At 61.3% G+C, this 55,258-nt stretch carries 57 protein-coding genes, 1 tRNA gene and 1 pseudogene (2 of these 59 running past the window's edge); 24 read left to right on the top strand and 35 right to left on the bottom strand.

Annotated features, from left to right (window positions below; genetic code table 11):
• Positions 1–1,186, top strand: partial view of a type II toxin-antitoxin system HipA family toxin gene (locus tag HK439_RS01120; RefSeq protein ID WP_190289511.1) — the 3' portion only. Its footprint begins 44 nt before the window's first position; 1,186 of the gene's 1,230 nt are visible here — the last part of the coding sequence; its start codon lies off the left edge, out of view; it ends in the stop codon at positions 1,184–1,186.
• 384 nt (positions 1,187–1,570) lie between these two features.
• Here HK439_RS01120 and ltrA read toward each other — a convergent pair whose 3' ends face one another.
• Complete coding sequence (ltrA, locus tag HK439_RS01115) at positions 1,571–3,097, bottom strand: group II intron reverse transcriptase/maturase (protein WP_190289510.1); 1,527 nt, start codon at positions 3,095–3,097, stop codon at positions 1,571–1,573.
• Between the two features lie 626 nt (positions 3,098–3,723).
• Here ltrA and HK439_RS01110 point away from each other — a divergent pair.
• The gene (locus HK439_RS01110) at positions 3,724–3,876 is read left to right on the top strand and encodes a hypothetical protein (RefSeq protein WP_190289509.1); all 153 of its coding nucleotides are present in this window, start codon (positions 3,724–3,726) and stop codon (positions 3,874–3,876) included.
• 124 nt (positions 3,877–4,000) lie between these two features.
• Here the strand turns inward: HK439_RS01110 and HK439_RS01105 are convergent, their stop codons facing one another.
• A complete protein-coding gene (locus HK439_RS01105) occupies positions 4,001–6,421 on the bottom strand; it encodes a TOTE conflict system archaeo-eukaryotic primase domain-containing protein (RefSeq protein WP_190289508.1) in 2,421 nt (806 codons plus the stop codon).
• Positions 6,422–6,867: 446 nt separating this feature from the next.
• Between HK439_RS01105 and HK439_RS01100 the strand changes: the two genes are divergently transcribed.
• Both HK439_RS01100 and HK439_RS01095 read left to right on the top strand, forming a co-directional pair.
• Positions 6,868–7,134, top strand: coding sequence for a type II toxin-antitoxin system ParD family antitoxin (locus HK439_RS01100; RefSeq protein ID WP_190289507.1), 267 nt, complete (start codon positions 6,868–6,870; stop codon positions 7,132–7,134).
• Positions 7,131–7,547: a type II toxin-antitoxin system RelE/ParE family toxin gene (locus HK439_RS01095; RefSeq protein ID WP_190289506.1), complete on the top strand. Its 417-nt coding sequence runs from the start codon at positions 7,131–7,133 to the stop codon at positions 7,545–7,547. Before HK439_RS01100 ends, HK439_RS01095 begins: the two co-directional genes overlap by 4 nt.
• Positions 7,548–7,815: 268 nt before the next feature.
• On the opposite strand, the gene HK439_RS26765 is transcribed toward HK439_RS01095, so the two are convergent.
• Entirely contained in the window at positions 7,816–8,340 is a 525-nt protein-coding gene (locus HK439_RS26765; protein ID WP_235987504.1) for a hypothetical protein, read from the bottom strand.
• Positions 8,341–8,370: 30 nt separating this feature from the next.
• On the opposite strand from HK439_RS26765, the gene HK439_RS01085 reads away from it, so the two are divergent.
• On the top strand, positions 8,371–8,865 hold the full coding sequence (locus HK439_RS01085) for an IS110 family transposase (protein ID WP_419247568.1): 495 nt from the start codon (positions 8,371–8,373) through the stop codon (positions 8,863–8,865).
• An 84-nt stretch (positions 8,866–8,949) separates the two neighbouring features.
• Here HK439_RS01085 and HK439_RS01080 read toward each other — a convergent pair.
• A tRNA-Ser gene (locus HK439_RS01080) sits at positions 8,950–9,039 on the bottom strand.
• A 360-nt stretch (positions 9,040–9,399) separates the two neighbouring features.
• Between HK439_RS01080 and HK439_RS01075 the strand changes: the two genes are divergently transcribed.
• The 5 genes from HK439_RS01075 to pabB all read left to right on the top strand — a co-directional run bounded on the left by HK439_RS01075 (position 9,400) and on the right by pabB (position 14,595).
• Entirely contained in the window at positions 9,400–9,726 is a 327-nt protein-coding gene (locus tag HK439_RS01075) for a hypothetical protein (RefSeq protein ID WP_419247567.1), read from the top strand.
• 109 nt (positions 9,727–9,835) lie between these two features.
• Positions 9,836–10,489, top strand: a complete 654-nt coding sequence (msrA, locus tag HK439_RS01070) for a peptide-methionine (S)-S-oxide reductase MsrA (RefSeq protein ID WP_190289504.1) — start codon at positions 9,836–9,838, stop codon at positions 10,487–10,489.
• A gap of 306 nt (positions 10,490–10,795) precedes the next feature.
• Entirely contained in the window at positions 10,796–11,122 is a 327-nt protein-coding gene (locus HK439_RS01065) for a hypothetical protein (RefSeq protein ID WP_190289503.1), read from the top strand.
• Entirely contained in the window at positions 11,119–12,609 is a 1,491-nt protein-coding gene (locus HK439_RS01060) for a methyl-accepting chemotaxis protein (protein WP_190289502.1), read from the top strand. Before HK439_RS01065 ends, HK439_RS01060 begins: the two co-directional genes overlap by 4 nt.
• A 216-nt stretch (positions 12,610–12,825) precedes the next feature.
• A complete protein-coding gene (gene pabB / locus HK439_RS01055; protein WP_209011480.1) occupies positions 12,826–14,595 on the top strand; it encodes an aminodeoxychorismate synthase component I in 1,770 nt (589 codons plus the stop codon).
• Positions 14,596–14,601: 6 nt separating this feature from the next.
• On the opposite strand, the gene HK439_RS01050 is transcribed toward pabB, so the two are convergent.
• The gene (locus HK439_RS01050) at positions 14,602–15,222 is read right to left on the bottom strand and encodes a nucleotidyltransferase family protein (protein ID WP_190289500.1); all 621 of its coding nucleotides are present in this window, start codon (positions 15,220–15,222) and stop codon (positions 14,602–14,604) included.
• 266 nt (positions 15,223–15,488) lie between these two features.
• Here HK439_RS01050 and HK439_RS01045 point away from each other — a divergent pair, with 266 nt between their 5' ends.
• Entirely contained in the window at positions 15,489–15,803 is a 315-nt protein-coding gene (locus tag HK439_RS01045; RefSeq protein ID WP_190289499.1) for a hypothetical protein, read from the top strand.
• Between the two features lie 114 nt (positions 15,804–15,917).
• Here the strand turns inward: HK439_RS01045 and pheT are convergent, their stop codons facing one another.
• From pheT to HK439_RS01025, 4 genes are all read right to left on the bottom strand, one after another.
• Positions 15,918–18,338: a phenylalanine--tRNA ligase subunit beta gene (gene pheT / locus HK439_RS01040; protein WP_190289498.1), complete on the bottom strand. Its 2,421-nt coding sequence runs from the start codon at positions 18,336–18,338 to the stop codon at positions 15,918–15,920.
• A gap of 56 nt (positions 18,339–18,394) precedes the next feature.
• A complete protein-coding gene (locus tag HK439_RS01035; RefSeq protein WP_190289497.1) occupies positions 18,395–19,054 on the bottom strand; it encodes a phenylalanyl-tRNA synthetase subunit alpha in 660 nt (219 codons plus the stop codon).
• Between the two features lie 32 nt (positions 19,055–19,086).
• Positions 19,087–20,169 (bottom strand): phenylalanine--tRNA ligase subunit alpha, encoded by a 1,083-nt coding sequence (gene pheS / locus HK439_RS01030; protein WP_190289496.1) that lies wholly within the window; start codon positions 20,167–20,169, stop codon positions 19,087–19,089.
• A 381-nt stretch (positions 20,170–20,550) separates the two neighbouring features.
• A complete protein-coding gene (locus tag HK439_RS01025) occupies positions 20,551–21,441 on the bottom strand; it encodes a LysR substrate-binding domain-containing protein (protein ID WP_190289495.1) in 891 nt (296 codons plus the stop codon).
• 83 nt (positions 21,442–21,524) lie between these two features.
• Here HK439_RS01025 and HK439_RS01020 point away from each other — a divergent pair, with 83 nt between their 5' ends.
• Positions 21,525–21,683: a hypothetical protein gene (locus HK439_RS01020; RefSeq protein WP_190289543.1), complete on the top strand. Its 159-nt coding sequence runs from the start codon at positions 21,525–21,527 to the stop codon at positions 21,681–21,683.
• 31 nt (positions 21,684–21,714) lie between these two features.
• Here the strand turns inward: HK439_RS01020 and HK439_RS01015 are convergent, their stop codons facing one another.
• Positions 21,715–22,620 (bottom strand): LysR family transcriptional regulator, encoded by a 906-nt coding sequence (locus HK439_RS01015; RefSeq protein ID WP_190289494.1) that lies wholly within the window; start codon positions 22,618–22,620, stop codon positions 21,715–21,717.
• A 168-nt stretch (positions 22,621–22,788) separates the two neighbouring features.
• On the opposite strand from HK439_RS01015, the gene HK439_RS01010 reads away from it, so the two are divergent.
• Positions 22,789–23,481: a hypothetical protein gene (locus HK439_RS01010; RefSeq protein ID WP_190289493.1), complete on the top strand. Its 693-nt coding sequence runs from the start codon at positions 22,789–22,791 to the stop codon at positions 23,479–23,481.
• 69 nt (positions 23,482–23,550) lie between these two features.
• Here HK439_RS01010 and HK439_RS26760 read toward each other — a convergent pair whose 3' ends face one another.
• From HK439_RS26760 to HK439_RS00985, 5 genes are all read right to left on the bottom strand, one after another.
• Entirely contained in the window at positions 23,551–24,135 is a 585-nt protein-coding gene (locus HK439_RS26760) for a PhnA domain-containing protein (protein WP_190289492.1), read from the bottom strand.
• A 134-nt stretch (positions 24,136–24,269) separates the two neighbouring features.
• Complete coding sequence (locus HK439_RS01000) at positions 24,270–24,569, bottom strand: CcdB family protein (RefSeq protein ID WP_190289491.1); 300 nt, start codon at positions 24,567–24,569, stop codon at positions 24,270–24,272.
• 12 nt (positions 24,570–24,581) lie between these two features.
• On the bottom strand, positions 24,582–24,812 hold the full coding sequence (locus tag HK439_RS00995; RefSeq protein WP_190289490.1) for a type II toxin-antitoxin system CcdA family antitoxin: 231 nt from the start codon (positions 24,810–24,812) through the stop codon (positions 24,582–24,584).
• Between the two features lie 181 nt (positions 24,813–24,993).
• The gene (gene lepA / locus HK439_RS00990) at positions 24,994–26,799 is read right to left on the bottom strand and encodes a translation elongation factor 4 (protein ID WP_190289489.1); all 1,806 of its coding nucleotides are present in this window, start codon (positions 26,797–26,799) and stop codon (positions 24,994–24,996) included.
• Positions 26,800–26,951: 152 nt separating this feature from the next.
• Positions 26,952–27,872, bottom strand: coding sequence for a LysR family transcriptional regulator (locus tag HK439_RS00985; protein WP_190289488.1), 921 nt, complete (start codon positions 27,870–27,872; stop codon positions 26,952–26,954).
• A gap of 80 nt (positions 27,873–27,952) precedes the next feature.
• Between HK439_RS00985 and HK439_RS00980 the strand changes: the two genes are divergently transcribed.
• Together HK439_RS00980 and HK439_RS00975 are read left to right on the top strand one after the other, a co-directional pair.
• The gene (locus HK439_RS00980) at positions 27,953–28,216 is read left to right on the top strand and encodes a hypothetical protein (RefSeq protein WP_190289487.1); all 264 of its coding nucleotides are present in this window, start codon (positions 27,953–27,955) and stop codon (positions 28,214–28,216) included.
• Entirely contained in the window at positions 28,213–28,737 is a 525-nt protein-coding gene (locus HK439_RS00975) for a GNAT family N-acetyltransferase (protein ID WP_190289486.1), read from the top strand. The genes HK439_RS00980 and HK439_RS00975 overlap by 4 nt, the downstream gene beginning before the upstream one ends.
• A 40-nt stretch (positions 28,738–28,777) precedes the next feature.
• Here the strand turns inward: HK439_RS00975 and mepA are convergent, their stop codons facing one another.
• From mepA to HK439_RS27325, 3 genes and pseudogenes are all read right to left on the bottom strand, one after another.
• The gene (mepA, locus tag HK439_RS00970; RefSeq protein ID WP_190289485.1) at positions 28,778–29,884 is read right to left on the bottom strand and encodes a penicillin-insensitive murein endopeptidase; all 1,107 of its coding nucleotides are present in this window, start codon (positions 29,882–29,884) and stop codon (positions 28,778–28,780) included.
• Between the two features lie 56 nt (positions 29,885–29,940).
• A complete protein-coding gene (locus HK439_RS00965; protein WP_190289484.1) occupies positions 29,941–31,017 on the bottom strand; it encodes a patatin-like phospholipase family protein in 1,077 nt (358 codons plus the stop codon).
• Between the two features lie 119 nt (positions 31,018–31,136).
• Positions 31,137–31,854: pseudogene (locus tag HK439_RS27325) on the bottom strand (class II glutamine amidotransferase).
• Here HK439_RS27325 and HK439_RS27200 point away from each other — a divergent pair.
• The 3 genes from HK439_RS27200 to HK439_RS00950 all read left to right on the top strand — a co-directional run bounded on the left by HK439_RS27200 (position 31,735) and on the right by HK439_RS00950 (position 34,124).
• Complete coding sequence (locus tag HK439_RS27200; protein ID WP_328804065.1) at positions 31,735–31,998, top strand: hypothetical protein; 264 nt, start codon at positions 31,735–31,737, stop codon at positions 31,996–31,998. The pseudogene HK439_RS27325 and the gene HK439_RS27200 overlap by 120 nt on opposite strands.
• Before the next feature lie 215 nt (positions 31,999–32,213).
• The gene (locus tag HK439_RS00955) at positions 32,214–33,260 is read left to right on the top strand and encodes a M42 family metallopeptidase (RefSeq protein WP_190289483.1); all 1,047 of its coding nucleotides are present in this window, start codon (positions 32,214–32,216) and stop codon (positions 33,258–33,260) included.
• A 27-nt stretch (positions 33,261–33,287) separates the two neighbouring features.
• Positions 33,288–34,124, top strand: coding sequence for a hypothetical protein (locus HK439_RS00950; RefSeq protein WP_190289482.1), 837 nt, complete (start codon positions 33,288–33,290; stop codon positions 34,122–34,124).
• A 36-nt stretch (positions 34,125–34,160) separates the two neighbouring features.
• On the opposite strand, the gene HK439_RS00945 is transcribed toward HK439_RS00950, so the two are convergent.
• Together HK439_RS00945 and HK439_RS00940 are read right to left on the bottom strand one after the other, a co-directional pair.
• Positions 34,161–35,222 carry a Rieske 2Fe-2S domain-containing protein gene (locus tag HK439_RS00945; RefSeq protein ID WP_190289481.1) on the bottom strand — a complete coding sequence of 354 codons (1,062 nt, stop codon included), beginning with the start codon at positions 35,220–35,222 and terminating at the stop codon, positions 34,161–34,163.
• 108 nt (positions 35,223–35,330) lie between these two features.
• A complete protein-coding gene (locus tag HK439_RS00940) occupies positions 35,331–35,927 on the bottom strand; it encodes a hypothetical protein (protein ID WP_190289480.1) in 597 nt (198 codons plus the stop codon).
• Positions 35,928–36,211: 284 nt separating this feature from the next.
• Here HK439_RS00940 and HK439_RS00935 point away from each other — a divergent pair, with 284 nt between their 5' ends.
• Together HK439_RS00935 and HK439_RS00930 are read left to right on the top strand one after the other, a co-directional pair.
• Positions 36,212–36,589, top strand: coding sequence for a DUF6152 family protein (locus tag HK439_RS00935; RefSeq protein ID WP_190289479.1), 378 nt, complete (start codon positions 36,212–36,214; stop codon positions 36,587–36,589).
• Between the two features lie 22 nt (positions 36,590–36,611).
• Positions 36,612–37,097, top strand: a complete 486-nt coding sequence (locus HK439_RS00930) for a hypothetical protein (protein ID WP_190289478.1) — start codon at positions 36,612–36,614, stop codon at positions 37,095–37,097.
• Positions 37,098–37,122: 25 nt separating this feature from the next.
• Here the strand turns inward: HK439_RS00930 and HK439_RS00925 are convergent, their stop codons facing one another.
• From HK439_RS00925 to HK439_RS00905, 5 genes are all read right to left on the bottom strand, one after another.
• A complete protein-coding gene (locus HK439_RS00925; RefSeq protein ID WP_190289477.1) occupies positions 37,123–37,779 on the bottom strand; it encodes an alpha/beta hydrolase in 657 nt (218 codons plus the stop codon).
• A gap of 16 nt (positions 37,780–37,795) precedes the next feature.
• Positions 37,796–38,608, bottom strand: coding sequence for a lytic murein transglycosylase (locus tag HK439_RS00920; protein WP_190289476.1), 813 nt, complete (start codon positions 38,606–38,608; stop codon positions 37,796–37,798).
• Between the two features lie 102 nt (positions 38,609–38,710).
• On the bottom strand, positions 38,711–40,318 hold the full coding sequence (locus tag HK439_RS00915; protein ID WP_190289475.1) for a B12-binding domain-containing radical SAM protein: 1,608 nt from the start codon (positions 40,316–40,318) through the stop codon (positions 38,711–38,713).
• Positions 40,319–40,466: 148 nt separating this feature from the next.
• Positions 40,467–40,667, bottom strand: a complete 201-nt coding sequence (locus HK439_RS00910; RefSeq protein WP_190289474.1) for a cold-shock protein — start codon at positions 40,665–40,667, stop codon at positions 40,467–40,469.
• A gap of 285 nt (positions 40,668–40,952) precedes the next feature.
• Positions 40,953–41,411 (bottom strand): YtoQ family protein, encoded by a 459-nt coding sequence (locus tag HK439_RS00905; protein WP_190289473.1) that lies wholly within the window; start codon positions 41,409–41,411, stop codon positions 40,953–40,955.
• 196 nt (positions 41,412–41,607) lie between these two features.
• Here HK439_RS00905 and HK439_RS00900 point away from each other — a divergent pair, with 196 nt between their 5' ends.
• Positions 41,608–42,243 (top strand): peroxiredoxin, encoded by a 636-nt coding sequence (locus tag HK439_RS00900; protein ID WP_190289472.1) that lies wholly within the window; start codon positions 41,608–41,610, stop codon positions 42,241–42,243.
• 64 nt (positions 42,244–42,307) lie between these two features.
• Here the strand turns inward: HK439_RS00900 and HK439_RS00895 are convergent, their stop codons facing one another.
• The 5 genes from HK439_RS00895 to HK439_RS00875 form a co-directional block, all read right to left on the bottom strand.
• Positions 42,308–43,852 carry a methyl-accepting chemotaxis protein gene (locus HK439_RS00895; protein ID WP_190289471.1) on the bottom strand — a complete coding sequence of 515 codons (1,545 nt, stop codon included), beginning with the start codon at positions 43,850–43,852 and terminating at the stop codon, positions 42,308–42,310.
• 14 nt (positions 43,853–43,866) lie between these two features.
• Positions 43,867–44,481 carry a hypothetical protein gene (locus HK439_RS00890; protein WP_209011479.1) on the bottom strand — a complete coding sequence of 205 codons (615 nt, stop codon included), beginning with the start codon at positions 44,479–44,481 and terminating at the stop codon, positions 43,867–43,869.
• 417 nt (positions 44,482–44,898) lie between these two features.
• Positions 44,899–45,756 (bottom strand): SDR family oxidoreductase, encoded by an 858-nt coding sequence (locus HK439_RS00885; RefSeq protein ID WP_190289470.1) that lies wholly within the window; start codon positions 45,754–45,756, stop codon positions 44,899–44,901.
• Between the two features lie 11 nt (positions 45,757–45,767).
• A complete protein-coding gene (locus HK439_RS00880) occupies positions 45,768–46,607 on the bottom strand; it encodes a TrmH family RNA methyltransferase (RefSeq protein WP_190289469.1) in 840 nt (279 codons plus the stop codon).
• A complete protein-coding gene (locus tag HK439_RS00875) occupies positions 46,604–47,557 on the bottom strand; it encodes a class I SAM-dependent methyltransferase (protein ID WP_190289468.1) in 954 nt (317 codons plus the stop codon). The genes HK439_RS00880 and HK439_RS00875 overlap by 4 nt, the downstream gene beginning before the upstream one ends.
• 110 nt (positions 47,558–47,667) lie before the next feature.
• Here HK439_RS00875 and HK439_RS00870 point away from each other — a divergent pair, with 110 nt between their 5' ends.
• Positions 47,668–48,120: a DUF1801 domain-containing protein gene (locus HK439_RS00870; protein WP_190289467.1), complete on the top strand. Its 453-nt coding sequence runs from the start codon at positions 47,668–47,670 to the stop codon at positions 48,118–48,120.
• A 63-nt stretch (positions 48,121–48,183) separates the two neighbouring features.
• On the opposite strand, the gene HK439_RS00865 is transcribed toward HK439_RS00870, so the two are convergent.
• Together HK439_RS00865 and HK439_RS00860 are read right to left on the bottom strand one after the other, a co-directional pair.
• Complete coding sequence (locus HK439_RS00865) at positions 48,184–50,619, bottom strand: methyl-accepting chemotaxis protein (protein WP_190289466.1); 2,436 nt, start codon at positions 50,617–50,619, stop codon at positions 48,184–48,186.
• Between the two features lie 325 nt (positions 50,620–50,944).
• Positions 50,945–51,703 carry an SDR family NAD(P)-dependent oxidoreductase gene (locus tag HK439_RS00860; protein ID WP_190289465.1) on the bottom strand — a complete coding sequence of 253 codons (759 nt, stop codon included), beginning with the start codon at positions 51,701–51,703 and terminating at the stop codon, positions 50,945–50,947.
• A 275-nt stretch (positions 51,704–51,978) separates the two neighbouring features.
• Here HK439_RS00860 and HK439_RS00855 point away from each other — a divergent pair, with 275 nt between their 5' ends.
• Both HK439_RS00855 and bfr read left to right on the top strand, forming a co-directional pair.
• Complete coding sequence (locus tag HK439_RS00855; RefSeq protein ID WP_190289464.1) at positions 51,979–52,221, top strand: (2Fe-2S)-binding protein; 243 nt, start codon at positions 51,979–51,981, stop codon at positions 52,219–52,221.
• A gap of 13 nt (positions 52,222–52,234) precedes the next feature.
• Positions 52,235–52,720, top strand: a complete 486-nt coding sequence (bfr, locus tag HK439_RS00850; RefSeq protein WP_190289463.1) for a bacterioferritin — start codon at positions 52,235–52,237, stop codon at positions 52,718–52,720.
• A gap of 16 nt (positions 52,721–52,736) precedes the next feature.
• Here the strand turns inward: bfr and HK439_RS00845 are convergent, their stop codons facing one another.
• The 3 genes in view from HK439_RS00845 to HK439_RS00835 are tightly spaced (at most 9 nt apart) and all read right to left on the bottom strand, a layout consistent with a single transcriptional unit that may run on beyond the window.
• Positions 52,737–53,390, bottom strand: coding sequence for an ATP-binding cassette domain-containing protein (locus HK439_RS00845; RefSeq protein WP_190289462.1), 654 nt, complete (start codon positions 53,388–53,390; stop codon positions 52,737–52,739).
• A gap of 7 nt (positions 53,391–53,397) precedes the next feature.
• Positions 53,398–55,107 carry an ABC transporter permease gene (locus HK439_RS00840; protein WP_328804058.1) on the bottom strand — a complete coding sequence of 570 codons (1,710 nt, stop codon included), beginning with the start codon at positions 55,105–55,107 and terminating at the stop codon, positions 53,398–53,400.
• Between the two features lie 9 nt (positions 55,108–55,116).
• On the bottom strand, positions 55,117–55,258 hold the 3' end of the coding sequence (locus HK439_RS00835; RefSeq protein WP_419247566.1) for an ABC transporter substrate-binding protein. The gene runs 1,076 nt beyond the window's last position; 142 of the gene's 1,218 nt are visible here — the last part of the coding sequence; the start codon falls outside the window, past its right edge; its stop codon occupies positions 55,117–55,119.

Below are 55,258 nucleotides of genomic sequence, written 5' to 3'. Positions count from 1 at the left end.
CATCGGCACGCTGACCCATTTGCAGGGCGATCGGACGATCTTTGCCTTCAACCAAGCCTACGTCGAGGACCCCAATCGGCCGACACTCAGCCTTTCGTTCAAGGACGATCTGGGCGGCCTCATCACCAAAATTCGTCCAACCCAGCGTGTTGTACCGTCCTTCTTTTCGAACCTGTTGCCCGAAGGCGGACTACGGCGCTATCTCGCCGAGCGGGCGGGGGTCAATCAGCAGCGCGAATTTTTCCTTCTCTGGGTGCTAGGTGTCGACTTGCCGGGCGCGCTGTCGATCCATCCCGCGGCCGGTTACGCCCTGCCGCCGGGCGCGGCCGAGGATCTGCCTGAGAGCGCCAAACCCGATGCATTGCGCTTTTCGCTCGCCGGCGTGCAGCTCAAGTTCTCCGCGTTCGAGAATGAAGGCAAGGGCGGAGGCCTAACCATTCCCGCCAAAGGCGTCGGTGGTTCCTGGATCGTGAAGCTACCGTCCCGACAGTTCACCGGCGTTCCGGAGAATGAGTTTTCAATGATGACGATAGCCGGGATGATCGGCATGGAGGTGCCGGTCATCAATCTCATCGATCTCGATGCGATCGCCGGCATTCCCGAAGGCATTGGCGAGCTCAAGGGACAAGCGCTTGCTGTCAGCCGTTTCGACCGCACGAGTGAAGGCCCCGTACACACCGAAGATTTCGCGCAGGTCTTCGGCGTCTTTCCGGACGACAAGTACAAACGTGCGAGCTACGCCAATATCGCGCGCGTGATCGGCACCGAGGCTGGAGATGCTGGCGCCGCAGAGTTTATTCGCCGACTCGTGTTCAGCGCACTCATCGGCAATGGCGACATGCATCTCAAGAACTGGTCGCTGATTTATCCGGACCGGAGGACGGCTGCGCTTTCCCCTGCTTACGATCTGGTTTCGACCATCCCCTACATACAAGGCGAGGATACAGCCGCACTGAATTTTTCGCGGACAAAGAAGTTGGCCGAATTCGACGTTGACGAGTTGCGGCATCTGGCAGCCAAAGCCCTTTTGCCGGAAAAGCGCGTCATCGATGTCGCTGCCGAAACCGTCCAGCGATTTCGTCAAGTCTGGGATGCTGAAAGGATCCATCTTCCTCTTGCTGCTTCCGTCGTGCAAGCGATCGACGCGCATGCTTCAATCGTTCCGCTCTACAGCGAACTCGGTTAGAGCCTCAAAAAGTGCATCGGTCAAAGCGGTCTCGATTACGGCGGGTCTGACCGGAAGCCGGCTTCGCCTCGCTCGGCTGGACGCAACGGCGGTCCGAAATTTTTTTCCCTTCGAACTTTGTTCGAATTCCTCGCAGGGCAAGAAAGTGTTTCTCCTCCGTCCTCCATTTCATTTCGATCCCAAAAGGGTGCGTGCCGGTCGTTCCCGGCCTCTTGGACAGCCGTCGAGGCCGCGATGGGAGCGGCCCGAAACATCAAAAGTAGAGTAGGAGCACAGCGCCTGACCGCCTTGCGACGGTTGGTTTCTGCGCCCCTCTCGCCGAACCGGACGTGCAAGTTTCCAAGCTACCGGCTCTCCATGCGCGGCTTTCGCCACGGGTGGCCCTCATACGGACATGAGGGTGTTGAACGATGCCCAGAATCGATCAGCTCCTTTTCGGAACTTTTCGTCGGGATCGTTCCATCCGTTCGGTATGCGTATACCCCGGTGCGGGAAGTGCGTTGACCCGCCTTCCCGGAAGAACCGCAGCGATTTCGGTCCGTCTGCCCATCGCCATCGGCTATCGGGCGCTTTCGCGACGAAGCGGCGGCGCAGCGATTTCCACGTCGCCTTTGGGTGCTTCTTGCGCAACCAACGCCCGATGCGCTCCCACAGCCACCAGTCCAGACCGGAGAAGTCCCGCGTGGCCCATGTGGCGTAGCGGTAATAGTTCCTCCAGCCGGTGATGATCGGGTTGAGACCGTCGATGAGCTCGGCAAGGGATTTGCCTGTCGGCGTCTCCTTCACCCGGACCTTGATCTTGTGGCGCAAGTCCTTCAGCTTGCTCTTCGGAATGAAGAGATTGCCGACCAGACGACCGGTGCGGCGCGCCTTGGTCTGCACCACGCGATAGCCGAGGAAGTCAAATCCTTCCCCGACCTGCGTGATCCTGGTCTTTTCCATCGATAGTTCCATGCGCAATTCCTGTTTGAGGAACTGCGCCAGCGCCAGCTTTTCGGCTTCAGCCTCCTCGAACGTTCCGTCCGTCAGCACGACGAAGTCGTCGGCATAGCGCACGGCGAAGAATGTCGGCCTGTTTCTCCGGCGGTCGTAAAGCCGCCGGTCGGCTGCATTCTGCGGTCGCTCACGAGGACGCATCGACCACCGCCCATATCTCTCGTCGATGGCCGCCAGATAGACGTTGGCCAACAACGGCGAGATGATGCCACCCTGCGGAGTACCCGTGACAGGATGGCGGACGGAGCCCTCGACCATGACACCGGCCTTAAGGAAGGTGAGCACGAGCCCGAGGACCTTGCGGTCCCCGATGCGGCGGCGCACGCGCTCCATCAGCACATGATGGTCGACGGCGTCGAAGCAGCCATTGATGTCCCCTTCGATTACCCAGCGATACTCGGAGGTGCCACTGGGTGTGGGGTGCAGTCGCCGCTGGATTTTCGCCAGCGCATCATGGGTGCTCCGGCCGGGCCGGAAGCCATATGAGGTCGGATAGAAGTCCGCCTCGAAGATCGGCTCCAGCACGAGCTTCAAAGCCATTTGTACCAGTCGGTCTCTGAGCGTCGGAATGCCGAGCGGACGCACCTTGCCGGGCTTACCCGGCTTGGGAATCAGCCTTTGCCGGACAGGCTCTGGCCGATAGGTGCCGCCGCGCAACTCATTTCGGATATCCTCGATGAACTGCACAGCGCCGCCCGGCCGCTCTTCGACCGTTTTCCGCGTGACACCATCGGTTCCCGGGGTACGGCTGCCCTTGTTGCGGGCCAGCCGTCGCCAGCTTTCCGACAGCATCCTGCGGTCGCATACGATGTTGAACAGATCCGCGAACACCTTGTCGGCATCCGCGACACTCCACCTGTGAAGCTTGCGCTGCATGTCGAGGACGAACGCGGTATTCACCGCATCGGGCTTCATCGGCCCGCCTCCTGCCGGCTTGCTTCACTCACTGTCTCCCTTCGCCCTGTGGACGGCTTTCCCGCCCTCAGACTACTACGAAGACTCCGCCCCCTGCCGCGCCGATCATCGGTCGCCTCGATCATCTCGCGCAATCCTGCGGGAGAGAACACGGCAAGGTTCCCAAGTTCACCTGTTGTCCCTTCACCTGTCTTAGGGACCGACTCTACCCCGTGAGGACTCCGACCAGCGGTCACCGCAAGCTGGACCGCTGGCTGACGCACGTGACAGCGCACGCCCCTGATCCCCGTAAATCCAGCGGGGACCGGCGCTCCTCCGGTCTTTCGACCGATCCGCCCACTTCCGGTTTGGCGGATTCCATGGTGCAACGAGGCTTCAAACATCGGTTCGATCACTCTTCCCATAACAGGCACGCTCACCGGACCGACCTCAGGCGGAAGTCCTGGACCGTCCGGCTTTGACGAGTTCTGCTTATTTATGGCTCACCGGAGGCACCCGGCTTACCTCACCCGTCTGCTTCCACCCCCGCGCTTACGGCGCGTTGGCGTCGGGGTCTCCCACCCCGCAGGGGCAACAAGTGCGCGTGACGGTTTCCAGCCGTCACTCTTGGCGCACGGATAAAGACAATGGCGAACATCGGAACATTCACCACCACGAAGCACTGCTCCATCGGTCTGAACAAGACCCTTGTCCATAGCATCAATGCCCGTTTCGAGCGCGTCGAGAACTCCTCCGAAAACGGTTGGCAGTTTCGCGTCTTCTCTGGCTCGGTCGATTAGGCTGTGAACGGTATTATGCGGAGTTCCGGGTTGTGAGAGCAGGCTATCCGCCGGTTTCCACGGATTCCGCTCCGCATAATTGCGAGGTTGGAAGGAGGGCGCCCCGCTGTAAGCGGAGCGCCCGCTACTCGATCATGTAGCCAAGTGCGCGATAGCCCGCCCGCCGCTTTGCGGCCATCCGGGCGAGAACCGGCACAGTCTGATCGACATAGTCCACGACCAGGACATCCCCTTTTCCGTCATGTTCGCGATGAAGCCGGCCAACATATTGGGCCAAAGTTCCTTTCCAGGCGATCGGCATCGTCAGGAACAGCGTGTCGAGACGGGCGTCGTCGAAGCCTTCGCCTATATAGCGGCCTGTCGCGAGGATCAGACGCTCGTCATGATCCGGGACACTCAATGCTGTGTTCGCTGCCTTGCGATCCTTGGCCGACATGCCGCCACGCAGCACAACAAGATTTTTCACGAAAGGCGCGAACCGCTGCTCAAGATAGTCGAGGTGGTCCTTTCGCTCGGTCAGCACAATGGGCGATCGTTTCGCCTCCAGCGATTGCAGCACATCATCGAAGATCAGGTTGTTTCGCCCGTCGTCCTGCGCCAAAGCAGCATAGATCGCCGACATTGACGGGCGCTCGGCCGAGGCGATGGAATGCGGCAGTTCAAATTTCGTCGTACGGTCGCGCACGCGGTGACGGATGCCGCGCTCGGCAGCTTGAACCCGTGCATCGACCCGATGGCGAACAGGGCCGCACTGCATGAAGATGATGGGATGGTGCCCGTCTTTTCGAGCGACGGTCGCGGACAGGCCCAAGACATACCGCGCTTTCGACCTCCGGGCGACAAGCTCGAAGCTTGCCGCAGACAGATGGTGGCATTCATCCACGATCAGATGACCGTAATCGGTGACGAGGTTCGCGACTTCCCCCTTGCGGACCAGGCTCTGGATAAGCGCGACGTCGATGATGCCAGTCGGCTTTCGTTTGCCACCGCCAATAATGCCGATCTGCTTCGGGTCGATACTCAAGAAGTTCCGAAGGCGTTCCACCCATTGGTTCAGCAGTTCTCGTCGGTGGACGAGGACAAGCGTGTTCCGGCAGCGGTTTGCAATGAGCGCCGCTGCGACGACGGTCTTGCCGAATGCAGTCGTCGCGGCAAGCACGCCGGCATCATGGGGCACGAGAGCATCGAAAGCCGCCATCTGCGGCCGCCGCAATTCGCCCTGGAAGGATACGCCCAAGGGAAGTGCGGTGCCAATTTCCCGCAGATCTTCCAGATCGGCAACGGCGCCATGGCTCTTGACGAGATCGATCGCTTCTCCAAGGCAACCTCGAGGGAGGGCGACGTGCTGCGCATAAAGCTCGGCGCATGAGACGACCCGAGGCTTGCCGAATGTCGGCAACCGCATAGCCTGTGCGCGGTAGAACTCGGGGTTCTGGAAAGCCGCAAGGCGAATGAGCTGCGCAATCAGGGCCGGCGGGAGTTCTGTCCGGTCGATATAAACTTGGTCTCCAACCACGATTCTGATGCTGTTTAGCATCACAGCATCGATACGCCGTGAGGTACTACGGCGTGACGGTGACATCTTCCACGGCTCGTCGGCGTGTTCATCGTCCACGGGCATGCGGATGCCCAAGACCCGACCTGACAACTCCGCCTCATCCGCGATCCTGAAGACCGTGTCTGCCGACAGCCTGGGCAAAGACGACAGATATGCCCATTGGTCATCGTAGGGGCGCAGACCCTTGTCGATAAAAACGCTGTTGCCGACCTCGCGAGCTCTTTTTTGCAGCGGCAAAGCGATCAGGTTACCGAAACCGCCAAGCGGCAATGTATCCTGATTGGGAAAGAGGCGATCATAGGAAGTAAAACCGATCTCGGGACGTTTCTCCATAGTCTCCGTGATCAAGGCTGTGCCCAGTTGCCTGGCAATCCTTGCCGGAACAGGCTCGGAAAAGAATATCCAGATATGGCCGCCATTCCCCGATCTCGACCGTTCCAGGGCGGCGACAATTCCTTTCGCATGACAAGTATCCAGCAACGCTCTGGCATCATCTGCCCAGCGGTCTTTGTCGAGGTCGACGGCGAGGAACCAGCACGTCTCATCTTGCAGCAGTGGATACACTCCGGCAACAAAATCGCCACGCAGGTGCTTTTCGATGATGTCTTCGGATGGCAGGATGAACGCCTGATGGGGACATTCTTTACATTTCACTTTCGGCTTGCCGCAGATCCCCTTCGTCCACTCGTTGGAACAAGCTGGCGAATATCCCGATCGATTGGTCTTTCTGTTTTCCCATCGAACCGGAAAGACATCAGGGCGCCCGGCAAACATTCGGCGAAACAACTCGACTTTCTCGGTCGACGACGAGTTGTTGGTGACAGAGGCATCGGCACGCAAGAACTGCTCAGATGCATTGCTGTTGGATTTCAGCTTCTGCTCAAGCGTTTCCAGTTCATGCTCGAGCTTAGCGCGCTCGCCGTCAAGTTCGGCCAGCCGCCGCCGAACGCGCGCGATTTCCTCCGAAATATCATTCTCTTCTGCCACAGTCGCAGTTCGCGCTTTAAGGTTTGCTCCACGGCTCAACATAGGCCAAGGACGGCTCGAACTTAAGATCCGACACGCGAGCCGGCACTCAGCAAAATCCCACTCTCACCATAATCGACTTTATGCGGCAACAACAACAAACCAGATAAGCTCGAACTCGGAGTTGGATGCCAGAAGTCGGCGAAGGGAAACAGCGCACGCACTCGGTTTGCGCCAGCCCGCTTGGACGCACGAGTTCAGATTGTCCGCCCTGTACCGCCTTGCTTTCAGGTCTTTCAAACTGCACCTATCTACGAAAGAACGGTAATTGATGTGAGATTCTATCTGAGGAGGGGATTCTACCCCTTCGGTCAGGTTTCAACAGACGTGCGTCCGACTTGGATTAGAAGATTGGCAATTTTTGCCAAACTGGCTATATTACGCTCTAAATTGAGGAGTGTTTTTTCATGGGTACGATGAATGTCAGTTTGCCTGGTGACATGATTAAATTTGTGGAAGGTGAGGTCGCCGGCGGCGGATACGCCTCGTCAAGCGAAGTTATCCGTGATGCATTACGTCTGCTTCAGCACGACAAAGCAATCGAACAGGAAAAACTCGCCATCCTGCGAAGAGAGGTGAGCATTGGTTTGACTGATGCCGCGGCAGGTCGATTTTCAACGCAGACGGTTGGGGACATCGCTGACGAAGTGAGGCGAGAGTACCTCGGCGAATGAGTCATGAAATCACCGAGGCAGCTAGGCGTGATATTCGAAACATTCTGGTAGATACACTCAAGTCCTTCGGGCCGCATCATTTAGACACCTACGAGGCGATAATCGACCGGGGAATCGAGATGGTCGGCGACGATCCCGATCGCGGAGGTTCCATCGACCGCTCCATAATAGCGCCAGATGTAAGATTGTTTCATCTTGAGCTTGCTGCGGGCAGACGCGGCGCGTCGGCGCATTGCCTCTACTATACGACTGGAATGATGTCGAATGGTGTCGTAGGCACGATCATACTTCGCGTTCTGCATGAAGGAATGGAACCTCGCTATAAAGTTGTCCGCTCGCTTAATAGCCATGCACGTCTGCAAGCTGAAATGCCCCAGGACGAACCCGCTGAGGATCCCTTTAAAATTAAATGACTTTCGCAATCGACTACACCAAAGAGACGTCGCCTTGGTAGAACCGTCGAACGACTGTTGCGTCCGGATCCAAATCCCAGAATGTCTGAATTTAAACTAAGTTAATGACGGCGCCGAGAAATATCCTGGTGCTATCGGTATCGGCCAATCCATCCCGCCGATGTCGGATCTCCTGACCTGCCGACCGATGGCCCTCAACAGGAGATCTTCGAGATGATCCAGGATCGGGCGGCGGTAGATCTGGACCCGCATGGTTCCGTCCCTCTGGTCAATTGTCTCGATTGTCCGGCGCTGGTTCTTCCGGAACATGGTCTCGACGATTTACCGCTGAAGATGGCGCTTGCTGAGCTGGTGATAAACACCTAGCTGCGTCCGCTTCAGCAGGGCCGCGATGCCTTCGACCGTGTTGAAGTGAAGGTTTCCCGCGAACGTTCTTCTTCTTGCCGTGCGTGATCGTGTCATGCTCCTTGAAGGTGTGGGCCGCCTTGCCGATGGCCTTATCGTCATCGGACATGATATGGGCGTCCGGCGAGATGACGCGGCCGATCTGCTCCCCGTCGGAAGACGGCAGGAACGCCGCCCTGATGCGTCCACCACGCTCCGCGGTCACCGCGACTTCCGGCCTCTTCGTCGCCTTGCTACGTGGTCGATAAACGTGCTTGATGATTTGGACGCCCCCGCCAGCGCTGCGCCAGGTATGGTGCTGAGAAAGAAGCGAAGGCAGGAAAGGAAGGATCCGATAAACATAGCAACGCCCGGGCTGGATCTGGCGAAGAGCGTTTTCTAGGCGCATGGGATAGATACATCCGGCAGGACAGTGCTGGTGAAGAAGCTGCATCGCAAACAGACGCCGCGATTCGGAGTTGAGGTCTGTGCGACGGTGCATCACTGGGCGCGTACGCTGATCGCCATGGGCCATGACGTCAGGATCATGCTGCCGTCTTACGTGAAAGGCTACGTCAAGTGCGGCAAAAGCGATGCGATTGATGCAGAACCGATCTGCGAGGCTGTGCAACGTCCGACCATGCGGTTTGTGCCGGTAAACCCAGTCGAGCAGCAGAGTGTTCTGATGGCGCACCGGACCCGATCGCTGATTGTGCGCCAGCGGACTTTGGCGGCGAATGCGCTGCGCGCGCACTTGGCCGAATTCGGGTTGGTCGCCAACCCGGGTATCGCCAATCTGGTGAAGCTGGCCGACAGGGCCTTTCCCGATGAAGCCCTTCCTACTTACGCTCATCGAACGCTTGAGATCCTGATCCGACGAACACGCCTAATTACGGAATTTTTCCTGAAATCTGTGCACAAAGTCACGCGGTAGTGAATTCAAAAAGTGGGACTGGAAGTGGGACTCAGTCTCCGGATATTTAAAAGTATATATTATTCAATAAGATATAAGTATAAATGGCGGACAGAGAGGGATTCGAACCCTCGATAGAGTTGCCCCTATACACGCGTTCCAGGCGTGCGCCTTCAACCACTCGGCCACCTGTCCTTATTCGCCGCGGGAAACCCCGCCTGCGAGTTGCGCAATATACTCAGGCATCGCGCGAGTGCAAGCGACTGTGAAAGTTTTTTTGCGGTCCGGTGCATATGCATTGCAGACGGGCCGGATTTTTGCCGATTGCGCGGGCGAAAATAAACTGTGCACCGGTTGCCGGGCTTGCTTCCAGACGGTCCGTAAAAACCGCCCTTGGATCTTTGCTGTTGTTTTTTATGGGATTCTTTGTCAATGTATTCATCATGCGCCGTAACGTGATGTTCCCGGTTGTCAAACGGCCGTAAGGCCATAAAACGGCGCGGATTGCCCTTTAGAATGAATATTTACTTTTGATCGTTGAGACGAAGGCCTGAAGTGTTTGCGTTGTTGAGATTACTGTTCCGGCTTGGCGGCTATGTCTTGCTGGCTTGCGCATTGGTCGCGATCATCGCCGATGCCAGCAAGAGTATTGCCCGCTCCGAACTGGTGCTGCTGCCTCTCGGTCAGCTGTGGTTCGATCAGTCTCCGGAGACCCTGAACATGGCCCAGGCGGCCATCCAGCGCCATGTCAGTCCGTTTCTGTGGGATCCGATTATCCAGACGCTGCTGACCTGGCCGATCTGGGGCGTATTGGGGCCGCTCGGGCTGATCTTCCTGTGGCTTGGGACGCGCGGCAGCAAACGCGGTGCCGTCCTGGCCTGACCCTAAACATTTCTTGCAAATTCCGTTCGCTGCGCCATCTTTCTGAAAAGAGATCTGCGCCTGCCTTTCGTGGCCCTGGCGCAGCAACGCTTCGGGAGTGGAATTCATCATGTCCTTCATGACCATGCTGACCAAGAAATTTTCCTTGCCGTCCGCCGACGAGGCGCTGCCGGGGCGGGAACAGGCCATTCATCCGGCCGACCCGCATTTCGTCAATGGCCGCTCCCTGACAGGCCCCTATCCGGACGGAATGCGGACGGTTCTGTTCGGCATGGGGTGTTTCTGGGGCGCGGAGCGCCTCTTCTGGCAGCTGCCGGGGGTCCATGTGACCGCGGTCGGCTACGCCGGCGGGCACACGCCCAATCCCACCTACAACGAAACCTGCACCGGCCGGACCGGGCATACGGAAGCCGTGCTGGTCGTCTACGATCCGGAGAAGATTTCCCTGCAGGACCTGTTCAAGGTCTTTTGGGAACATCACGACCCGACCCAGGGCATGCGCCAGGGCAACGATACCGGGACGCAATACAGGTCGGCGATCTATCTGGCCGATCCGGAAGAGGTGGCCGCCGCGGAAGCATCGAAACAGGCTTACCAGGAGGCTTTGCGCGCGGCGGGAATAAGGGCGACGATCACGACAGAGATCCGCCAGCTGGATCAATTTTACTTTGCGGAAGATTATCACCAGCAGTATCTGGCGAAAAATCCCGGTGGATATTGCGGTATTCGCGGGACCGGCGTCAGTTGTGCGGCGCCGCTCTGACTGGATTTCCCAGAAATTAAATGTCCGAAACCGAACCGATGCGCCGGTTTTCCTATGCTTGGGCTGCCTGTCCTTGGTCAGCCTGGGCGACGGTTGCGGATAACAGCATGTGCCGTCCCTTTATTTCAATTTTCCTGAAACAATAGCGGCAATCAACTTCTACGTGATTTCCATTATATTTTATCGCACTGCGATATAACGAAAGGGAAGGACGCGATTTTCATCGGCTGGTCTTTTAATTTCAGTAATTGTTAAATGACTTGCCTCATAAACGGTCCCATATCTGATGCGTTCCCGGGGCTGGAAATGTCAGCAAAAATATCGAAGCGCTTCGTCGCCACATACTTCTCTGCCGCCTGCCTGGTCATGGTTTTTGCCGGCCTGCAGCCTGGCGGGGAAGGAAAGATAGCCGTGTTCGCGAGTCCCTGGAGTGATCCCGCTCCGGAGATTGTGGCTGCGGCCGGCGGACGGATCGTTTCAACGGATACATCCGGCTGGATAGCGGTCACGGAAGCCGACTCCGACGGCATTGTGGGACGTTTGTACGCGTCCGGCGCCGCCTTTGTTGCGTCGTCGGTTGTCGCACGGGCCTGTGCAGGCTTGGTGAATGTCTATGGGGAGAGTAATTCATGAGTGAGCAAACGCAGGCTTCCACCAGCCTCGACGCGATGCGCGAAACCTATTCGCGCTATATCATTTATTTCGTCTGGGCGAACGTGCTCCTTGTCATCGCCACCGCCTGGTGGGTCGGAACGATTTCGGTCGTGACCGTTTCGGGCGCTTCGCTTCTGTTCGGAGCAGCGGCGACCGGCACCTGGGTCAAATACAAGGCTGGAACCGAAACCCGGATTGCAACGGCCATCTCGCTGGCGGCTCTGGTCGCCCTGTTCGTGGCCTCGCTGTCGACCAGCGACCCGACCACGTCGTTCCAGATCGACGGGCACATGTACTTCTTCGCCGTGCTGGCCATTCTGGCCGGATGGGTCGACTGGCGGGCGCTCGTCGCTTACGCCGGCGTCGTGGCGGTGCATCACATCGTGTTCAATTTCGCGCTTCCCTGGGCGGTCTTCCCCGGCGGGTCCAACTTCCTGCGCGTCGTTTTCCATGCCGTGATCGTCGTCGTCGAAGTGGCCGCCCTGTGGTGGATCGTCGACCGACTGTCCCGTGCCTTCGAAGCGGCGGACAAGGCGAGAAACGAAGCCGAAGCGTCCCAGGTCCAGGCTGCCTCCATGCAGCAGGCCGAGAACGAGCGCATCGCCGAAGAGCGTAATCACCAGGAGCGGGTCGGCCAGCGGATCGCCGCCTTCCGCCAGGAAATCGCCGGCAAGCTTGAAAGCGTGACACAGCAGGTCCGGGCCATGCGTTCGGCCTCGCAGGACCTCGGCTCCGTTGCCGAAGACACCTCAGACCGGGCGGCGACGGCGGCCCAGGCCTCCGACACGGCGTCTTCCAACGTGCAGATGGTCGCCTCCGCGGCCGAGGAACTGTCCTCCTCGATTGCGGAAATCTCCCGCCAGGTCGAACAGACCACGGGGATTGTCGCCAAGGCCACCCAGGGCGCCCAGACCAGCAACCAGAAGGTTGCCGGTCTCGCCGAAGCCGCCAATCGGATCGGCGAAGTCGTGACCCTGATCCAGGCCATTGCCGAACAGACCAACCTCCTGGCGCTGAATGCCACCATCGAGGCCGCCCGTGCCGGCGAGGCCGGCAAGGGCTTCGCGGTGGTCGCGGCCGAGGTCAAGGAACTGGCAACCCAGACCTCCAAGGCGACCGAGGAAATCGGTGCCCAGATCTCCGCGATCCAGGGCGAAACCAAGGACGCGGTGGATGCGATCGGCGCGATTGCGGCCACCATGGACGAGGTCAACAACTACACCTCGGCGATCGCCGCGGCGGTGGAACAGCAGGGTGCGGCCACCGACGAGATTTCGCGCAATGTCGCGGAAGCCGCCAACGGAACCGGCCTTGTCGCCACCAACATCAGCGGGCTGAGCGAGGCGGCCGAACGGACCACCGGATCCGCCACGACCGTCGCAAACTCCGCAGAAGAGCTGGAGCGTCAGGCGGAGGAAATGCAGGCCTCCATCGACGGTTTCCTGCGGGATGTCGCCGCCGCCTGACCGGCAACCGAAGCGCATTTAGAAAAGCCGGCCCCAGTGGCCGGTTTTTTTTGGCCGGCTTTTTGTTTGTTCGGCGGATAATCCATTTCCCGCGTCTTGACGCCCGGACGGCTGAATGTCATGTGCCGGTTTCCGGAAGCGGCCGTTCCCTGGTGCCGCGTTTCACCTCGACGTTCGGGAACCATGCCTGATCAGATATTGCAGCCAGGATCGGTTTTGCTGCTCGACGCCCTGAAGGCGCGGGGCGGACTGCTCTTCAGGCATCCCGAACGGGTGATCACCACGGCCGAGCTCGACGCCGTGCCCCAGGCGCTCGAAGAGATGGAACAGGCCCGGGAGGCCGGCGCGCATCTGGCCGGTTTCCTTGCCTACGAACTCGGCTTTGCCTTCGAGGACAAGCTGAAGGCCCGCTGGCGGCCGGACGGGGAGCCGCTCCTCTGGTTTGGTGTGTATGATGCGCCCCAGGAAATCAGCCTGGACGATGCCAGAGACTGCCTGCGCCGGAGCGCTGGGCCGGGCGAGGCGCATCTTGGCCAACCCCGGTTCGGGATGGACCGCGAGAGCTATGACGCCGCCTTCACCAGGGTGCAGGATCATCTCGCCATGGGTGACATCTATCAGGTGAACCTGACGCTCAGGGCAGCGCTTGAGCATCGCGGCGCGCCCGAAGCCCTGTTTCTCGATCTGTTGCGCCGGCAGCCGGTCGGCCATGGCGCGTTTCTGAAGCTGGAAGACCGCGCGATCCTGTCCCTGTCGCCGGAACTGTTTCTGGAACGGGAGGGTCGGGTGCTTCGGACCCGACCGATGAAGGGAACCGCAGGCCGCGGCGTCGACCCCGCCGGCGACCGCCGCATCGCCCGGGAGCTCGCGGCCGATCCCAAGCAGCGCGCGGAAAACATCATGATCGTCGACCTGATGCGCAACGACCTGTCGCGCATCGCGGAGACCGGCAGTGTGCGGGTGAGCGAACTCTGCACGGTCGAACGCTACAAGAGCCTGCACCAGATGACTTCGACCGTCGAGGCGGACCTCGGGCCGGAGATCCGGCTGCCGGACATCATCGCGCGCCTCTTCCCCTGTGGCTCGATCACCGGGGCGCCGAAGCTGAGCGCCATGCAGATCGCCCATGATCTGGAGACGGGCCCGCGCGGCGTCTATACCGGCTCCATCGGCCATGTGGCGCCCACCGGCGACTTCCGCTTCAACGTCGCCATCCGCACACTGGTCCTGAAGCCGGACGGATCGGGCGAGGTCGGAACCGGGTCCGGGGTCATCTTCGATTCAGGCGCTGCTCCCGAATACGATGAATGCGCACTGAAGCTGAAATTCATGACCGAGGATCTGCCGAAGGTCGGACTGATCGAGACCATGGCCTTTCTGCCGGAAGACGGTTATCTGCTTCTGGACCGGCACATGGCGCGGCTGACGGCCTCGGCCGACTATTTCGGTTACCCTTGTGACGAAGGGGCCGTCCGCAAGGCGCTGGAAGACCTGGCGGCCACCTTCAAATCGCCGCAGCGGGTCCGCCTGGAACTCACCGAAGACGGGGATATCGACCTGACCTGGACGGCGCTCCAGCCGGTACCGAACGATACGGTGTGGGACCTGGCGCTCGCCGGCGGGACCACCCGGTCCTCGGACCGGTTTCTCTACCACAAGACCACCAACCGGGCCTTTTATGACGACACCCGCAAGCGCTACGCCGAGGCGAGCGGTTGTCACGAGGTGCTGTTTGAAAACGAGGACGGCTACCTGACCGAGGGCAGTTTCACGACCCTGTTCGTTCAGAAAGACGAGCGCCTGCTGACCCCGGCGCTCCGTCACGGCCTGCTTCCGGGAACGTTGCGCGCCGGGCTTCTGGAGCGCGGACTGGCAGCGGAGGCAGACCTGCGCCGCCGGGACCTAGAAGACGCTCAGACGATCTACGTCGGCAATTCGGTACGCGGCCTGATCCGCGGCCGCATGGTTCCGGCAATCGGCACCTGAACGGTTTCAGGACGCATCCCAGTCGACGACCTCCAGTTCCGGCCACAGCGCCGCCATGCGTTTCGCCTTTTCTTCATAGGTCGGACGGTTGTCGGTCAAAGGATTGGGAACCAGACGCATTGCGAAAATCGGTGAGAGCCCGAAAGGCGCCCGGACGTCGATCGTGTCTCCCTCCCTCAGCCGCACGGCGACCGCGTGGGTCTTCGCTGCATAGGTCGTCAGCGACTCGATCGCGCAGCTCAGCGGGAAGTAGGGCCGGCCGAAGCGTTTCTCGTACCAGAGATGGACCCGCGCCTGATTGCGGACTTCCAGATTGTCGGCGAGATCGGGCAATGCGGCATTCATGTTGCGGATAATCCTGTCCTCCGCCTCGTAGGACAGGTCCGAACCGTCGAAATAGATGATGTCATAATCCTTGATGCCGAAATCCGGTGGCCGGCCGGTCAGCGCGTTCCAGACGGTCTGGTAGACCCCGCCGGACACCAGCCAGGCATCCGGCAGGCCCAGGTCGTTTATCGCGCCCAGGATCCGCATCAGAGCAGGGGTCGCCCTGACAATTTCCGAAAGGGCCGCGATCCGGTCGTCCTCGGTTGCAGCAGTCGCGTTCCTGAGTGTCTGGATATCCATGGTTCTCAGCGTATTCGTTTTTGAATTTATATGTCCTGCTAATGTTCGGACAGTCGATTTGAAGATTCCAGGGTCGGTCTCCGGAATTTTTTGTCCGGCTATATCGTTGAAACGCAGGCCGAAATACATGCATCTGGCCTTTATCTAAAATCCGACCGTTTGCGTTTGCCCCACTGTTTTCTTTTCTTCGTAGCCTTCCTGATACGCGCCGTCGAAACGCCGTGAGTGTCAAACGGCCCGGGCTAATACTTGAGGGGGCTCAAGCCATGAACTGGAAATATCCTTGCCGGAAGGCCAAACGCCTGTCCATTCTCGCAGCCGCTTTTTTTACGGCAGGCGCGCTGATACCCATGGGTTCCGCTTCAAGCCTGTTTGGTGCAGGCGAAGCGCATGCCGTCGGCTTCATGCAGGCCCTGGTCAAAAGCACGCTGGTCATCGCCTCGGCCGGCGGCGGAAAGACGACCGAGCACGACGGCTCATCGTCGGACAGTGCTCCCGCCCCGGCATCGGCCGCGACGGAGAAGTCTCCCGTCCAGCACCTTGATCCGGACGGTCCGCAGGCCGATGGCAAAGGGCTTTAAAGGCAGCCTGCTTCGAACAGCCCTATCCGCATCTGCCCGATATCGGACATCGAAACATGAAAAAGGCGCCCCGCCGGGAAGACGGGACGCCTTTTCGTGTGATTGGCCGGAGGATTACCCGCGGAGGGTGCCGCCGGTTGCCTTTTCCACGGCTGCGATGATCTTCTTCGCCACGGCATCGATTTCCTCGTCCGTCAGCGTCTTTTGCGTCGGCTGCAGAGTGACGTCGATGGCGAGCGACTTCTGGTCCTCGGCGATGCCCTTGCCCTCATAGACATCGAACAGGGTCACGTCGGCAATCAGAGCCTTCTCCGCGCCTCTGGCCGCCTTGAGCAGCGTTTCGGCAGGGGTCGACTTGTCGACGACGAAGGCGAAGTCGCGGCGCACCGGCATCAGGTCGGAGACGTCGAGCGCACCCTTGGACCGGGTTGCCTTGGCCTTGGGCTGGGGCAGGTTGTCCAGGTAGATCTCGAAGCCGACGAGCGGGCCTTCGATATCGAGCAGCCCGAGCATTCGCGGATGGATCTCGCCGAAGACGGCGAGCGTGTTCTTCGGGCCGAGCTTCAGCGCCCCGGACCGGCCGGGGTGAAAATAATCCGGCGCGTCCGTATAGACCTGCAGCTTGTCCACCGGCGCGCCGATGGCCGCCAGCACCGCCGTCGCGTCGGCCTTCGCGTCGAACACGCCGACGGCCGGCGAGGCGCCGGACCAGTGGCGGCCGGCCCCGTCCAGAACGGCCGTGCCGCGGCGAACGCCGGCGGCGACCATGCTCTGACCTTCCGGCGTGTCGTCGGCAAAGACCTGGCCGACTTCGAACAACGCCACGTCCGGATAGCCGCGGTCCGCATTGCGCTGGGCGGCGGTCAGCAGGCCCGGCAGCAGGCTCGGGCGCATGTCGGACAGTTCCGGCGAGATCGGATTGGCGAGCGCCAGTTCCGGAGCGCCGCCGCCGAAGGCTTCGGCCTCCGCCTTCGTGACGAAAGACCAGGTGACGGCCTCGTTGAGACCGCGCGCGGCCAGCGCCCGGCGGGCCCGGTTGCGGCGGATCTGGCCGGGGGTCAGGACCTTGGCGGCAACGCTGCCGATCCGCGGCAGCGGCGTGGACGGCACCTTGTCGAGACCGACGATGCGCACCACTTCCTCCGCCAGGTCGGCCTTGCCCTCGATGTCCGGACGCCAGCTCGGTGCGGCCACCTTGACCGTGTCGCCGGTGCCGGAGATCCAGAAGCCGAGCGCCTTAAGCGTCACGTTGATCTCGGCGTGGGAGACATCGAGGCCGGTCAGGCGCTTCACTTCCGAATAGGGGAAGTCGACGATATGGGTGTCGTCGGGAACCTTGCCGGCAACGACGACCTCGGACGGCTCGCCGCCGCACAGGTCCATGACGAGCTTGGTCGCCATTTCCAGGCCCGGCAGCATGTAGTCCGGATCGACACCGCGTTCGAACCGGTAGCGGGCATCGGTGTTGACGCCGAGCTTGCGGCCGGTGGCGGCAATGCCGTCCTCGTCCCAAAGGGCGGATTCAATCAGGACATCGGTCGTGTCGTCCGTACAGCCCGATACCTCGCCGCCGAGAATGCCGCCGAGGCTTTCCAGGCCGTTGTCGTCGGCAATCACGCAGACGGTGTCGTCGACTTCATAGGTCTTGCCGTTGAGGCCTTCGATGCTTTCGCCCTTCACGCCGCGGCGGACGGCCAGGTCACCGGTCACCTTGGCCGCGTCGAAGACGTGCAGCGGGCGGCCCTGGTCGAAGGTCATGTAGTTGGTGATGTCGACCAGCGTGTTGATCGGGCGCAGGCCGATGGCGATCAGCCGTTCCTGCATCCATTTCGGCGATGGTCCGTTCTTCAGGCCCTTCACCATCCTCAGGCCGAAGGCCTTGCACAGCGGCTTGGTGTCGCCGAAGTCGAGCTTGACGTCCGTCGGGCAGGGGAAGTCGCCGCGGATCTGGTCGTGGGCGCGTTCCTTGAGCGTGCCGAGACCGGCGGCGGCCAGGTCGCGGGCGATGCCGTAGACGCCGGTACAGTCCGGACGGTTCGGCGTCAGGCCGATCTCGATCACCGGATCGTCCAGCCCCGCATACTGGGCGTAGCTCACGCCGACGGGCGCATCTTCCGGCAGGTCGATGATGCCGGTGTGCTCGTCGGACAATTCCAGTTCGCGCTCCGAGCACATCATGCCGAAGCTTTCCACGTCACGGATCTTGCCGACGGAAAGGGTCACGTCGATGCCCGGCACGTAGTCGCCGGGGCGGGCCAGCACGCCGACCAGGCCGGCGCGTGCATTGGGCGCGCCGCAGACGATCTGCAGCGGCTCGCCGCCGTCGCCGGCATCCACCTTCAAAACGCGCAGGCGGTCCGCGTTCGGATGTTGCGTTGCTTCCAGCACCTTGGCGATCGTGAAGGGCTTCAGCCGGTCGGCCGGATTGGTGACCTCCTCGACCTCCAGGCCGATCATGGTCAGCCGTTCGACGATTTCGTCGAGACCGGCGTTTGTGTCGAGATGTTCCTTGAGCCAGGACAGGGTGAATTTCATCGGGTCACTCTTCGTATTCGTCTTGGCGCTTCAGCGCCTGAAATTGTGTCTTGCTGTTACTGGCCCTGGAAATGGCTGATCTCCGGGATGGGCGTCGCATTGGCGTAGTTGTCGGCGAAGCGGCGTCCGATCGCGGTCAGTTCCCTGGTCCACTCGCGTACGATGTCCGGCGTCAGGGTCTGCCCGGTCGAAATCACCTGGGCCGACTCCGCCTCGATCCGGTCGCGCAGGATTCCCAGTTCCACCTGGGCCGCATATTCCGCCCGGTATTTGCCGAGCCAGCCGAGCGCCATGACAACGATCACCACCAGCAGCGCCGCCGAACTGGTCAGCGTGGCCCATTTGGCGGTGCCCGCAAGTTTCCGGTCGGCGGCCACCAGCACCATCGAGCAGATCGTCAGGAAGGCGACGATATAGATCGACGACAGGAAGCTGTCGTATTTCTCCGCCGCCGAGGCTTCATGGGAGGCCCGCAGGCGGGTGATCCGGTCGCGCAGGTAGAGCAGTGCATCTGCCTGGGTGCCAAGCTTCTGGCGGAAGTAGGTATCGCAAAACCGCAGGCGGCCGCGCTCCTGGCTTTTCTCCGCGCAGGCTTCCACGAAGGAGGTCGGCGTGGCGACCCGGCTTGAACGGTCTTCCGTTTTCTGGGCGTTTGCCGGAAAGACGGCGACCAGGGTCAGGAAAACGACTGCGATTGCACGAATGAAAAGGGTCATGTCGCTCTGCCTTTTTGCAGAAGGGGCCGTTTTTAGCTGGAGAGGCCGCCGGCGAGGGTCGGCATGTCGAGCGGGCGGAAACCGTAGTGCTGGATCCAGCGCACGTCGGCGTCGAAGAAGGCGCGCAGGTCCGGCATGCCGTATTTCAGCATGGCGAGCCGGTCGATGCCCATGCCCCAGGCAAAGCCCTGGTATTCATCCGGGTCCAGGCCGCAATTGCGGATGACGTTCGGATGCACCATGCCGCAGCCCAGGATTTCCATCCAGTCGTCGCCTTCGCCGAACTTCACTTCCGCCCCGGACCGGTCGCACTGTATGTCGACTTCCATGGACGGCTCGGTGAAGGGGAAGAAGGACGGGCGGAACCGCATCTTGATGTCGTCGACCTCGAAGAAGGTCTTGCAGAATTCTTCCAGGATCCACTTCAGGTGACCGAGATGGCTTCCCTTGTCGATCACCAGGCCCTCGACCTGGTGGAACATCGGCGTGTGCGTCTGGTCGCTGTCGCAGCGATAGGTGCGGCCCGGGATGATCACGCGGATCGGCGGTTCCTGGGTGCGCATGGTGCGGATCTGCACCGGCGAGGTGTGGGTGCGCAGCAGGAGCCGTTCGCCGTTGTCCTTCTCGTTGAAGAAGAAGGTGTCGTGCATGTCGCGCGCCGGATGGCCTTCCGGGAAGTTGAGCGCGGTGAAGTTGAGCTCGTCGGTCTCCACATCCGGACCTTCGGCGATGGCAAAGCCCATGTCGGCGAAGATGGCGGAGAGTTCGTCGATCACCTGGCTGACCGGGTGGATGCGGCCCGATTCGACCGGTGAGGGCCTCAGCGGCAGGGTGACGTCGACGCGCTCACTGGCCAGGCGCGCCTCCAGGGCGGCTTCAGCGAGCACCGTCTTGCGGGCGGCGATGGCGTCGGTCACGCGATCCTTCAGGCCGTTGAGCGCCGGGCCCATGGTCTTGCGCTCTTCCGGGCTCATCTTGCCGAGCGTTTTCATCTGCTCGGAAATGCTGCCCTTCTTGCCGAGAGCGGCGACACGGATGTCTTCAAGGCCAGCCTCGGTGGACGCCGCGTCGATGGCGGCGAGGATTTCGGATTCAAGGGTGTTCAGGTCGGACATGAGTGCTCGATCTATCGTGCTGCGCGGACGCGCGATTTTCGGTCGAAAGTGAATTCGACGGGTCTTTTAGCAGAATTGCCGGAGGATGCCACAATCGGCATGCAGTTTCTCGAAAAGAGAAGTGTCGGCAGGCCGGGGCGTTCAGGTCGAAGTCAGCGACTAAATCGTCCGCAGGCGGGACCGTGACAGGTCGCGAGGCGCAACGCGGACGGGCACCGGGCAGGCTTGCCGCGCAGTGTCGTTCCGGTCATGTGGTTCGAACAACGGGTCATTCGGTGCCTCGGTCGGGGCGCAGGGAAATTTCGCGCCGGCCCGGAAAGTAGCCGAAGTGTCGCGCCGTGTACAAGTGCTATTGCAGAACGCCGTTTGCGCCGGAAGCCGTCAGGTTCCGAGCGAACGGGCAAGTTCCGCCTTTATCCACGAACCGAAGGCCTTCATCGGCGGGGATTGGTCCCGGTGCCTGCCGGCAAGCAGCCAGTAGAAGAAGCCGGTCTGGTACCGTCCCGGGAAGGGCGCGACGACCTGGCCGACCTGAAGTGCATGATGGGCAAGCGTTTCCCAGGCCAGAAACAGGCCCTGGCCCGCGATGGCCGCATCCAGGCAAAGGGCACCGTCGGAAAACACCGGCCCTTCGCCGAGCAGGCTCTCGTCCAAGCCGTTGGGTTCAAGCCAGGTTCGCCAGGAAAACATCTGTCCCCGGTCGCGGATGATCGGCACGTTGGCGATGTCCGACGGATCTTCAAGCGTTGCCGCCACGGCCGGGCTGCAGACCGGGAAAATCCTCTGCGCGAGCAGCTTTTCCGCGTGCAGCCCAGGATACGGTCCCTTGCCGACGCGGATGCACAGATCGACGTCGCTGAGGTTGGGGTCGACCAGATCCACGGTCGCCTCCACCCGCACGCGGATATCCGGATGCTGTCGGGCAAAGTCCTTCAGATGCCAGACGAGCCACTTGCCGGCAAAGACCGGCGCGACCGACACCGTCAGGGTATCGTCGCGGTGCCGCTCCGTCATGCCAACGGCTGCCGAGAGTGCGGACATGCCGACCGTAAGCTGGCGCAGGACCGCCTCTCCCTGTCCGGTCGGACACAGGCCGCGGCCGCGCCGTTCGAACAGGGCGGTTCCGAGTTGTTGTTCGGTCTTCTGGATCTGCTGGCTCACCGCACCGACGGTGACGCCGAGCTCGTCTGCTGCGGCCTTGAGTGAGCCGAGCCTGCCGACCGCTTCGACCGCGCGCAGGCCTGCAAGATGGATCCGGTTCAGATTTTTCATATAGGAAAGCTAAACTGAAAAGCAGAAGAAATCGATATTTATAGCCGTAATCTCCGAATATAAATTTAGCTATGTTAAATCTGATGTGTATCTTCAGAACGCGGCTTTTCAGGGCGGATGGCTGCCGGCAGCCGCGTCTGACCGATCAGGCGCAATGGGAAAAGGATCCGCTGTCGCACCCGGTGCTTGCCCGCATGACACCGCATGAACTGGCGGATCTGCCCTTCGACCGGCCGGAGTGATCCCGTTTGGGTGCTGGCGAAGAGCCGGGGTTCAGTCGACCTGCCGGATGCCCCATTTGCGGCGGACCTGCAGGTTCAGGTCGATGATGAATTCCTCGAACACGCGCAGCTTTTTCGGCTTCAGCCGGTGCTTCTGATGAACGATATGCATGTCCCGGGCTTTCGGCCGGATTGCGTCGAGGATCGGAACAAGGCGTCCAGAGCGGATTTCGTCATAGACGAGATAGCTCGCCAGCTGGAGGATGCCTGCGCCGCGGTTGGCCGCCACGACTGCCGCCTCCGGAGCCTCGAAGGCAAGCGCGCCGTGCACCGGAACGGTGACGCTCTCACCCTGGACGCGGAACCGCCAGGGCAGGGCTGAGCCGCTGGCGGTCGACAGCAGCGGAATGCAGCGGTGGCGGTCCAGATCCTCCGGCGTCTCTGGCGTGCCGTGCCGGGTCAGATAGGAGGGCGCGGCAACCGTCAGATACGGGATCTTGCCCACCGGGCGCGCGACGATCTCCAGTTCCGGCAGGTCTCCGACGACAAGTGCGGCATCGATCCGTTCGCCGACGAAATCGGGCAAATTGTTGCGTGACAGGATTTCCAGCTGGATCTCGGGATAGGCATCGATGAAATGCGGCAGCGCCGGCGCGATGACGATCCGGGCGAGGCCGGAGGGCACCTGAATGCGCAACCGCCCGCGCGGCTGACGTTCGGAAGAGCCGATGTCGTCTTCCAGGCCCTCCACCATGGCGACGATGTCGCGCGCCTGTTTCAGATAGTGTTGCCCGTCCTCGGTCAGCCGAAGGCGGCGCGTGGTCCGCTCCAGCAGCTGGACGCCGAGGTATTTTTCCAGTTCCGACACGATGGCGCTGGCGCTGCCGCGCGACAGACCGAGATCGCTGCTTGTCGCTGTCAGGTTGCCGCGCTCCGCGACCCTGATGAAGACCCTCATTGCACGAAGGTGATCCATGGACTGCCTGATTTGGGATTGCCTGAAATTGGATTGCCCGAAATTTCCGGATACTCAATCCGATCCTAGGTGGCTTTTCGCGAAAAGGAAATCCGGTACACGCACCGCATTCCGCCGCCGGAGGGTCCGGCGCGCCAAAGGAGATTGATCATGAATGCGAAGACGGAAATTGCGGCCGAAGTCGAGGCCCGGGAAGACCTTTATTATGCGGTTCACAAGGGCATACGCCTTGCCAACGCCCGGATGCTGATCGCGCTCGGGAGGCTCGATCCGGCCGACGAGGAGGCTGTCGTCGAAACCCTGACCGCCCTGTCGGCCCATCTCGACCTGAGCCTGAGTCACCTGGAGCATGAAAACCGCGAGATCCACACTGCGATCGATGCCCGTTGCCCGGGCTCTTCAGACCATGCCGCCGAGGATCACGACGACCATCTGCATGCCTTCGGCGAATTGCGCCGGCTGGCGGAGGATGTCGCTTCGGCCACGGTCGACCGCCCGGCCTGCCTGCGCCGGCTCTACCAGCGCTTCGCCCTGTTCTTCGCCAACGACCTGCTTCACATGCACGAGGAGGAAACGGACCTGATGCCGCTGATGGAGAGGAATTTCTCCAACGAGGAACTCGCCGGGATCCACCAGCGCATCGTCCAGTCCATTCCGCTGCCGGAGATGATCCGGTACGGCAGGATCATGCTCGGCGCCGCATCGGCCCCCGAACGGGTCGCCATGGTCACGGGCATGGAAATGGGCCTGCCCTCGGAAGCCTTTTCCGTCCTGATGGGCGGCATCGTCGGCAAGGCCTGGCGGATGGGTGACTGGCAGGCGCTGGACAGCGCGGTCAACTGACGGGATATGAATTGCCGGCAGGTCGTTGCCGGTGACTATGCGGGCCGATCGCAGGATCGGCCCGCTGTCTCATGACTTCTTGACGAATTCCGTCAGGATCACGATCCGCTGGTCGTTGACCCGGCCCTCGATCTGCTCCGGATTGTCGGGAACAAGCGCAATGTTGCGCACCGCCGTGCCGCGCTTGGCGGTGAAATTGGCGCCCTTGACCTTCAGATCCTTGATCAGCGTCACCGTATCGCCTGCTGCAAGGACTGCCCCGTAAGTGTCCTTGTGGACGACAGCGTCGTCGTCGCCTGCGGATGCGGCGTCAGCGCCTGCCTTGGCCCAGGCAAGCGTCTCGTCCTCCAGATAGAGCATGTCCAGCAGGTCGCGCGCCCAGGTCTCGGAGGAAAGGCGATTCAGCATCCGCCACGCGGTCACCTGCACCGGCGGAACCTGGCTCCAGGCGCTTTCGTTCAGGCAATGCCAGTGATTGGCGTCAAGCTCGGCAGTCCCTTCGATCTGGCCGGCGCAGGTCGCACAGGCAAGGATCGCCTTGTCCGCACTGCCGTCGCTGTCCGGCCCGACCGGCAGAATGGCAAGCCCTTCGGTCGCGCCGCAAAGCTCGCATTTGTTGTCGGCGCGCTCGCGCAAATCCTGTTCAACATTCATCTGGTATCCTTCAGCCGATGGCCGGTATCTGGGGGTGTCGTGGGTCGTCTTAATGACCGGCGAGCCGCTCGTCCATCATGAAGCGAGCGAATGTCAAAACGGGCCGCCTGGATGCAAACGGCTGTTTTCGACCCTTAAAACCCCTGAAACAGAAAATCCGTCGCGGCAACAATGGCGTCGCGCTTCGACGAAAGGTCGGCCACCACATCACCAATCTCGCTGACCGGTACTGCTGCGAGATGTTGGGTCATCATCACATGGACACGCCCGTCGATCTCGAAAGTCGGGTTGAGGCGCTCGATGTGTTTTTCCACGTCGCTGAGGGGAAGCAGCGGAACCAGAACCCGCGTGTTGAGATCATCGAGCAGATCGGCCTGAAGCTCGAGACCCAGAATATCGGTGGAGCGCATCCGGCGTACCTGAAATCGCGCCATCCGGGACCGTTCCTAAAACTGCCGGAATTTCGCGAAGGGGAGACCGTTTTTCTCCACATAGGTGTTGGCCGCCTGGATGGCGTCCGCGTTCTCCAGTCGCCAAAGCCGTTCTCTTTCCGCCTTGATGGCCCGGTCGAGGCCGTCTTCGGCCGCGCGCGTCAGGTCGAGCTTCAAATTGCGTGCTTGCGTGGCAAGCCGTTGACTGACCGGAATGGTCGAAGCAGGAGGCGGTTTCGACGGCATGGGTTTCTCCAGGCATCCTTCGAAAGTCACGTTACACGCGGACCGGCGTCAGGAGAAGCCCTCGCGCGTGCTCATGATTCGCAAGGGCGCGGGGCCCGCTGCCGTTGGCAGCTCCCGCCCGTTCGAAACCTGCCGATGATTCACTGGATCATCGGCTTGCCGCAAAGCGGCAACCGGTTTCTCACTCATCCATCTTCAGGGCCTGGATGAAGGCTTCCTGCGGGATCTCCACCTTGCCGAACTGGCGCATCTTTTTCTTGCCCGCCTTCTGCTTTTCCAGAAGCTTGCGCTTACGGGTGGCGTCGCCGCCGTAGCACTTGGCGGTCACGTCCTTGCGCAGGGCCGAGATGGTCTCGCGGGCGATCACCCGGCCGCCGATGGCCGCCTGGATCGGGATCTTGAACATGTGCCGCGGGATCAGTTCCTTCAGCTTCTCGCACATGGCCCGGCCGCGCCGGTCCGCCTGGGAGCGGTGCACGAGCACGGAAAGCGCGTCGACCGGCTCTTCGTTGACCAGGATCGACATTCTCACCAGATCACCGGCCCGGTAGTCGGACAGCTGATAGTCGAAGGAGGCATAGCCCTTGGAGATCGACTTCAGCCGGTCGTAGAAGTCGAACACGACCTCGTTGAGCGGCAGATCGTAGGTGACCATGGCGCGTGAGCCCACATAGGACAGATCCACCTGGATGCCGCGCCGCTCCTGGCAAAGCTTGAGGATGCCGCCGAGATATTCGTCCGGCGTCATGATCGTCGCCCGGATCCACGGTTCGCGGATTTCGGAGATCTTGACCAGGTCCGGCATGTCCGCCGGATTGTGCAGTTCCACTTCCGAACCGTCGGTCAGCGTCATCTGGTAGACCACCGAAGGCGCGGTGGCGATCAGGTCGAGGTCGAATTCGCGCGACAGGCGCTCCTGGATGATTTCCAGGTGCAACAGACCGAGGAAGCCGCAGCGGAAGCCGAAACCAAGCGCGGCCGAGGTCTCCATCTCGTAGGAGAAGCTGGCGTCGTTGAGCCGCAGCTTGCCCATGGCGGAGCGCAGGTCCTCGAAGTCGTTGGCGTCGACCGGGAACAGGCCGCAGAACACCACCGGCTGGGCCGGCTTGAAGCCGGGCAGGGCTTCCGCGCAGGGTTTCTTATCCAGCGTAATGGTGTCGCCGACGCGGGTGTCGGCGACTTCCTTGATCGAGCCGGTGATCACGCCGATCTCGCCGGCATGGAGTTCGTCGACCTGCAGGAACTTGGGCGTCATCACGCCGACACGGTCGACGTCATAGGCCGCCCCCGTGCCCATCATCTTGATCTTCTGGCCCTTCTTCAGGGAGCCGTCGATAATGCGGACCAGAACCATCACGCCGAGATAGGTGTCGTACCAGCTGTCGACCAGCATCGCCTTCAAGGTCGCGTCCGGATCGCCCTGCGGTGCCGGCAGCTTGTTGACGATGGCTTCCAGCACGTCGTCCACGCCAAGCCCGGTTTTCGCGGAAATCATGCAGGCTTCGGAGGCGTCGATGCCGATCACGTCCTCGATTTGCTCCTTGATCCGGTCCGGTTCGGCCGCCGGCAGGTCGATCTTGTTGAGGACGGTGACGATCTCGTGGTCGTTGTCGATCGCCTGGTAGACGTTGGCAAGGGTCTGCGCTTCCACGCCCTGACTTGCGTCCACCACCAGAAGCGAGCCTTCGCAGGCGGCCAGCGAACGGGAGACCTCGTAGGCGAAGTCGACGTGGCCCGGGGTGTCGATCAGGTTCAGCGTATATTGCTTGCCGTCCTTGGCGTTGTAGATCAGCCGGACGGTCTGCGCCTTGATCGTGATGCCGCGCTCGCGCTCGATATCCATCGAATCGAGCACCTGTTCGGTCATTTCGCGGTCGGTCATCGTGCCGGTCATCTGGATCAGGCGGTCGGCGAGCGTCGACTTGCCATGGTCGATATGGGCAACGATCGAGAAATTGCGGATGTTGGAAAGCGTCTGGGTCGTCATGGCGCTCGTTTATCACCGAGTAAGCGGTTCGCAAAGGGATTTGGTGGGGCTATGGCCCCGGTATCAGCGGGTTTTTCGTAGTTAATCGCAAATGGCCGGGCTGCCGGATCTCAAAACGCCGTTCCCGCGGCCTGAAACGGGCGGATACCGGTTCAGTCCAGCTCCTGCAACATGTCCCTCAGCACCCGGCCGAGTTTTCGTCCTTCGACGGCGATTTCGCGGGCAAATTCCATCAGGTGAACCTGTTCCATCGCTTCCGTGTTGCGCACGGTCAGGGCGATGTCGCGGAAAAGCGGTTCCTGGTCCTTCGGTTCGATCTCCACAAGCCGGCCGTCCCTTAAGGCGCCGGCGACGGAGGAGCGGACGAAGAAGCCGACGCCCTCACCGGCTTCCACGAGACTGCGTCCCGGATCGGTGGGCAGTTCCACCCGGACAGGTGCGGACAGCGCGATCGAGGTCGCCGCCGGCGGGGCGATCTGCCACCAGTTTAGGTTCAGGTAGCGCGGCGTCTTCTCCAGAATTTCGGCAATCGACGGCGACGGCCCGAAAGTCTTCGCCAGCTCGGGGGCGGCCACCAGCGGCACGTCCTCGCGCACCACCAGCAGGGGTTCCACGCTGGTCAGAAGCGGATCCAGGTTGGGCCAGCACATGACGGCCAGTTCCACTTCCCGTTCGTGCAGCATGGCGGCGATCTGGTTGTGCCGGCCGTCGCGGATGACCACGTCGATCTCCCGGTTGTTGCGCTGGAAGCGGAGAAGGGCGTTGCTGACGAGCGGCATGATCATGGTCGCAAGCGAGGCAACCGCCAGGCGGCCCCGTTCCGCGCGCCTTAAAGTCTCGCGCGCCTCCTGCAGCACGCCGAGCACGCGCCGGCAATAAGGCAGGAAGCCGATTCCCTGGTCGGTCAGGTGAACCTGCCGGCCCCGTACGAAAAGCTGCGCCCCGATTTCCGTTTCCAAAGCGCGGATGCGCATGGATATAGTTGCCTGGGTCACGTTCAGGCGCGCGGCCGCCTTGGTGAAACTCCCGTCCCGGGCGACACGGTCGAAGGCCTTGAGCTGGTTGATATCCATTAGAGATGCTTATCGATGGAATAATTTCTTTTTCGTTTTCATGGGTTAGGGTAAGGATATCTAATCTCAAAGAGCTTCCAATGAATCAAGAGCGAGTTTCATTTGAATTCACCCATTTGACCGAGGTGATTTTGTCTGCTGAGAAGGCGGGTTGCGCGCCGTGGTGTGGTTCCACCACAAGCGCAAGCCAACACAGTCAGCGGGCAAAATCACCCGGCCCTTCGGGTGGCGAAAAGCGAACCATCGGCAGCGTTGCGCCGCTTGCCCGATGCGCCGCATCGCGCTTCACGACGCGCCTTGCCGAATGGATCGCTTTTCGTCATCAAATGGGTGAATTCAAATGAAATTCGCTCTGAGAAATGCCACATCCGCCGACCTGCCGGCGCTGCTTGATATTCACAACGACGCCGTTCGGACGCTGAAGGCGATCTGGACCGACAAGCTGGACACCCTGGAAGACAGGCGCGCCTGGTTCGACGCGCGTAAGGATGCCGGCCTGCCGGTCATTGTCGCGGAAACGGAAGACGGCACGGTTGCCGGCTACGGCTCCTTCGGCCCGTTCCGGGCGAAAGAAGGCTATCGTCTGACGATGGAACATTCGATCTATGTCGCGCCGGAAGCGCGCGGCAAGGGCATCGGCAAGGCCTTGCTGGTCCGGCTGATCGACATGGCGCGGGCGGACGGCTATCACGTGCTCGTCGGCGCAATCGACGGGGAAAACACCGCTTCCATCGCCCTGCACCGGCAACTCGGCTTCGAAATCACCGGCCGGATGCCGCAGGTGGGCATCAAGTTCGGTCAGTGGCTTGATCTGGTCCTCATGACCCTGGTGCTCGACGAGCGGCCTGCGCCTACCGGAAAATGAGCGGAAGCAGGGTTCGGTTGAAGTCCGCAGCTGCTGCGGACTAGTTCGCCGTCAGAACGTTTTCGCAAGCCTTGGGCAGGGCCGCCAGGGCGATCGGCTTCTTCTTCGCCACCTTCTTGTTCGGGTCCTTCGGCTTTTTCGGAACCCAGGGCTCGTCGGAAAGCCACCAGGTCAGTTCCTTGCCGCAACCGTCGCCGGGCGGCGGCGGGTTCTGGTCCTTGCAGCTGCGGTCGCCCTTGGGGCAGGCCAGGCGGACGTGGAAGTGGTAGTGGTGGCCCCACCAGGGGCGCACGGTGCGCAGCCATGAGCGGTCCTTGCCCTTTTCGAAATCGCACAAGGCCTTCTTGATCGCCGGATTGACGAAGATCCGGGCAACCCGCTTGTCGCTGGCCGCCCGTTTGATCAGGCGCGCACGCGCATCGGTCCATTTCTTCGGGTCGACGGTCCTGTCGGCGCCCTTGACGTCGAGCCGGCCCTTGAGCATCGAAATGGCGGACTTGTCCTCCCGCTCCTGCCGCGACAGACGGTGGTCCGGCATTTCGGTCAGCCAGATATCGGCGTCGAGGCCGATCTGGTGGCTGGCGTGTCCCGAGGTCATTGGCCCGCCGCGCGGTTGCGCGATGTCGCCGACCAGCAAGCCGCGCCAGCCGAGTTTCGGCGCGTCGTTTGCAAGGTCTTCCAGGAAGTTGATCAGAACCGGATTGCCCCAGTTCCTGTTGCGCGACAGGCGCATCACCTGCCAGGTCTTGCCGTCGACCGGCAGCTCTTCGGCCCCGGCAAGGCAGCCCTTGGCATAGGAGCCGATGGAATCCGGTTCCAGATGGGCCGGCTCCTTCATAGCGCCGAAGTAGAACTTCGCCGGCTGATCGCCGCGCAGGACCAGTTGGCCTGAGCGGTCGTAAGGTGTCGCTTCGCCTTCTTCCGAAAGGGCAGCCTTGGGCCTTGGAACAGGGATGGCGGCTAGCTGCAGTAGATCGTTCGTTTCGGGTTTGGGAGCGGGCGGCGGCGGAGACGATACGGCCCCTGCCGGCGTTCCGGCAAGAAGGGACAGGCAGAACAAGCCGAGCCCGGTGCCGGCGGCTACGCGGCGAAGAAGCACCGATGCGGGCCTACACAGCCTGAGGCTCGTCGGTTTCGAAGTCGTCATGTCCAGCTCGCTCCGCGTGATTCGGCCCGGAAAACGCAGTGTTCCCCAAGCATCGCTCACGCCGCGTTTACAATTTCTTTATCATCCTCCCGAGGTGCCTTTGCATCGATCAGCATCTCGGCCAGTTCGTCCAGAAGGATGGTCTGGTCGCGAATGATCCGGTCGGCCGCGCCATTGAGCGTGATCATGTTGCCCGGCCGGGCGTTGCCCATGTCCTCCGCGTCGGCCGGCAGGACGCCGTCCAGGCGGATGAACCGGGCCTTGCCCAGTTCGCCGAACAGCCATTCGGCCTGATAGGACGTGGTCGCGGACTGGCCGTGGGTGGCGATGGCCTGAAGCGGCGCGCCCTTGGCGGCGGAGAACCAGCCCGGTGCGCCCCAGGCGGTTGCGTCCGCGTAAGGAAACCCATGCTCCGGCGCATGGCCGGTGCCCAGCGAAAGGATGACGATATCCTCCGCTTCCCAGCCGAGCTTGCGTGCCTCGATATAGGCGGCAATGGAAGGATCGTTCAGGAACACGCCGCCGTCGATCAGGGCTTCCTCGCGCCTGCAGGTCAGGTTTTCCACCCGCGCCGGTTCGAAGAAGCAGGGCACGGCCGTGGCGGCGCGCACCGCTTGCCAGATGTAATAATCGTCCGGCGCAGCGCCATTATGCTGCGGGGTATTGGACATGAAGACCGGCTTGCGGTTTTCGATGTCGTAGGCAGTCAGCACCAGGTGGGTCAGGGCGCTCGCGATCGACGTCCAGCCGAAGCGCTCCTTCAACAGCCGTTCCAGCGGCCGGGCATCCAGCTTCTCGTCATAGAACGTGAAAGGGTTGGCGATGAACCGGGCCAGGCGATAGCGGATGCTCGGCGTGAAGATGTCGCGCGCTTCCGCTTCAAACAGGGTCCTGAGATCGGCGATGGTGGCCACGGCCTCGCCCTTGCGCCCACCCGGCTTGGGGGCCGACAGTCCGGCTGCGATCAGTCCGCCGGTCGAGGTGCCGCACATCAGGTCGAAACAGGCGTGCATGGGAAGAATGACGCCCCGGTGCGCCATCCGGCTTTCGATGGATTCCAGGATCCGCAGGGGGATCAGGCCGCGAATGCCGCCGCCGTCGATGGAAAGTATGAAATGCTTTTTACGGGCCAATTTCGTTCCCCCTTCAACTTTTGAAAACAAACTGGGTGGTCTTCGTGGCCGGAATGAACCGCCTGCCGGACTGCCATCAGCTTTGCGCCCAATTGCGACGAGGACATGGCAATCTGCGGTTACGCGGGCCCAGCGGCAGCCCGCTCCTGAACCGGACCGGCGGCAGCCCCGGGAGCAGGATCCGCGAGCGCCTCTTCGGCAAAAAGCGGCAGTTCGATTGTACCGTCTGCGCTGATTTCAAGCAGCATGTTTTCATGCAGCGGTTTCCAGCGGGCGCATTGGCCCTCCAGCGGTTCGGAGGCAACCGCCCGTCCGCCGTGATCCAGGCTGTCGGACCGGTAAAGCGACGGGGCCTGGCCGTCGTTGGAATAGCGGAAAGCGAAGATGCGCGCCCCTTCGGAAAAGACGCAGGTGAGCCGGACCGGCTTGTCCGTCGCCCGATGCCGGTCCACCAGCTCCAGCACCTGGGGGGATCGTTATTCTGAGCGCTTGCAAGGGATCTGTCTCAAGGCCGTTGGTCAGGAGCAGGTGGAAGAACAGTTCGGAATCCGTCGTCCCGCGCCGGGCGCCGTAATACGGGTCGGGGATCAGGAGCTCCATGTCCCGGCGGATGAGCGAGAAATCGCCGATGCCGCCGTTGTGCATGAAGGACCAGGAGCCGTAGGTGAAGGGATGGCAATTGTCCCGAGAGGTGGCGCCGGTGGTGGCGGCGCGGACATGCGCCAGAAAGAGGGGCGAGCGCACCAGGCGGCAGATGCTGCGCAGGTTCGTGTCCGCCCAGGCCGGCAGGACGTCCTTGAACAGGCCCGGCTCGGGCAGATGGCCGTACCAGGCGATCCCGAAGCCGTCACCGTTGACGCGCAGTTTCGCCTCCTGTGCATCGAGACTTTGCACAAGCAGGGAATGCCTGGGTTTGGCGATGATGTTTTCAAGAGGAATTTCGGTTCCAAGATAGGCGGCGAGCCGGCACATGTTCCATGACCCTATGCGTGCCCTCCGGGGCACCTCGCTCTCATACGTGCATGGTGGGTTTCCGGGAAGGGGATTGCGGCATTGTCACGCCGAATTGGTTTAAATTATGCCAAAGGCGAGTGTGTCACACGTAACTTCTTTTCCATCCACACGGGATGGCTTGGCCCGGCCCGCAGTACGCCCTAAGATCCGCGCCAAGTTCCATCCAACAAACAGGATCCTCCATGAACATCGATCTTCTGCGCCGCCTTTGCGAAACCCCCGGCGTTCCCGGCCACGAACAGCGGATCCGCGATCTGATTCTTTCCGAGATCAAAGGGCTGTTCGACGAGGTGACGATCGATCCCATGGGCTCGCTCCTGTGCCGGCGGGACGCGCGCAAGGCGCCGAAAAAGGGCGAGCAGCCGAAGAAGGTCATGCTTCTGTGCCACATGGACGAGATCGGCTTTCTGGTTTCCCACATCACCGACAAGGGCTTTGTTCACGTCCAGCCTGTCGGCGGGTTCGATGCGCGCAACCTGTTCTCCCGCCGGGTGCTGGTCTCCACCGACGACGGCGACCTGAAAGGCGTGATGAACCCGGGCGGCAAGCCGATCCACATCTCCTCGCCGGAAGAGCGCAAGAAGGTGCCCGAGCCCCATGATTTCGTCATCGACCTGGGCCTCGGTGAAAAGACGAAAGACAAGGTCCGCATCGGCGACATGGTGACTATGGACGAGCCGCTGATCGAGATCGGCGACAAGATCGTTTCCAAGGCCCTCGACAATCGTATCGCCTGCTGGCTCGGCATCGAATCGATCCGCGCGCTCGGCAAGGCCAAGCACGCCTGCGAGATCCATGTCGCCTTCACCTGCCAGGAGGAAGTCGGCCTGCGCGGCGCGCGCACCGCCAGCTTCGCCGTCAAGCCGGACATCGGTCTTGGCATCGACACCACGCTCGCTTGCGACACGCCGGGCGTGCCGGAACAGGACCGCACCACGGTCCAGGGCGAGGGCTTCGGCCTGCACGTGAAGGATTCAAGCTTCATTGCCGACCGGGACCTGGTGAAGGAAATCGAGGCGATCGCCGAGAAGGAAAAGATCCCGTTCCAGCGCACCATGTTGCGCGCCGGCGGTCAGGACGGGGCGGCTGCCCAGCAGGCCGCGGCCGGCGCCAAGGCGGTCGGCATCGTGGTCGGCACCCGCTACATCCACACGGTCACCGAAATGATCCACCGAGACGACCTGAAAGCCGCCTGCGATATCATCGCGGCCTATCTGAAGGTGGCGTAAGGGACGGGTGCGGCCGGTGTCGGGGCCATGTTGAAGACAGCGCTCAGGACCGCGGTGCATCTTGGCATCGTCGCGGTCCTGACGCTTCTCACGCAAATCGGCGGATTGGCTTATGGGGTTGCATGGGCCAGCCGCTTTTGGCTCTTCAAGCGGCACAGGCGATCAGTGGCCGTTCTCGTTGGCCTTTTTGCCGTGTCCTACGGATTTTTCTGGTTTGCCGCGACAAAGATCGCGCCGCTTGCAGGAAGGGTGCCGATAGCCTGCCTGACCGCATCGAATGCGGAACCGGTAGAGCAATCCGTTCTCTACTGCGCCTTGAACCGCAATTATGTTGTGCCGGAACTGGCCAGGATCGTGACCGACCTCGCCGTACATATGGACCGTGAATTTCCCGGAACCGAAACGCTTGTTCTGGACGCGGGGTTTCCGTTTATCGACGGCTTTCCGCTTCTGCCGCATTTGTCGCACAGGGACGGTCGCAAGCTCGACCTGGCCTTCTATTATCGCGGCACCGACGGCCGGTATGTTCCCGGTGTCACGAAGTCGCCGATCGGCTACTGGGCCTTTGAGGAGGCGCCGGATGGGTATGCCACGCCCTGTCCTGACAGTCAGGGCTGGAAAACATTGCGCTGGGATATGCGATGGTTTCGGGTCTTCAATTCGGATGTGCAGCTAGATGCGGACAGAACAGGCGAGGCGCTCCGCTGGCTGACCACTGCCGGCAGAAGGGCCGGGCTAGCCAAGGTCCTGCTTGAACCGCATCTGAAACGAACACTTCGCGTGAACAGCGATGTCATTCGTTTCCAGGGCTGCCGCGCCGCCCGCCATGACGATCACATGCACATCCAGATCGGGACGAGGTGACTTCTCCCGGAGGCTACATCCAGGGCTGCGCTTGTTCTAGCTCATCCAGCGCAGGGTCTTCGCCTTGACCGGGTTGTCGAAGTCCCGCTTCTCCGCCTGGGAGCGGGTCCATTCTTCCTTGAGCTGCATCCACCAGCGGCCCTGGGTGTCCGCGTCGTTGATCAGCATGAGCTTGGGATTGTATTCCAGTCCCTCGCGCTGCTGGATGACGACGCGCCGGTCCTGGCCGAGGAAGACGTTCATCAGGTGACGGACGAGCGGTTTCAGCGGCTTGACCCAGCCCATGGTGGTCCAGAACATCTGCCGCACCTCGGTCTCGTCTTCCGTGACCGGCGTGATGGTGGTCAGGCCGACCACGGAATGCTTGTCGCCCTTGATGTGCTCGATCCTCAGACCCGGCAGCCGGTAGCGGATTTCGGTGGTGACGTTGTCGCCGAGCAGCTTGCGGTAGGCGATGTTCTGCGGCGGGATCCTGTGGCGGACCATCGCCCAGCCGAGGTCCGACGGTTCGAACTGCTTTTCCTTCGGACGAAGCTTTGCCCCCTCCTTCTTGAACCACCAGGACGTATGCACGAAGGCCGCATGGGTCGGGTCCATCAGGCCGAGGGCGGCATGGTCGACCGAACAGATGAACGGCTGCATGATGGCGACGCTGGGCCCGTCGTCGGCACCGAAATCGGGCAGCATGGGCGGGACGGGCTGGCGGCCGTCTTCCGGCTTTTCGCCCTTTTCGGAAAAATAGATCCAGATCAGCCCCTGTTGTTCGACGACCGGGTAGGCGCCGCAGGTGATCTTGGAAAAGTCGATGGTCTGGTATTCGTGCGTGGAAGGAATGTCGACGCAGACACCATCCGTGTCGAACTTCCAGCCGTGATAGCAGCACTGCACATGCTCGCCGTCGAACCAGCCGTGGCGGAGCGGGATGCCCCGGTGCGGGCAGATGTCGCGCAGGGCGAAGACCTTGCCTTTGTTGTCCCGAGCGAGGAGAACCAGTTCCCCCATCAGCTTCCTGCCGACCATCTTGCCCGGCTTGATCTCCGATCCGGGACAGGCGACGTACCACAGGCCGCGCAGAAGTTCTGCCTTCAGGTTGTTCACGGAAACACGTCCCCTAGCTCATCAACATCAAACGGAAATCCGCATCGGATGTACAGGAGCCGGATGGGGGGCTCAAGGGGTAGGAATGCGTAGGGGTGGCCGAAAGCCTCAGGCGAGGTCCTGGATCAGGTTGCCGATCTGGTCTCCGGTGCCGGCATAGAGCGAGCTGACCGAGGCATTCTGGTAGCTGGCGGTAACGTTGCCGAAGTCTGCCTCGATGTTGGAGGCGCTTGCCGAGCGGACCGAGAGGCCGGTGGCGCTGTCGTAGGACTGGCGCTCGAAGGAGACGAATTGCGCCGAAAGCGTGTTGCCGTCGATTTCCGCTTCAATGGTCGTCGTCTTGATGGTCGCGCTTTCGTAGGCGATGGACGAGGAACTGGCCGATGACCCGCTGTCGTCGCCCTGACCGAGGGCGGTTTTGATCTTTCCGGCCGTCTTCCTGTAGTCGTCGGCCGTCGCGAGCGCGGTTTTCTTGGCATCTTCGTCGTTTTCGCCCTTGCCCTTTTCGACCGCATGCTGAAGGGCGGCGATCACGACCGCGTCCTGCTCCGCCTTCTTGGAGGCGGATTCCAGGAGGCTGACGGCAGGCGCCGTGTCAGACTCTTTTTTTGACTGGTCCAGAGGCGACTTCGAGCTGCCGCCGGAGGAAAAGGAGGCACTCAGGATGCTCGTGCTTTGCGTCGTCGTTTCGATGGAAAGCTGCATGGCTTGATCCTGGCCGCAAGGAAAACGCACGGCATTCTGCCTGCGCTACAGACGTCAACAATGGGACCGGCCGGGTTAACAGAACGTAAATTCTTGCCCTTCCCCGTTCGCAATATGCGACGCGTCGATCAGCGTGAAGCGGGTGTCGGGCGGTGCGAACGGGAAAATGCGTATTGACCTTTGAAGTCGATGCGGGGAATAAATCTTTAGGCGGCAAGGTAAAAACCTGAAAACACAAACTCTAAAGACGGCCGCTTAAGTTACGGGATGGGGAGCCCGCAACTATGAGGCGTCTTGCTGCTGCAACCATTCTTTCGACCTTCTTCTATCTATCCCAATACGGGCAGATCGAAGCGCATCACTACTTCGCCAATTTCCATGAAGAGCAAATGGTTCTGCGTGGAAAAATCGTCGACGTCTTCATCGAGAACCCTCACGGCATCCTGACCGTGAAGGCCGGCGGACATGAATGGGACGTGTATCTGGGATCGGTGAGACACAGTAACCGGGTTGGTCTGAGCGAAGACCTGTTCCGGCGGGGGGATCCGATCGTTATTTACGGCCATCCGAGCGTCAATCCGGATGATTTCGAACTGATGTCGATCCGGATCATCTATCGCGGCAAGACCTACGAGATCTTCCAGGACATCGGCGATCGTTAGGGTCAGGACCATAGGCTTTGTCATGGAAGATCTTCTCCTGCTTTTGAAGGATCTGGAAACCGGGATGCTGGCGGAAGCCATGCGCAAGTCCCCGTGGCTGTTCCCGATCGTCAATACCCTTCACATCCTCGGTATCGCGCTTCTTTTCGGGGCCGTGTCCTGTCTTGACCTGCGCCTCATGGGCGCGTGGAAAACCGTGCCTGTGCCGGGCCTTTCCAGGATCGTCGTACCGGTTGCCGGTACGGGACTTGGCCTGGCGCTGGCAACGGGGGTTCTGCTCTTTCTCACGCGCGCTTCGCGCTACGCGCAAAATCCGGTCTTTCAGATCAAGATGGGGCTGATTGTGCTGGCGCTCGTCAATCTGGCGCTCTTGCATCGCTCAGCCGCGTGGAAAGCCGCACAAGAGGGGACCGCGACGGAAGGGCGCCGCGTGGCCTGGGCCGGTTTCCTGTCGATGTTGCTCTGGCTTGGTGTTCTGATCGCCGGGCGGATCATCGCTTATTGGTAGGCTGCAGGCGGCCGGTTCCGGCTGTTCAACTGGCTGAAAATGCCGCTTTCAGGAGCCGGCCGCCGAGAACCAGGCCGCGTTCGTCGATGGAATGACCGAGCGCATCCAGCAAATGGCTTTCGACATTGACGCCGCGGTGGGCAAGTGCGTCCCGCGACGCCGGCAGGTGGTAGGATGGCACCACATCGTCTTCGCTGCCGTGGACGATGAGGACCGGACTTTTCGTCTGGATGTCGTCCAGCCGGTTCGGACCGGCAAGCAGGCCGGAGTAGGCGAGAATGGCCGCCGGAGGAATTTTCCGGCGCAGACCTGTGTGCAGCGCCATCATGGCGCCCTGGCTGAAGCCGACGAGTGCGAGGGCTGAGGCGCTGACCTGCCAGCGATCGAGTTCTGCGTCCAGGAAGGCCTCCAGTACGGGACGGGCCGCTTCGACGCCCAGTCGGTATTCGCGCATGTCCCGCTCGACAAGGGCAAACCACTGCCGTCCGCCGAGGGCTTCGAAAGGCAGCGGTTCGGGCGCATCCGGGGCAACGAAAGCCGCGTCCGGCAGGGCTTCCGACCAGGCGCGGCCAATGTCGATCAGGTCGGCCCCGTCGGCGCCATAGCCGTGCAGGAAGACGACAAGCCGGGCAGCTTTTCCGCCTGCGGCAGGCGAAAGGCGCGGTCCATCCAGGATGGCCATGGGTATGACCCCGATCCTATTGGGCGATCTTCGACGCCATCACGGCAATGGTCTTCTGGTAGACCGTCGCCTTGTTCCATTGTTTCAGGACATTGTGGTTGGCCGTTCCCGGTCCCCATCCCTGGCCTGCCCGCCAGCCGTGGGCTTTCAGATAATTCGCGGTCGAGGCGAGGGCGTCGGCGGAGGAGCGGATCAGGTCGCGGCGGCCGTCCCGGTCGAAATCGACGGCATATTTCACATAGTTGGTGGCAAGGAACTGGGTCTGGCCGATTTCGCCCGCCCAGGCGCCGCGCATTTCGCTCGGGCGCATGTCGCCGCGCTGAACGATCATGAGTGCGGCAACGAGTTCTTCGGTGAAGAACCGCGACCGGCGGCAGTCATAGGCAAGTGTTGCCAGCGAGCGCAGGACCGGCATGTTTCCGCTGAAGCCGCCGTAGTTCGTCTCGAGACCCCAGATCGACAGAAGGATCGGCGCCGGGACGCCGTAGCGCTGTTCGATCCGCCGGAAAACGCCGGCGTAGCTTTGGCGCAACTGCTGGCCGCGCTTGATCATCGCGTTGTTCACGCGCTTGGCATAGAACTGCTCGAAGGACAGCTTGAAGGAATGCTGGGACCGGTCCAGCCGGATCACCTTGCTGTCGTAGGAAACGCCGCTCAGTGCGCTTTCCACGACCCGCGGCTTCAGGCCGTATCGAGGCGCCTCCGCCTTGAACTGGGCAAGCCATCCGGGAAAGCCCGGGGCACCGTTGCCGCATCCCGCGGCCAGGGCGGGCGTGGTGCTGAGAATGGCGGCCGTCAGGCCCGCTGCAAGAACGCGTTTCAAGTCCATCCGCAATCCTCCGTTCCGTCGGCAAATCCCGTGCCGAAGCCTGCGAAGATTAACAGAATCGGACGTAGAGGAAACCGGAAGAAATGAGGCCCTGACGCAGATCTATTCGGCAGCCACCAATTCAGGTGCCGTCCAGGACCCGGTCTCGATGTCCTCGATCTGGCGGTCGATCTGCTCGATGACGAACAGCGAGAACGGTCCGAGATGGACATAGAGCGCCATCATTTCCAGGACCGGCTTGATCGCCCGGAAATTGGTCAGCGCGGTGCCGATCAGGGTGCGCCAGAACGGCCAGCGGTAGGTCTTGTTGGTGAAGGTCATCGACCAGATCAGGCGGCCGAAGAGTTTCAGGTCGTGGAAGAAGCCGGCGCTGACGACCGTGCCGTTGGCGCCGTCGAGCTTGAGCATGCCGGCGACCTTGCGCACCCGGCCGAAATAGGCGTCCGGTGCATAGACCCGGGCGATGATCTCGCGGAAATCGCGCAGGATCTCCTGCCGTGGACGCTTGGTCTGGAAATTCAGACCGGCCGTGCACTGGTCGCCGTGGGCCGTGTCCGGATCGTCCATGCCGAAGTCGGCATGCAGCCGGCCTTCCTTTGCAAGCCTCCGGGTCAGCTGCGTACTCGGAAGCGCGTAAAGCAGTCCCGTCATGGCAACGGGAATGGCGGCTTCCTCGATCAGCCCTGCAATCTCGTCGGCAACCTTGTCGCTTTCCTCGTCAAAGCCGACGATAAAGCCGGCCAGAACCCAGATACCGGCGTCATAGATCCGGTGAACGCTCTTGGCGATATCCCGCCTTGTGTTCTGCTTCTTGCGCGTTGCGACCAGCACGTCCGGGTCCGGGCTCTCGATGCCGATGAAGACGGAGAAGAAGCTCGCCTCCTGCATCAGGCGCAGAAGTTCCGCATCGTCGGCAAGATTGAGCGATGCCTCGGTGGAGAACTCGAACGGATAGTTCCGCTCCTTCTGCCACTTGATCAGGTGGGGCAGGAACGCCTTCACCGCCTTCTTGTTGCCGATCAGGTTGTCGTCGACGAAGTCGACATGGCCCCGGTAGCCGAGGTCGTAGAGCCGGTCCAGTTCGGCCAGCATCTGGTCGGCGTTCTTGGTGCGCGGCTTGCGGCCGTAAAGCTCGATGATGTCGCAGAATTCGCAGGTGAACGGGCAGCCCCGGGAAAACTGGACACTGACTTGAACGTAGTTTTCGAAGTTCAGCAGGTCGAACCGCGGTGCCGGCGTGGCCGTGACATCCGCCTTGAACTTCTCCGCCGTGAAGGTGCCCGAACGGGTGCCGTTGTCCCAGGCGCTCAGGAATTCGCCGATCACGCCTTCGGCCTCGCCGATGATGCGGAAATCGGCCTCTTCGTAGAGTTCCGGGCTTGTCGTCGGGTCCGGGCCGCCGACGGCCACGGGAATGCCCTTGGCCCGGCAGGCGCGGACGATCTGAAGCGTGTCCGCCTGTTGAGGCAGCATGCCGCCGGTCAGGACGATATCCGCCCAGTCCAGATCAGCGTCTTCCAGTTCCGCGGTATTGCGGTCGATGAGCCGGATCTCCCAGGTATCCGGGAGCATGGCCGCGACGGTGATCAGGCCGAGCGGCGGCGCGGGATATTTCGCACCGACCAGTTCACAGGTCTTGCCGTAATTCCAGAAGGAACCCGCCATGAAGCGCGGGTGGATCAAGAGTGCCCTGCATGTTGGTTCGGTCATGCGTGTTTGCGATCCCACACTGCTTCGGCGGCACCATTGCCGACCGTTCGCCACACTCTATTGGATTTTACATAGAACGAAAGGGAGGCTTTTTGTGAAAATAAAAAAGGGCGGAAAACCGCCCTTCCATCCGGTCTTTTCGACCTGCTTAAAGGATCTTCAGATCCTCGGCCATCGCCTGGCCGCGGCGCCACTCGAGATCGAAAACCACAAGCTGGCCTTCTTCGAGCGTATCGATGCCGGACCGGCGCAATGCCGAAATGTCGACGAAGATGTCTTCCCCGTCCTGGGGTTCGATGGAGCCGATACCTCGGCCGATGTCGAACCATTTTACGTTGCCGTGCAACATGACTATTTACTTTCCAAATTCATTTCTGCGTCGTCGTAATCGAGGCGTCTTACCCCGCTAACACAACGTCTTCATGACAGTTTTGTTTGAAGGTATGGGACGTCCGTCAAGATGAACGTCCTGAACAATTGCTTACCTGATCTGCAGACTACCGTAAGGATAGTTAATGAATCGTCAGGCAAGAATGACAGCGCATATCGGAGAAAAGGCTTCTCGGCGCTGACCCTTGTGAAACTAGATGGGATCCCGCCCCGAAAATACAAGGGGCGGTGATCGTTGGTGTTGTCAGCGGTCCAGTTCGCCCCGGATGACATAACGCAGCACGCTGACCACCTGTTCCGATGTTTCGGTCACCGCAAGCGCTGCCCCGTCGACTTCCTTGAGCGGGTGCGTCAGGGACGGGTCGTGCATCACGATCAGGGACTTGCCGAGCGCGGCCGCATAGCCCGCGTCGAAGGCCGCGTTCCACTGCTTGTACTTGTCGCCGAACCGGACAACGACGATATCCGCCTTCTCGATCAGCGTCCGGGTCCGGATCGCATTCACCTTGGCGCCCTTGTTGTCGTACCAGAACTTGTTGTCCTCATGGCCGAGGATGAAGGCACCGCAATCGTCGCTGGCGTCATGATCCGTGACCGGCGCGGAAAACGTGACCGGCAAGCCGAGCTTTTCCGCGCCTTCGATGATCCGTTCGCGCCAGTCCGTGTGGATTTCTCCGGACAGATATACCGACCATGTCGTCATCGGAAGCTCCCTGAATTTCCAAGTCGTTGCTGCCGCTTCGGCAGTTGCCCGGCAAGCTCGCGCAAGTGGTGTGTCTCTGTCAACTGCGGGTGCTTCCGGTCGGCGAATAAGCACTTTCAACAGGGGCCGCATGTGTTAGGAATGGGCTGAACTCCCCATCCCCGGGGTGGTGTGTATCCGAACGGAGGAAGTGATTATGCCAGCATTGCTGATTGGCGACGAAGCGCCGGATTTTGAAGTCGAGACCACCGATGGTCCGATCCGTTTTCATGACGTGATCGACGGATCCTGGGCCGTTCTGTTTTCCCATCCGAAGGATTTTACCCCGGTCTGCACGACCGAGCTCGGCATGACCGCCAAACTGAAGGACGAGTTCGCGGCGCGCGGTGTGAAGGTCTTCGGCGTGTCCGTGGACCCGATCGAGGATCACCGGGCCTGGATCGGCGACATCAAGGACACCCAGGGCGTCGCGCTGAACTTTCCGTTGATTGCCGATCCCGACCGGAAAGTGGCCACCGCCTACGGCATGATCCATCCGAATGCCAACGACACGCTGACCGTCCGGTCCCTGTTCGTCATCGGTCCGGACAAAAAGATCAAGCTGAAGATCGAGTACCCGGCCTCCACCGGCCGGAATTTCGATGAGGTTCTCCGTGTGATCGATTCGCTGCAGCTCACCGCAAAGCATCAGGTCGCAACGCCTGCGAACTGGAAGGCGGGCGAGGACGTGATCATCGTCCCGGCCGTCAGCGATGAGGAAGCCAAGGAAAAATTCCCGGGCGGCTGGAAAACCCTGAAGCCGTATCTGCGGATCGTACCCGCGCCGAAATAAGGCTGCCCGAAAAAATAACGCCCGCAGAATTCTGCGGGCGTTTTATTTTGCCGTTCCCGTCAGATCAGGCGGCCCGGACCTGTTTCAGGAAGTCGTGCATGGCGTCACGCAGATTTGCCGACCGGCCCTGGAGTTGCTGGACCGCATCGCGCATTTCGCCGCTCAGTCCGCCGGTCTCGGTTGCCGAAGAGCTGACCTGGGAAATGGACCTGGACACGCTTTGCGTTCCGTCCGCCGCCTCCGTCACGCTGCTTGCGATTTCGCTGGTTGCGACGTTCTGCTGCTCGGTGGCCTGGGCCATGCTTGCCGTCTTTTCGGCAATGGAGCGGACCATTTCGGCAACGCTCTCGGTCGCCGAGATCGAATCGTCGGCCGCACCGCGCATTTCGGAAATCTGCCGGTCGATTTCTTCCGTGGCCTTCGAGGTCTGTTCGGCCAGCGCCTTCACCTCGGAGGCAACGACGGCGAAGCCCTTGCCGGCGTCGCCCGCGCGGGCGGCCTCGATCGTCGCATTCAGCGCCAGCAGGTTGGTCTGCTCCGCGATGTCGGTGATCAGGCTGGTGACGTCGCCGATCTTGGCAACCACCTGCTGCAGGGTCGCGACCGCCTGGTTGGAGCGTTCGACTTCGGCGGAAGCATCGTCGGCAAGCTGGGACGACGAGCGGACCTGCTCGTAGATTTCCCGGATCGATGCGGAAAGCTCCTCGGTTGCGCCGGCAACGGTGTTGACGTTGCTCGTTGCCTGTTCGGCTGCGGCCGAAACGGACAGCGCCTGTTCGGCGTTTTCACGCTGCCGCGCCGCATCTTCTTCCAGTTCCCGGTTCTTGATCAGGTTCATGCGGAAGATGCCGAGGGCGGACCCCATGGTGCCGATCTCGTCCTTGCGGTCGCCGAAGTCGATCTGCTGATCGGTATCGCCCTTGGCGAGTGCGTGAACGATCTCGCTGAGCCTCGCCAGCGGCCGGGAAACCAGAGTGTGGTTCAGGAAGCCGATAAGGACGGCGAACACGGCCATGAGCAGCGCGCTGCCGATGGCGAACAACTGGACCTGCATCAACTGGGAATCCTGATCGGCCAGCATGTCCTGTCGTTTGCCGTCCAATTCGGAAAACAGTGCGCTGTTCGCATTCTCAATGGCGTCCAGGAGCTCCTGCCGGTCCCTGGTCAGTTCGAGTGCGCGGGCCATGTCGACCGTCGCCGGGTCGCGCATGTAATCGATCTGCTTGTCGATGAAATTCGTGCGCCACGTTTTCCAGGCGCTGTCGATATCGGTCAGTTTCTGCTGCATGGAAGCGGGGGCCTTGGCGTCGAACTCCGCCTTCATCCGAGCGTAAACCGCATCGATTTTCGCCGTCAGGTCTTCAGCTCGCGTCAGCAGGGAGCGGTCGCCAGTCGTCAGGAATGTCTTGTAGGCAAGCGCCTGGTTCAGGATGAGCAGTTCCAGTTTCATGGCATTGTTGGTGGAATGGCTGATCGCCGTCGTCACCTGCACCGAATTCTCAACCGACGACGACTTGTAGAAGGAGAACCCGCCGGCGACGGCGCCGATCAGTGCCAGGACGAAAAATGCGACCGCACTTTTCTTGGATACGGATAAATTCGCGAACATCTGATCCCTCGCGGTTAGCTGCCGAAACCAGCGCGGCGTTGCAGTTCGGTTAGATTGAGTTCGACCGTTGCCGCACCGATGGCCTTGTCGGTCTTGGGATCGGCAATGGTCATATTGACCTGGGCCCGCCAGATCTTGCGGTCCTCGTCCCATTCGGGCTCATCGATGAAGATCGCGTCCCTGGCAACCTGAAAGGTCTTCTGGAATTTCGCTTCGTCGCCTTGCCAATAGTAACCGGTAATCGCGCTCTGGCCGACATTGAGGCCGTTGGCGTCCATGACAAATATTTCAGTATAGAGACCCAGGTTCTGAGCTTGTATCCTTAGAAGATAGACCGACAACGGTGCGGCCAGGGTGGCTGAAATCAAAGGTTTGTCATCGGCTTCGCGTTCGGCGCGCCATTGCTGATCGAGTGAGTCGATCTGCGCCTGCGAAAGGGAGCCGCGGGTTTCATTCTGGGCATTGATCGAAAGGTCGACGATCGGATTGGCCAGCCAGCTTCTGACCTTGGCAATGACGTCCTGGGTCACCAGGGCGTTTGTGTCCGGCGGCGTGGGTTCGGCGGAATATGCTGCCGTAAAGGTCAGAGGAAGCAGACACAGCCCCATCAGCCAATTTTTCGAAATCATTTTCATCTCCTTGCGAGTGAAGGAAATATGTCGAGTAAAAATTAAAATTGGATCAATAAGAATAAAGAATATACTTGAAAAAAAGGGATTGGTTGGGCGTCAAACATCAATTACATTAGGGAAAATGCATATATATCGCAAAAATACCTATACTTTACTGAATTGATGCTTATTGTGGAGGCAATCATTAGTTGCAAATGAGTGAGTAATGCGCCGAATAATTTCGGCGAAAAGAGGTTTTCCGATCAGCTCGAATACGGTGCAGGAGTATTCCTGTGCGTTTCAGGATTCTTCTTTCTGGATGGTGCGAAACTGACTAATTATTAGGCAATTTATCCATTTCGGAATTCTATGGTTTAGATTCTGGAAGACCCCGCCACAAGAAAGCGTTCCAAGTAAATCGCTGCAGAATTCAGGTTAAACCTTGTCCCGAAGGGCAATTAACGCGGATCTGTAATCAGGATACAGGAACGTATATCCGAGCTCCCGTTTGACCCTCTGATTCGAAACCCGCTTGTTCTCACCGTAGAAGGACCTGGCCATGGGCGAGAGGTCCGCATTGTCGAAAGGAATTTCGGGGGGCGGATCGATGCCAAGCAGTTCCGCGGCATAGGCCACCACATCCTGGGGCGGGGCCGGTTCGTCGTCGGTGACATTGAAGATGCGTGTGGACGGCCGCGCCATGGCCGCTTCCAGCACACCGGCGATATCGGCAACATGGATGCGGTTGAACACCTGTCCCGGCTTGATCAGGCGGCGGGCCGTGCCTTTCCGGAAATTTTCGAATGCATTGCGGCCCGGCCCGTAAATGCCGGAGAGACGGAAGATCTGCACCGGCAGTGCATTTTCGTTTGCAAAAGCGATCCAGGCGTTCTCGGCCGCGACCCGCTGCACCGACCGTTTGGAGACCGGCTTGCAGGGCGTGTCTTCATCGACCCATGCGCCGTCGTGGTTTCCATAGACGCCTACGGTGGACAGATAACCGATCCACGAAGGACAACCAGCCGCGATGTCGTCCGCATGGGTGTTGAGAACCGGATCGCCACCTTCATTCGGGCCGATGGAGACCAGCACATGGCTTGCCGTGGCAAGCGCATCGGCAATGCCGTTACCCGGTGTGTTGCCGTCGAACACGAAGGCGTGGATGCCTTCCGCCTGAAGTGCCGCCGCCTTTTCCTGCGAACGGGTCGTGCCGCCGATCCAGTCGAACCGGTCTCGGACCCGTTCGATGAAAGCCTTTGACGAATAACCGATCCCGAAAACGAATAGCCGCATGTGAATTCTCTTCAAAGTTCCAAGTGCTTGCGGCGAATTTCATAAAGCGAAATGCCGGTGGCGACCGCCAGGTTGAGACTGTCTGCCTCGCCCACCTGCGGGATCCGGGTCAGGGTAGAGCAGGCCGCGGCCATGTCGTCTTCGAGGCCTTGCTGTTCATTGCCCATCAGCAGCAGAACCGGCTCCGAATAGTCCGGCGTCCGGTAATCGACCGACCCTTTCAGATGGGTGCCGACCACGGTTCCCGGCCATTTCCCGGCAAGCGCCTTGAACTGGTCCTTGGTCAGCTTGGCAAGCGGCACGTGAAAGAGCGAGCCCATGGTTGCGCGCACCGCCTCGACCGCGAACGGATCGGTGCAATCGCCGACCAGCATCACGCCGGATGCGCCGACCGCATCGGCGGTACGGATGATGGTGCCGAGATTGCCCGGATCGCGCACCCGGTCAAGCGCGATCCAAACAGTCGCCCCGGACGGATCGATGTCTTGTGCCGACAGGATCTGCTGTTCGTAAACGCCGACCACCGTTTGCGGATTGTCCTTGCGGGTCATGGCGGCCAGAACCGCCGTGCTGACCTCCAGGATCAGGGCGCCGCGCGCCTTGGCATTGGCGGCCGCCTTTTGCGCGACCGGATTGTCCCGGGCTTCGGGCCCAAGAGCGAGATAGCGCACGCCCCAGCCCGCGGCCATGGCGTCGGTTGCAAGCTTCAGCCCTTCGGCGACGAACAGCCCGGACTGGGTCCGGTGCTTGCGCTGGGCGACCAGTCCCTTGATTTCCTTGACGATCGGATTGGAATGACTGGTGATCTGCTTCACCGCGCCGGCCCGCTGGGGCTTGTCCGTCTGGCTCATCGGCTGCTCCATCTGGAAAACAGCGAGGTGGACAGGGCCCGCTTGCCGTCCTCTTCGCGAATGACAAGTTCCCCTGATTCCAGCTGCCCGCCCTGCTTTTCCAGGGTTTCGGCCATCAGTTCGTGAATGGCGAGGAAGCTGGAGCGGATCGCATAGGCCGTCAGGATCATGAACAGCGCGTCCTTGGCAAGCAGCTGCCGCAGGTTGTCGAGCATCTCCGGCAGGCTGGTGTAGATGTCCCAGACTTCGCCCTTCGGACCGCGGCCGTATTTCGGCGGGTCGAGAATGATGCCGTCATAGGTGTTGCCGCGCCGGACTTCCCGGGCAACGAATTTCGACGCGTCCTCGCAGATCCAGCGGATCGGCAGGTCTTCCAGGCCGGACAGGGCCTGGTTCTCCCGGGCATAGCCGATCGCCTTCTTGGAAGCGTCCACATGGGTGACCTGCGCGCCTTCGGTGGCCGGCAGCAGCGAGGCGAGCCCGGTGTAACCGAACAGGTTGAGGATCTTCAGCGGGCGGTCCGGGTTCTTCGTCCGCTCCGCGCGGACCTTGCCGTTGACCCAGTCCCAGTGCGCGGCCTGTTCCGGAAAGACGCCGACATGGCGGAACGACATGAACCGGCCGATATATTTCACCGGGCCGTAAGCCATCTCCCAGGTCTCGGGCACATTGCCGGAGAATTTCCAGCGGCCCGGACCCTCTTCCTCCGTGTCGCCGGAAAAGACGGCATTCGCCCGCTCCCATGCGGCAGGTTTCAGACGCCGCTTGCCCATCGCCTGGGGTTCCGGCCGGACAATGGAAAACCGGCCGTAACGTTCCAGCTTCTGTCCCTCGCCCATGTCGAGCAGGCAATAGTCCTTCCATCCCCGGGTCTCAAGGATGACCGGCCAGTTCTGAACAGGCGCCTGTCCGTAAGGGGCAAAGTCGGATTTTGTCGGGGTGTCCGGCAAGGTTGTCTCTCAAAGGTTTGACGGGTCGGATTGAACAGGCATTATTCCGGCAGGACGCCGCGGTCAATCGCATCGCTCCGATTTGACCGCCGGAAGGCCGCGAGGAGGCGATGGATCAAGAGGCAACAGCGGACAGGCAGCCATATGCGGAGATGCCCGATCCGGTGCAGCCGGTCGCAGACTATCTGTCAGGGTGTCCGGCCGCCGTCCGGAAGGGCCTTATGGACCTGCGCGCCCTTGGCTATCAGGTCGCCGGCGAGGATGCCCGGATCGGCCCGTTGCACGAAACCCTGAAATGGGGCGAACCGTCCTATCTGACGGACGTCACCCGCTCCGGCACCACGCTGCGGCTGGCGGCGAAGAAGACGATGCCGGATACCTATGGCCTGTTTTTCAATTGCCGCACCAGCATTGCGGAAAGGGTCACGGACCTCTACCCGAATACGTTCGTGTTCGACGGCAAGCGCGGCCTTCTGTTTTCCGCAGGCCGGGAACTCCCGGTCGAAGAGGTGAAGGCCTGCATTTCGCTCGTCCTGACCTATCGTCTCGGCGGCCTGTTCTAGATTTCAGGAACAGATACAAAAAGGGCGGCCCGTGCGGCCGCCCCCTGTTGCTGTGTCCTGATCCTAAGCTGCCGCCACGCCGGCCAGGAACTGGTCGACTTCCAGCTTGAGCCGGCCGGTCTTCTCGTTGAGCTCGCCGGAAGCCGACAGAACGAGGTCGGCGGAAGACGAGGTGTGATCGACAGCCTGGGAGAGCTGCGAGATCGCGGAGGAGACCGACTGGGTGCCCTCCGCCGCGCGCTGGACGTTCTGCGAGATCTCGGTGGTCGCAGCACCTTGCTCTTCGACCGCGGCAGCGATGGTCGAGGTGTAATTGTTGACCTCGTCCATGATTTGCGTGATCTCGCCGATGGCGCGCACCGACTCTTCCGTCGCGCCCTGGATGGCGCTGATCTGCTGGCTGATTTCCTCCGTCGCCTTGGAGGTCTGGGTGGCGAGTTCCTTGACTTCGGCCGCCACCACGGCAAAGCCCTTGCCCGCTTCGCCTGCACGTGCCGCCTCGATGGTGGCATTCAGCGCCAGGAGGTTGGTCTGTTCGGCAATCGCCTGGATCAAGGTCACGACCTCGCCGATCTTTGCGGCCGATGCGGCAAGTCCCTCGACCTTCTCGTTGGTTTTCTGGGTGCCGACCGTCGCCCTGCCGACAACTTCCGTCGTCTGGGAAACCTGGCGTGAGATTTCGCCGATGGAAGCGGCCAGTTCCTCGGCCGCGCTCGCAACCGCCTGTGCGTTGCGGGTCGCCTCGTCGGATGAAGTCAGCGTCTCGCTGGCGTGGTTGGAACTGTCGCGTGCGATTTCCGTCAGCGCATTCGCGGTCTTGTCCAGCCCGTCGGCGGTCTGCCCGACCGAGCCGATCACCTCTTCGGCCGTCGCCCGGAAAGAGGAGATGAGACCGTCTATCCGCTCCTGGCGTTGCAGGCGCGCCTGCTCTTCTCTTGCGCTTTCTTCCTGGAGCCGCGCCCGTTCCAGCGCATTGTCGCGGAAGACCTGAACGGTCCGGCTCATGTCGCCGATCTCGTCGCCGCGGTCCAGGCCGACGATGTCGACGTCATTGTTGCCGTCTGCCAGGGCGGACATGACCGATGTCATTCCGCGGATCGGGCGTGTGATCGCAAGATTGAGGACGAAGGCCATTGCAAAGCCGGCAACGATGGCCAGAAGGATCGTGATGCCAATCGTCGTCAGGGCCGTCTGTCCTGCATTGCGGGCATTATGGGATTGGGAAGACGTGAGCGAGGCAATCTGCTGGTTCACCGTGGCCGTCAGATTGTCGAGCTGTTCCCGCCGCGCCTGCAGATCCGCTTTCGAAGTGACCATTTCCTTGAAGGCCTTGTCGAAGGTCACGATCGCTTCGGCGATTTCTCCGGTAACTTCCTTCACCGCGGGGAGGAACTGGGACGAGCCGGTCAGAGCTTCCTCGATCGCAACCAGTTCACCGACCTTGTCCTCTACCGGCTTCGTGTCGGTCGCACCGAACCCGCCGAAAAGGTTGAGGACTTCGGTCCGCGACTGCATGGAAAGTTCATCGAGCTTGGTCGCCTGTTCCTTGATTACGCGAATGCTCTCAAGCTTCATTGCATTCGACTGGGCGACCGTCTTGGCGTTCTTGACAGCAGGAAGCAGCTGGAAGCGGATTTCACGAGCGACATCGATGATCTTTTCGATTGCTGTGCCGGCGACTTCCTTGACCTCGAAGGCTTCGGCGAACCCGAGATCACCGGTCATTTTCGTGAGGTTCTCCTTGAGCGTATTCGCTTCTTTGGCAAGGAGGTCGAAATTGTCCGAGGACATGCCGGCAAATTTCTGGGTCGTCAGCAACGCCGCCTCGGACGCAATGCTGTCGGTCGTTTGCAGAGATTCGTCCAGCTGCGCGCCGGAGAGGTTCCCGCTGGCCTTCAGATAGGTAAGCTGAATGGCAAAGGCCTGTTCCTGCAGGGCGAAGACGTGGCGCGCCAGTTCGTTTGCGGTCTCCAGATCCTTATTGGCATTGGTGACTTCCTCCCGGATGCCCTTTTCCGTCGTCAAGACGGTGTCCTTGATGCGGTCGGCCTGGCCGGCAAGGGCGTCCGTTGCCTCCAGCAGGGTGGCAAGACGCATCGACTGCTGATCGGTCAGCGTGACGACTTCGTCGAAGGTGGAGGCAAAGTCAGAAACGGCGGATGCCGCATCGGCCACCTGGGTTCCGGCATCGCCTTCACCGCTGGCGGTCTCCTGCAGCCGGTTCAAGGCATCCGCGAGCTGCTGGATTTCCTGCCGCGTGGCATCTGCGGCCTCCGCACTGGCATCCGTCAGGAATGCCTCGCGCTTGAGCGATGTTGCCTGCATCAGGCTGGAGACCTGGGCGGCCTGGTCGGCAACTTCAAACCGCGACGACAGGTTCAGGATTGCAAAAAAGCCGACGGCGCCCACGATGGCGGTCAGGACGAGGATGGCGCCGAAGCCGCCGCTGACCTTGTAGCCAAAGCGCAGATCGACCAGCCATTTAAGGATGTATTTCATAGGTTACCCCACCTAGCAACTTCAGGAATTGCTGTTCGTTTTGGGGAAACTGTCGTGTAGATTGGTGAAAATAATGTAAATCGAATATTGTGTAAGAATTCATGTAACGGTTGTGTTCGGGCGCCGGTGAGCGAAAAAATAATTAATATATAGAGTATCCGCTTATGAGTAGATTTTACAGCAGCTAAGCTCTTTTAATTATTAGTATTTGAGTCAATACCTCGTCCGAGGGTCATTGGAGATTTGAACACCGGAGTGTCCCGTTTCGTCGAAAATTCCTGCACGACTGAATTTTGCGCGACCGGCTTTGCGAAAATCATGCAACCTAGACATGTTGCCCGCCGTTGATGTGGATCTCCGAACCCGTGACGTAAGACGAGGGCGAGGTGCACAGGAAGTGGATCGTGTCGGCCACTTCGTCCGGCCGTCCCAAGCGGCGAAGCGGAATTTCCTCGATCAGTTTTTCCGTGCCCGGCGACAGGATGGACGTGTCGATCTCTCCCGGCGCAATCGCGTTTACCCGGATGCCGTGCGGTCCGAAATCAGCCGCCATTTCGCGCGTCAGCGACGCCAGAGCCGCCTTGGAGGTCGCATAGGCGGTGCCTGCGAACGGGTGCACCCGGCTGCCTGCGATGGAGGTCACGTTCACGATCGACCCGCCGGCATTCTTCAGTTCCTTGAACAGCCCGCGGCCCAGCATGATCGGTGCGAAGAAATTGACCTGGAAGACGTGACGCCAGATGTGCATCGAGGTCGTCAGGGAATCCAGCCGGTCGCCGTCGTCGCCCTTGGGACTGATGCCGGCATTGTTGATCAGCGCATGCAGCTTCGATCCGTGCGGCTCAAGGCGCTTGCGCATTTCCTGGATCGCGTAGCCGAGATTTTCCGGGTCCGACAGGTCCACCTGGATATGGTCCTCCGGTCCCATCGGCCAGGGGCACTTGTCGGAAAAGGCGTGCCGCGAACAGGTGATGACACGCCAGCCGGCGGCGGAAAACCGCTTCACGGTCGCGTGGCCGATCCCCCGGCTTGCGCCGGTCAGGACGACGGTTCGACGCTCATCGATCGGATTGCTGTCACTCATGCGGGCTTTGCCTCAATGTGGAACCTGGCAGGTTAAAGTTGACTTTTTCAGGTTACTTTAGTTTATGCGGACCAACCTTTCTATGCCAGAATGAGCCCGATTGGGAGTTCATAAACGAAGCAGGGTTGGCGCGAACGAAATTAGTGGCATTATTGGCGCGGCGTTTCGGAAAATCGTCCGGTTTTCAGAAACTTGCGACGGGTCTGCGGGGCCGGGCTTTTGTCGCGTTTTTTATGTGAGTTCACGATTTAGGACAAAACGGCCCGGGGCCCGGAATGATCATCTGTTCCTGTAATGTGTTGTCGGACGCGCAGCTTCGCAAGGCGGCGGAAGAGATGCGTGCCGACCCGAACGGCAAGGTGCCCACCCCCGGCGCCGTGTTCCGGCATCTGGGCTGCAGGCCCCGTTGCGGCAGCTGTTTTCCGGCTGTCATTCAAATCATTCACGAGGACGCAAAAGACGGCGGCTCAGGGAGCGGCTATGCAAGATTAAAGGCCGCCGGCAACCGCAGGCGATAACGGAGAGGGCATCATGAAGGGCGAACCGAGGGTTATCGAATATCTGAACAAGGCGCTGCGCCATGAACTGACGGCGGTCAACCAGTACTGGCTGCATGCAAACCTCATGGCGGACTGGGGCTACACCAAACTCGCCGCCAAGGAAAAAGAGGAATCGGAAGAAGAGCGCGGCCATGCCGACCGGATCATCGACCGGATCATCTTCCTGGAAGGCCTGCCCAACCTGCAGGTGCTCGATCCGATGCGCATCGGCCAGTCGCTCAAGGAATGCATCGAATGCGACCTCGCGGGCGAATATGTCGCCAGGTCCCTCTATCACGAGGCGCGTCAGGTCTGCCGCGAATGCGGGGACTATGTCTCCATGGAGCTGTTCGAAACCCTTCTGGCGGACGAGGAAAGCCACATCGATTTCCTCGAAACCCAGCTTCAGTTGATCGAGCAGATCGGCATCGACAATTATGCGCTGCTGCAGGCGGCACCTGCGAACGCGGCAGGCTGAGCCAGGTCTATTGCGTCTAAAGCCGGACCATTGCGCCGCCGGCGGCTTCGGCATCGTCCGGGTCGTGGGTGACCAGCAAGATCGGCAGGCCTTTTTCGCGTGCTTTGGAAAAGACCAGATTGCGGAGATCGGCGCGCCGGGTCTGATCGAGGCTTGAAAACGGCTCGTCGAGCAGGAGTGCCCCCGGCTCGGCGAGAAGCAGCCGCATCAGGGCGACCCGCGTCTGCTGGCCGCCGGACAGGGTTGCCGGATCGCGATCGAAGAAACCGGCGAGCCCGACGTCGCGCAGGGCGTCCTCGGCAAGGGTGCGGCGCTGCCCTCGGTCCTGATCCTTGCTCCTGTCCAGGCCGAACAGGAGATTCTCGCCGACCGACATGTGAGGAAACAGAAGGGGCGCCTGAAACATCAGTCCGACTTTTCGTTCCTGGGGCGGAAGCGACGTGATCTCCACACCATCCAGCCAGATCCGCCCTCTCGCCCGGAACGCGGGGGCCAGGAACCCGGCGACGAAATCCAGAAGAGACGATTTCCCGCTGCCGCTGTCTCCCATCACGGTCAGCACCTCGCCGGGCGGGACCAGCCGGTCAAGTGTCACCAGACGCCTTGTTTCGAGGTCGATTTCGACGTGGTCCAGCTTCAGTCCGGACGCAGGGGGCGGAAAGTCTGCCATGACCGTCTTATCGTTGAAGTCTGAGGGCAAGTCGATGCCGGAAGGCAATCGCGGGCACGACGCTTGCCAGTACGAAGCCGAGCAGCGGCAGCATCAGCTGAAGCATGGCGTAGACGGCTGCGACCGACCGGCTGCCCCCGCTTGCAAGCGCCACGCTTTCGGTGGTGATCGTGGCGATCCGTCCCGCACCGATCATCAGGGTCGGCAGATACTGGCCGATGGAAACGGCAAAGCCGATCGCCGCCGCCACCATCAGCGGACGCAAGAGCATCGGCAGGCGGATAGACCACAGGATTCGGTTTTGCGAAGCGCCCAGGGTCGCCGCGACCTTGGCAAGGCGTGGGTCGAGATGGTCCCAGGGATCGGACAGGGCAAGAAAGACATAAGGCAGGACGAAAACCAGATGCGTCAGCGCCACGGCGACATAGGTACCGTCCCATCCCGCCACGAGAAACAGCACCTGCAGGCCGAACAGGAAGGAAATCTGCGGCACCAGAAGCGGCAGGAACATGAGATTTCTGAACGCGGCATGGCGTCGCCGGGGTCCGGTCCGGGTCCACAGTTCCAGCTGCCAGACGATAAGCGCGATCGCAACCACGGCTGCCGGCAAGGCAATGAGGAGCGTATCGCCGACAAGGTGACTTCCGCCTGGAAAAAGGCCGGCCCAATGGCGCAGCGTCAGCGCTGTCGGGAAGGCTTGCGGGAACCACCAGCCTGCTGTCAGCGACCACAGAGCCAGCGCGGCGAGGGCTGCGACCATGGCGGCGATCAGGAGGCCGACGGGAACGGCCGCCATCTGCCGCATCGCCGCGTCGCGGGAATACCGTCGGCCGCTACTCCTCCCGGACCGGGCGATCCGGCTGCACAGAATTTCGCCGAAGCGCCAGATGAGGATCGCACCTACACTCAAAAGCAGCTGCAGCACCGCCCCCGCGGAGGCTTGCAAGCGCAGCGCCGGATCGGCATCGGCCATCCAGTCGATGATCCTGGGGGCGAGCGGAGCCGGTGTCGTCGGCCCAAGGATCCGGGCGACATCGACGACCGAGGTCGAATAGGCCAGCACCGCCAGCACGGGCAGACGGATCTGCGGATAGATCTGCGGCAGCGCCACCTTGAAGAAGCCGGCCATGCGGCCGTAACCAAGGTTCGCCGCGATCCGCAAATGGCGCCGGGCCTCCGTCTGCGGCAGGGCGGCAAGCGTCATCAGGAACAGGAACGGCACCTCTTTCGCGATCAGCCCTGCCGTCATGGTCAGCCCCAGCGGATCGTGGATGATGAGCAGGTCCGGCGGACGGTCAAACCCGGTCGCCCAGGGCGACAGCAGCCGCACGATCAGCCCGGACGGTGCGATCACGAAGGCAAGACCGATGGCCGCCGCCGCGTGGGGAACCGACAGCAGCGGTGACAGGAAACGGGTCATCGCCTTGAAAACCCGCGTCTCGAACCAGGCGGCCGTAAAAAGCGCGACGATCGCCAGGGAGATGGCCGTCGCGGCAAGACCTGTGCCCAGGCTCAGCGCCAGCGACAGGCCGATACCCGGTTCGCTCAAGACGGCCCGGAACGGGTCGAGGGACAGGACCGACCCGCCGAGTGCGGGCAGATAGCCGAAGGCCGGCAGCAGGGTGCCCGCCAGCCCGAGGCAGACCGGCCCGGCGATCAGCAACAGGATGACCGCGGTCGGCAGCGCGCGTTGCAGGAGGGCCGGCTGTCGTGTCACGGCCGGTCTTCAGGATCCGCCGTAGCGTGCGGCCCAGGCCTTTTCGATGGCCGCGACCCAGCTCGGGTGCGGTTCGGGAAGGGTGGGCCCGAGCTCATCCGGGCCGAGCGTGGCGATGCCGAGATCGATCGCCTCGAAACGCGCCCGGTCA

Origin of the sequence: Roseibium aggregatum, from assembly GCF_014692675.1 — a bacterium.
Taxonomy (GTDB): Bacteria; Pseudomonadota; Alphaproteobacteria; order Rhizobiales; family Stappiaceae; genus Roseibium; species Roseibium aggregatum_C.
Note: the sequence above shows the minus strand (reverse complement) of the source record. Positions and strands in the feature narration are given on the sequence as shown.

Coding starts and splice junctions, on each gene's coding strand:
- HK439_RS26765 (WP_235987504.1), bottom strand. CDS start 8,340: ATGCGCCTAGAAAACGCTCTTCGCCAGATCCAGCCCGGGCGTTGCTAT.
- HK439_RS00870 (WP_190289467.1), top strand. CDS start 47,668: ATGGATCAAGAGGCAACAGCGGACAGGCAGCCATATGCGGAGATGCCC.
- HK439_RS01100 (WP_190289507.1), top strand. CDS start 6,868: ATGGGTACGATGAATGTCAGTTTGCCTGGTGACATGATTAAATTTGTG.
- msrA (WP_190289504.1), top strand. CDS start 9,836: ATGTCCTTCATGACCATGCTGACCAAGAAATTTTCCTTGCCGTCCGCC.
- pheT (WP_190289498.1), bottom strand. CDS start 18,338: ATGAAATTCACCCTGTCCTGGCTCAAGGAACATCTCGACACAAACGCC.
- HK439_RS01095 (WP_190289506.1), top strand. CDS start 7,131: ATGAGTCATGAAATCACCGAGGCAGCTAGGCGTGATATTCGAAACATT.
- HK439_RS01045 (WP_190289499.1), top strand. CDS start 15,489: ATGAACTGGAAATATCCTTGCCGGAAGGCCAAACGCCTGTCCATTCTC.
- HK439_RS00895 (WP_190289471.1), bottom strand. CDS start 43,852: ATGTTCGCGAATTTATCCGTATCCAAGAAAAGTGCGGTCGCATTTTTC.
- HK439_RS01050 (WP_190289500.1), bottom strand. CDS start 15,222: ATGGATATCCAGACACTCAGGAACGCGACTGCTGCAACCGAGGACGAC.
- HK439_RS27200 (WP_328804065.1), top strand. CDS start 31,735: ATGCGCCAGAAAGAGGGGCGAGCGCACCAGGCGGCAGATGCTGCGCAG.
- HK439_RS00880 (WP_190289469.1), bottom strand. CDS start 46,607: ATGAGCCAGACGGACAAGCCCCAGCGGGCCGGCGCGGTGAAGCAGATC.
- HK439_RS00985 (WP_190289488.1), bottom strand. CDS start 27,872: ATGGATATCAACCAGCTCAAGGCCTTCGACCGTGTCGCCCGGGACGGG.
- HK439_RS01000 (WP_190289491.1), bottom strand. CDS start 24,569: ATGGCGCGATTTCAGGTACGCCGGATGCGCTCCACCGATATTCTGGGT.
- HK439_RS00925 (WP_190289477.1), bottom strand. CDS start 37,779: ATGGCCATCCTGGATGGACCGCGCCTTTCGCCTGCCGCAGGCGGAAAA.
- HK439_RS00930 (WP_190289478.1), top strand. CDS start 36,612: ATGGAAGATCTTCTCCTGCTTTTGAAGGATCTGGAAACCGGGATGCTG.
- ltrA (WP_190289510.1), bottom strand. CDS start 3,097: ATGAAGCCCGATGCGGTGAATACCGCGTTCGTCCTCGACATGCAGCGC.
- HK439_RS00975 (WP_190289486.1), top strand. CDS start 28,213: ATGAAATTCGCTCTGAGAAATGCCACATCCGCCGACCTGCCGGCGCTG.
- HK439_RS00905 (WP_190289473.1), bottom strand. CDS start 41,411: ATGACGACATGGTCGGTATATCTGTCCGGAGAAATCCACACGGACTGG.
- HK439_RS01020 (WP_190289543.1), top strand. CDS start 21,525: ATGTGTATCTTCAGAACGCGGCTTTTCAGGGCGGATGGCTGCCGGCAG.
- HK439_RS00885 (WP_190289470.1), bottom strand. CDS start 45,756: ATGCGGCTATTCGTTTTCGGGATCGGTTATTCGTCAAAGGCTTTCATC.
- HK439_RS00980 (WP_190289487.1), top strand. CDS start 27,953: ATGAATCAAGAGCGAGTTTCATTTGAATTCACCCATTTGACCGAGGTG.
- HK439_RS00920 (WP_190289476.1), bottom strand. CDS start 38,608: ATGGACTTGAAACGCGTTCTTGCAGCGGGCCTGACGGCCGCCATTCTC.
- HK439_RS26760 (WP_190289492.1), bottom strand. CDS start 24,135: ATGAATGTTGAACAGGATTTGCGCGAGCGCGCCGACAACAAATGCGAG.
- bfr (WP_190289463.1), top strand. CDS start 52,235: ATGAAGGGCGAACCGAGGGTTATCGAATATCTGAACAAGGCGCTGCGC.
- pheS (WP_190289496.1), bottom strand. CDS start 20,169: ATGTCCGACCTGAACACCCTTGAATCCGAAATCCTCGCCGCCATCGAC.
- HK439_RS00900 (WP_190289472.1), top strand. CDS start 41,608: ATGCCAGCATTGCTGATTGGCGACGAAGCGCCGGATTTTGAAGTCGAG.
- HK439_RS00860 (WP_190289465.1), bottom strand. CDS start 51,703: ATGAGTGACAGCAATCCGATCGATGAGCGTCGAACCGTCGTCCTGACC.
- HK439_RS00915 (WP_190289475.1), bottom strand. CDS start 40,318: ATGACCGAACCAACATGCAGGGCACTCTTGATCCACCCGCGCTTCATG.
- HK439_RS00865 (WP_190289466.1), bottom strand. CDS start 50,619: ATGAAATACATCCTTAAATGGCTGGTCGATCTGCGCTTTGGCTACAAG.
- mepA (WP_190289485.1), bottom strand. CDS start 29,884: ATGACGACTTCGAAACCGACGAGCCTCAGGCTGTGTAGGCCCGCATCG.
- HK439_RS00950 (WP_190289482.1), top strand. CDS start 33,288: ATGTTGAAGACAGCGCTCAGGACCGCGGTGCATCTTGGCATCGTCGCG.
- HK439_RS01035 (WP_190289497.1), bottom strand. CDS start 19,054: ATGACCCTTTTCATTCGTGCAATCGCAGTCGTTTTCCTGACCCTGGTC.
- HK439_RS00955 (WP_190289483.1), top strand. CDS start 32,214: ATGAACATCGATCTTCTGCGCCGCCTTTGCGAAACCCCCGGCGTTCCC.
- HK439_RS01060 (WP_190289502.1), top strand. CDS start 11,119: ATGAGTGAGCAAACGCAGGCTTCCACCAGCCTCGACGCGATGCGCGAA.
- lepA (WP_190289489.1), bottom strand. CDS start 26,799: ATGACGACCCAGACGCTTTCCAACATCCGCAATTTCTCGATCGTTGCC.
- HK439_RS01025 (WP_190289495.1), bottom strand. CDS start 21,441: ATGAAAAATCTGAACCGGATCCATCTTGCAGGCCTGCGCGCGGTCGAA.
- HK439_RS01065 (WP_190289503.1), top strand. CDS start 10,796: ATGTCAGCAAAAATATCGAAGCGCTTCGTCGCCACATACTTCTCTGCC.
- HK439_RS01015 (WP_190289494.1), bottom strand. CDS start 22,620: ATGAGGGTCTTCATCAGGGTCGCGGAGCGCGGCAACCTGACAGCGACA.
- HK439_RS00855 (WP_190289464.1), top strand. CDS start 51,979: ATGATCATCTGTTCCTGTAATGTGTTGTCGGACGCGCAGCTTCGCAAG.
- HK439_RS01110 (WP_190289509.1), top strand. CDS start 3,724: ATGGCGAACATCGGAACATTCACCACCACGAAGCACTGCTCCATCGGT.
- HK439_RS00910 (WP_190289474.1), bottom strand. CDS start 40,667: ATGTTGCACGGCAACGTAAAATGGTTCGACATCGGCCGAGGTATCGGC.
- HK439_RS00995 (WP_190289490.1), bottom strand. CDS start 24,812: ATGCCGTCGAAACCGCCTCCTGCTTCGACCATTCCGGTCAGTCAACGG.
- HK439_RS00935 (WP_190289479.1), top strand. CDS start 36,212: ATGAGGCGTCTTGCTGCTGCAACCATTCTTTCGACCTTCTTCTATCTA.
- HK439_RS01010 (WP_190289493.1), top strand. CDS start 22,789: ATGAATGCGAAGACGGAAATTGCGGCCGAAGTCGAGGCCCGGGAAGAC.
- HK439_RS00890 (WP_209011479.1), bottom strand. CDS start 44,481: ATGATTTCGAAAAATTGGCTGATGGGGCTGTGTCTGCTTCCTCTGACC.
- HK439_RS00940 (WP_190289480.1), bottom strand. CDS start 35,927: ATGCAGCTTTCCATCGAAACGACGACGCAAAGCACGAGCATCCTGAGT.
- HK439_RS00845 (WP_190289462.1), bottom strand. CDS start 53,390: ATGGCAGACTTTCCGCCCCCTGCGTCCGGACTGAAGCTGGACCACGTC.